The sequence below is a fragment of the Arthrobacter sp. 01T428 genome, from assembly GCF_056398685.1.
This window is the reverse complement of sequence record NZ_JBFTPW010000015.1, coordinates 54,818-111,684: the sequence shown is the minus strand read 5'-3', so window position 1 is coordinate 111,684 and position 56,867 is coordinate 54,818. Positions and strand designations below refer to the sequence as shown.

At 64.4% G+C, this 56,867-nt stretch carries 51 protein-coding genes (1 of these 51 cut by a window edge); 27 read left to right on the top strand and 24 right to left on the bottom strand.

From position 1 onward, the window contains the following. The 3 genes from AC1DJB_RS16480 to AC1DJB_RS16470 all read right to left on the bottom strand — a co-directional run. Window positions 1-816, bottom strand: the 5' portion of a protein-coding gene (locus AC1DJB_RS16480) for an ABC transporter ATP-binding protein (RefSeq protein ID WP_441437744.1). Its footprint begins 1,014 nt before the window's first position; only the first 816 of its 1,830 coding nucleotides appear in the window; it begins with the start codon at window positions 814-816; its stop codon lies off the left edge, out of view. A 154-nt stretch (window positions 817-970) separates the two neighbouring features. After that, on the bottom strand, window positions 971-1,933 hold the full coding sequence (locus AC1DJB_RS16475; RefSeq protein ID WP_441433130.1) for a metallophosphoesterase: 963 nt from the start codon (window positions 1,931-1,933) through the stop codon (window positions 971-973). Continuing rightward, complete coding sequence (locus AC1DJB_RS16470) at window positions 1,926-4,238, bottom strand: transglycosylase domain-containing protein (protein WP_253257446.1); 2,313 nt, start codon at window positions 4,236-4,238, stop codon at window positions 1,926-1,928. The genes AC1DJB_RS16475 and AC1DJB_RS16470 overlap by 8 nt, the downstream gene beginning before the upstream one ends. On the opposite strand from AC1DJB_RS16470, the gene AC1DJB_RS16465 reads away from it, so the two are divergent. The 3 genes from AC1DJB_RS16465 to AC1DJB_RS16455 are packed head-to-tail and all read left to right on the top strand — an operon-like array spanning window position 4,237 to window position 5,860. Further along, window positions 4,237-4,392 (top strand): DUF4177 domain-containing protein, encoded by a 156-nt coding sequence (locus AC1DJB_RS16465; RefSeq protein ID WP_009359196.1) that lies wholly within the window; start codon window positions 4,237-4,239, stop codon window positions 4,390-4,392. The genes AC1DJB_RS16470 and AC1DJB_RS16465 overlap by 2 nt on opposite strands. 2 nt (window positions 4,393-4,394) lie before the next feature. Continuing rightward, complete coding sequence (locus AC1DJB_RS16460; protein WP_059389482.1) at window positions 4,395-4,931, top strand: RidA family protein; 537 nt, start codon at window positions 4,395-4,397, stop codon at window positions 4,929-4,931. Between the two features lie 17 nt (window positions 4,932-4,948). Continuing rightward, window positions 4,949-5,860 carry an NUDIX hydrolase gene (locus AC1DJB_RS16455; protein WP_284990336.1) on the top strand — a complete coding sequence of 304 codons (912 nt, stop codon included), beginning with the start codon at window positions 4,949-4,951 and terminating at the stop codon, window positions 5,858-5,860. An 85-nt stretch (window positions 5,861-5,945) separates the two neighbouring features. On the opposite strand, the gene AC1DJB_RS16450 is transcribed toward AC1DJB_RS16455, so the two are convergent. Next, window positions 5,946-6,623: a Crp/Fnr family transcriptional regulator gene (locus tag AC1DJB_RS16450; RefSeq protein WP_011775987.1), complete on the bottom strand. Its 678-nt coding sequence runs from the start codon at window positions 6,621-6,623 to the stop codon at window positions 5,946-5,948. Window positions 6,624-6,870: 247 nt separating this feature from the next. On the opposite strand from AC1DJB_RS16450, the gene AC1DJB_RS16445 reads away from it, so the two are divergent. Next, window positions 6,871-8,055: a MarP family serine protease gene (locus AC1DJB_RS16445; RefSeq protein WP_284990337.1), complete on the top strand. Its 1,185-nt coding sequence runs from the start codon at window positions 6,871-6,873 to the stop codon at window positions 8,053-8,055. 34 nt (window positions 8,056-8,089) lie between these two features. Here the strand turns inward: AC1DJB_RS16445 and aroQ are convergent, their stop codons facing one another. The 5 genes from aroQ to AC1DJB_RS16420 all read right to left on the bottom strand — a co-directional run bounded on the left by aroQ (window position 8,090) and on the right by AC1DJB_RS16420 (window position 14,305). Beyond that, on the bottom strand, window positions 8,090-8,554 hold the full coding sequence (gene aroQ / locus AC1DJB_RS16440; protein WP_059389485.1) for a type II 3-dehydroquinate dehydratase: 465 nt from the start codon (window positions 8,552-8,554) through the stop codon (window positions 8,090-8,092). A gap of 128 nt (window positions 8,555-8,682) precedes the next feature. After that, window positions 8,683-10,872 (bottom strand): alpha-galactosidase, encoded by a 2,190-nt coding sequence (locus AC1DJB_RS16435; RefSeq protein ID WP_476910583.1) that lies wholly within the window; start codon window positions 10,870-10,872, stop codon window positions 8,683-8,685. Between the two features lie 115 nt (window positions 10,873-10,987). Continuing rightward, the gene (locus tag AC1DJB_RS16430; RefSeq protein ID WP_059389486.1) at window positions 10,988-12,340 is read right to left on the bottom strand and encodes an ABC transporter substrate-binding protein; all 1,353 of its coding nucleotides are present in this window, start codon (window positions 12,338-12,340) and stop codon (window positions 10,988-10,990) included. Between the two features lie 51 nt (window positions 12,341-12,391). Continuing rightward, complete coding sequence (locus tag AC1DJB_RS16425; protein WP_059389487.1) at window positions 12,392-13,351, bottom strand: carbohydrate ABC transporter permease; 960 nt, start codon at window positions 13,349-13,351, stop codon at window positions 12,392-12,394. Window positions 13,352-13,363: 12 nt separating this feature from the next. Beyond that, entirely contained in the window at window positions 13,364-14,305 is a 942-nt protein-coding gene (locus AC1DJB_RS16420; protein WP_059389488.1) for a carbohydrate ABC transporter permease, read from the bottom strand. 228 nt (window positions 14,306-14,533) lie between these two features. Between AC1DJB_RS16420 and AC1DJB_RS16415 the strand changes: the two genes are divergently transcribed. Continuing rightward, window positions 14,534-15,736, top strand: coding sequence for a Gfo/Idh/MocA family protein (locus AC1DJB_RS16415; protein WP_306959269.1), 1,203 nt, complete (start codon window positions 14,534-14,536; stop codon window positions 15,734-15,736). A gap of 13 nt (window positions 15,737-15,749) precedes the next feature. Further along, window positions 15,750-16,769 (top strand): LacI family DNA-binding transcriptional regulator, encoded by a 1,020-nt coding sequence (locus AC1DJB_RS16410; RefSeq protein WP_059389490.1) that lies wholly within the window; start codon window positions 15,750-15,752, stop codon window positions 16,767-16,769. A gap of 19 nt (window positions 16,770-16,788) precedes the next feature. On the opposite strand, the gene AC1DJB_RS16405 is transcribed toward AC1DJB_RS16410, so the two are convergent. From AC1DJB_RS16405 to acs, 6 genes are all read right to left on the bottom strand, one after another. Next, window positions 16,789-17,568 carry a DeoR/GlpR family DNA-binding transcription regulator gene (locus tag AC1DJB_RS16405; RefSeq protein ID WP_284990340.1) on the bottom strand — a complete coding sequence of 260 codons (780 nt, stop codon included), beginning with the start codon at window positions 17,566-17,568 and terminating at the stop codon, window positions 16,789-16,791. 29 nt (window positions 17,569-17,597) lie between these two features. Continuing rightward, window positions 17,598-19,658 (bottom strand): beta-galactosidase, encoded by a 2,061-nt coding sequence (locus AC1DJB_RS16400; RefSeq protein ID WP_476910578.1) that lies wholly within the window; start codon window positions 19,656-19,658, stop codon window positions 17,598-17,600. Between the two features lie 5 nt (window positions 19,659-19,663). Continuing rightward, a complete protein-coding gene (locus AC1DJB_RS16395; RefSeq protein ID WP_059389492.1) occupies window positions 19,664-20,569 on the bottom strand; it encodes a carbohydrate ABC transporter permease in 906 nt (301 codons plus the stop codon). Then, window positions 20,566-21,570: a carbohydrate ABC transporter permease gene (locus tag AC1DJB_RS16390; protein WP_059389493.1), complete on the bottom strand. Its 1,005-nt coding sequence runs from the start codon at window positions 21,568-21,570 to the stop codon at window positions 20,566-20,568. The genes AC1DJB_RS16395 and AC1DJB_RS16390 overlap by 4 nt, the downstream gene beginning before the upstream one ends. Before the next feature lie 14 nt (window positions 21,571-21,584). Beyond that, window positions 21,585-22,901 carry an ABC transporter substrate-binding protein gene (locus tag AC1DJB_RS16385; RefSeq protein ID WP_306959257.1) on the bottom strand — a complete coding sequence of 439 codons (1,317 nt, stop codon included), beginning with the start codon at window positions 22,899-22,901 and terminating at the stop codon, window positions 21,585-21,587. A 197-nt stretch (window positions 22,902-23,098) separates the two neighbouring features. Then, window positions 23,099-25,135 carry an acetate--CoA ligase gene (gene acs / locus AC1DJB_RS16380; RefSeq protein ID WP_441433127.1) on the bottom strand — a complete coding sequence of 679 codons (2,037 nt, stop codon included), beginning with the start codon at window positions 25,133-25,135 and terminating at the stop codon, window positions 23,099-23,101. Window positions 25,136-25,557: 422 nt separating this feature from the next. Between acs and AC1DJB_RS16375 the strand changes: the two genes are divergently transcribed. Genes AC1DJB_RS16375 through AC1DJB_RS16365 form a run of 3 tightly spaced genes read left to right on the top strand, consistent with a single transcriptional unit; the run spans window position 25,558 to window position 28,258 of the window. Then, window positions 25,558-26,778: an MFS transporter gene (locus AC1DJB_RS16375; RefSeq protein ID WP_441433126.1), complete on the top strand. Its 1,221-nt coding sequence runs from the start codon at window positions 25,558-25,560 to the stop codon at window positions 26,776-26,778. Between the two features lie 11 nt (window positions 26,779-26,789). Continuing rightward, window positions 26,790-27,581, top strand: coding sequence for an endonuclease III (gene nth / locus AC1DJB_RS16370; RefSeq protein ID WP_284990347.1), 792 nt, complete (start codon window positions 26,790-26,792; stop codon window positions 27,579-27,581). Further along, window positions 27,578-28,258, top strand: a complete 681-nt coding sequence (locus tag AC1DJB_RS16365) for an NUDIX hydrolase (RefSeq protein ID WP_059389496.1) — start codon at window positions 27,578-27,580, stop codon at window positions 28,256-28,258. Before nth ends, AC1DJB_RS16365 begins: the two co-directional genes overlap by 4 nt. A gap of 53 nt (window positions 28,259-28,311) precedes the next feature. Here AC1DJB_RS16365 and AC1DJB_RS16360 read toward each other — a convergent pair whose 3' ends face one another. The 3 genes from AC1DJB_RS16360 to AC1DJB_RS16350 form a co-directional block, all read right to left on the bottom strand. Next, window positions 28,312-28,512, bottom strand: coding sequence for a YegP family protein (locus AC1DJB_RS16360; protein WP_084784587.1), 201 nt, complete (start codon window positions 28,510-28,512; stop codon window positions 28,312-28,314). A gap of 220 nt (window positions 28,513-28,732) precedes the next feature. Continuing rightward, entirely contained in the window at window positions 28,733-29,596 is an 864-nt protein-coding gene (locus AC1DJB_RS16355) for a CHAD domain-containing protein (RefSeq protein WP_284990348.1), read from the bottom strand. A gap of 44 nt (window positions 29,597-29,640) precedes the next feature. Continuing rightward, the gene (locus AC1DJB_RS16350; protein ID WP_441433124.1) at window positions 29,641-31,335 is read right to left on the bottom strand and encodes a bifunctional 3'-5' exonuclease/DNA polymerase; all 1,695 of its coding nucleotides are present in this window, start codon (window positions 31,333-31,335) and stop codon (window positions 29,641-29,643) included. 309 nt (window positions 31,336-31,644) lie between these two features. On the opposite strand from AC1DJB_RS16350, the gene ssd reads away from it, so the two are divergent. From ssd to AC1DJB_RS16315, 7 genes are all read left to right on the top strand, one after another. Then, window positions 31,645-32,778, top strand: coding sequence for a septum site-determining protein Ssd (gene ssd / locus AC1DJB_RS16345; protein WP_441433146.1), 1,134 nt, complete (start codon window positions 31,645-31,647; stop codon window positions 32,776-32,778). Further along, complete coding sequence (locus tag AC1DJB_RS16340) at window positions 32,775-34,040, top strand: TadA family conjugal transfer-associated ATPase (RefSeq protein WP_441433123.1); 1,266 nt, start codon at window positions 32,775-32,777, stop codon at window positions 34,038-34,040. Before ssd ends, AC1DJB_RS16340 begins: the two co-directional genes overlap by 4 nt. A gap of 176 nt (window positions 34,041-34,216) precedes the next feature. After that, window positions 34,217-34,882 (top strand): hypothetical protein, encoded by a 666-nt coding sequence (locus AC1DJB_RS16335; RefSeq protein ID WP_370872163.1) that lies wholly within the window; start codon window positions 34,217-34,219, stop codon window positions 34,880-34,882. After that, window positions 34,882-35,514 (top strand): type II secretion system F family protein, encoded by a 633-nt coding sequence (locus tag AC1DJB_RS16330; protein WP_306959241.1) that lies wholly within the window; start codon window positions 34,882-34,884, stop codon window positions 35,512-35,514. Before AC1DJB_RS16335 ends, AC1DJB_RS16330 begins: the two co-directional genes overlap by 1 nt. A gap of 200 nt (window positions 35,515-35,714) precedes the next feature. Continuing rightward, window positions 35,715-36,104, top strand: a complete 390-nt coding sequence (locus AC1DJB_RS16325; RefSeq protein WP_306959239.1) for a DUF4244 domain-containing protein — start codon at window positions 35,715-35,717, stop codon at window positions 36,102-36,104. Window positions 36,105-36,223: 119 nt separating this feature from the next. After that, window positions 36,224-36,742, top strand: coding sequence for a TadE family type IV pilus minor pilin (locus AC1DJB_RS16320; protein WP_370872164.1), 519 nt, complete (start codon window positions 36,224-36,226; stop codon window positions 36,740-36,742). Next, window positions 36,739-37,266: an Rv3654c family TadE-like protein gene (locus AC1DJB_RS16315; RefSeq protein WP_441433122.1), complete on the top strand. Its 528-nt coding sequence runs from the start codon at window positions 36,739-36,741 to the stop codon at window positions 37,264-37,266. The genes AC1DJB_RS16320 and AC1DJB_RS16315 overlap by 4 nt, the downstream gene beginning before the upstream one ends. A 64-nt stretch (window positions 37,267-37,330) precedes the next feature. Here AC1DJB_RS16315 and AC1DJB_RS16310 read toward each other — a convergent pair whose 3' ends face one another. Next, window positions 37,331-39,655, bottom strand: coding sequence for a DEAD/DEAH box helicase (locus AC1DJB_RS16310; RefSeq protein ID WP_441433145.1), 2,325 nt, complete (start codon window positions 39,653-39,655; stop codon window positions 37,331-37,333). A 66-nt stretch (window positions 39,656-39,721) separates the two neighbouring features. Beyond that, window positions 39,722-40,417, bottom strand: coding sequence for a GNAT family N-acetyltransferase (locus AC1DJB_RS16305; protein ID WP_059389501.1), 696 nt, complete (start codon window positions 40,415-40,417; stop codon window positions 39,722-39,724). Window positions 40,418-40,542: 125 nt separating this feature from the next. Between AC1DJB_RS16305 and trhO the strand changes: the two genes are divergently transcribed. Continuing rightward, a complete protein-coding gene (gene trhO / locus AC1DJB_RS16300; RefSeq protein WP_059389502.1) occupies window positions 40,543-41,436 on the top strand; it encodes an oxygen-dependent tRNA uridine(34) hydroxylase TrhO in 894 nt (297 codons plus the stop codon). Here trhO and AC1DJB_RS16295 read toward each other — a convergent pair. Then, a complete protein-coding gene (locus AC1DJB_RS16295; protein WP_441433121.1) occupies window positions 41,366-41,983 on the bottom strand; it encodes a hypothetical protein in 618 nt (205 codons plus the stop codon). The two genes, trhO and AC1DJB_RS16295, sit on opposite strands and share 71 nt — an antisense overlap. A gap of 43 nt (window positions 41,984-42,026) precedes the next feature. Further along, a complete protein-coding gene (locus AC1DJB_RS16290; RefSeq protein WP_441433120.1) occupies window positions 42,027-42,464 on the bottom strand; it encodes a hypothetical protein in 438 nt (145 codons plus the stop codon). 101 nt (window positions 42,465-42,565) lie between these two features. Between AC1DJB_RS16290 and AC1DJB_RS16285 the strand changes: the two genes are divergently transcribed. The 8 genes from AC1DJB_RS16285 (at window position 42,566) to proC (ending at window position 52,626) form a co-directional block, all read left to right on the top strand. Beyond that, complete coding sequence (locus AC1DJB_RS16285) at window positions 42,566-44,230, top strand: DUF7059 domain-containing protein (protein ID WP_441433144.1); 1,665 nt, start codon at window positions 42,566-42,568, stop codon at window positions 44,228-44,230. Window positions 44,231-44,266: 36 nt separating this feature from the next. Then, window positions 44,267-44,908 carry an ArsR/SmtB family transcription factor gene (locus AC1DJB_RS16280; protein WP_059389506.1) on the top strand — a complete coding sequence of 214 codons (642 nt, stop codon included), beginning with the start codon at window positions 44,267-44,269 and terminating at the stop codon, window positions 44,906-44,908. 119 nt (window positions 44,909-45,027) lie between these two features. Next, window positions 45,028-47,754: a type I DNA topoisomerase gene (gene topA / locus AC1DJB_RS16275; RefSeq protein ID WP_284990357.1), complete on the top strand. Its 2,727-nt coding sequence runs from the start codon at window positions 45,028-45,030 to the stop codon at window positions 47,752-47,754. A gap of 414 nt (window positions 47,755-48,168) precedes the next feature. Further along, a complete protein-coding gene (locus AC1DJB_RS16270) occupies window positions 48,169-48,957 on the top strand; it encodes a type IV toxin-antitoxin system AbiEi family antitoxin domain-containing protein (RefSeq protein ID WP_441437741.1) in 789 nt (262 codons plus the stop codon). Between the two features lie 120 nt (window positions 48,958-49,077). Further along, window positions 49,078-49,569: an SseB family protein gene (locus AC1DJB_RS16265; RefSeq protein WP_441433118.1), complete on the top strand. Its 492-nt coding sequence runs from the start codon at window positions 49,078-49,080 to the stop codon at window positions 49,567-49,569. Between the two features lie 71 nt (window positions 49,570-49,640). Further along, window positions 49,641-50,705: a Ppx/GppA phosphatase family protein gene (locus tag AC1DJB_RS16260; protein WP_084784591.1), complete on the top strand. Its 1,065-nt coding sequence runs from the start codon at window positions 49,641-49,643 to the stop codon at window positions 50,703-50,705. Between the two features lies 1 nt (window position 50,706). Next, window positions 50,707-51,543, top strand: a complete 837-nt coding sequence (locus tag AC1DJB_RS16255; protein ID WP_059389509.1) for a sugar phosphate isomerase/epimerase family protein — start codon at window positions 50,707-50,709, stop codon at window positions 51,541-51,543. A gap of 252 nt (window positions 51,544-51,795) precedes the next feature. Beyond that, on the top strand, window positions 51,796-52,626 hold the full coding sequence (gene proC / locus AC1DJB_RS16250) for a pyrroline-5-carboxylate reductase (RefSeq protein WP_332602650.1): 831 nt from the start codon (window positions 51,796-51,798) through the stop codon (window positions 52,624-52,626). A gap of 15 nt (window positions 52,627-52,641) precedes the next feature. Here proC and AC1DJB_RS16245 read toward each other — a convergent pair whose 3' ends face one another. After that, window positions 52,642-53,280 (bottom strand): potassium channel family protein, encoded by a 639-nt coding sequence (locus AC1DJB_RS16245; RefSeq protein ID WP_171983496.1) that lies wholly within the window; start codon window positions 53,278-53,280, stop codon window positions 52,642-52,644. Between the two features lie 40 nt (window positions 53,281-53,320). Then, on the bottom strand, window positions 53,321-54,754 hold the full coding sequence (locus tag AC1DJB_RS16240) for a TrkH family potassium uptake protein (protein ID WP_441433117.1): 1,434 nt from the start codon (window positions 54,752-54,754) through the stop codon (window positions 53,321-53,323). 111 nt (window positions 54,755-54,865) lie between these two features. On the opposite strand from AC1DJB_RS16240, the gene AC1DJB_RS16235 reads away from it, so the two are divergent. Continuing rightward, the gene (locus tag AC1DJB_RS16235; RefSeq protein WP_441433116.1) at window positions 54,866-56,077 is read left to right on the top strand and encodes an acetoin utilization protein AcuC; all 1,212 of its coding nucleotides are present in this window, start codon (window positions 54,866-54,868) and stop codon (window positions 56,075-56,077) included. Window positions 56,078-56,173: 96 nt separating this feature from the next. Further along, window positions 56,174-56,758 carry an ArsR/SmtB family transcription factor gene (locus AC1DJB_RS16230; RefSeq protein ID WP_441433115.1) on the top strand — a complete coding sequence of 195 codons (585 nt, stop codon included), beginning with the start codon at window positions 56,174-56,176 and terminating at the stop codon, window positions 56,756-56,758. The last annotated feature ends 109 nt before the right edge of the window (window positions 56,759-56,867 follow it).

The following is a 56,867-nucleotide window of genomic DNA, read 5'->3' as shown; positions in this document are numbered from 1 at the left end:
GAGCAGGACGCCCGCCACCAGCCCGACGCCGAGCGCCAGCTCGGGCAGCAGTGTCACCACCAGCGTGAAGGTGGCTTGGTGCTTGGCCTTGGCGATCTCGGTCTGCCTCAGCTCCTCGGCCTGTTCATTGAAGTTCTCCAGTGCTTCGCGGCTGCGGCCGAACGCCTTGAGCACACGGATGCCGTGAACGGACTCCTCGACCGTGGTGGCGAGGTCGCCGGCCTGGTCCTGGCTGAGCCGGGTCACCAGGCTGAAGCGGCGGCGGAAGCGGAAGGAATAGACCATGATGGGCACCGCGGCGGCCAGGAAGATCAAAGCCAGCTGCCAGCTCATCGCGAACATCACCGCGACGCCGATCACCACGGTCAAAGTGGTCACCACCAGCATGATCGCGCCGAACGCCATCCAACGCCGCAGGAAGTTCAAGTCCGTCATCGCCCGGGACAGGAGTTGCCCTGACCCCCAACGGTCGTGGAAGGAAACGGTGAGGTCCTGCAGGTGCCCGTAGAGGGAAACCCGCATCCTCGATTCCACCGTGGTGGCGGGATTGATGACGAACTGGCGCCGCAGCGCCACAAGCCCGGCTTCGGCGATGCCGAGTGCCAGAACCACGACGGCGGAAATCCAGACAGCGTCGGTAGGACCACCAGGGTGGAGGGAGCCGTTGATCAGGACCCGCAGCACCTGGGGGATGGCAAGCGCCATGATGCTGGCCAGCAACGCGCTGACCAACCCCATGAAAAGCCGGGGGAGGATCGGTTTAACGTGCGGATAGAGACGTTTGACGGAGGTAAAGAATGAAGTCTGTTTGGCCATGCCCGCTTCTCAACAGCTTTGTCCCGGCGTTCCTGGGTTTTCGTACGACGCACGGAGGTAGTTTCCTATAGCAACTACCCTATGCCATCGCGTAACAGGATTCACAGCACCATTGCGTTGCGTGATACGAGGTATTCGGAACTGGTGGCGCTGGTTATTGACGGGGCGTCAGCGTCAGCAGCACTGCTTCCGGCTTGCACGCGATCCGGACCGGGGCGAAGCGCGAGGTGCCGATGCCGCCCGAGACGTTGACCGGCGTCGCGCGTCCGTTGTTCTCCCACTTATGCAGGCCTTTGGCGCGCCACGTGGGGAGATCGCAATTGGCAACCAGGGCGCCGTAGCCGGGGATGCAGATCTGGCCGCCGTGGGTGTGTCCGGCGAGGATGAGGTCCGCGGCGTCGTTCGTGAAGTGATCCAGGACCCGTTGGTAGGGGGCGTGGATAACGGCTACGCGCAGGTGCGGGCGGGAGTCCTGTCCCACGGTGCCGCGTGGCCAGCCGGTGTAGCGCTCCCGATTGAGATGGGGGTCATCCACTCCGGAGAAATCGAAGCGGATTCCGTTGATGGGCAAGGACTGGTGCCTGTTGGTGAGGTCGATCCAGCCCGACATCCCGAATCCTGAGCGCAGGCGCGGCCAATCGAGCTCGACCGGATTGTCCTTGACGCGGGACGGGCCGAGGAAATATGTGGCTGGGTTCTTGAACCGAGGGGCGTAGTAGTCGTTGGAGCCTGGAACGAAGACGCCGGGGAACTTCAAGAGTGGCCGCAACGCATCCAACAGCGGAACGACGGCGTGGGGGTGGCTGAGATTGTCGCCCGTGTTCACCACAAGGTCCGGCTCAAGCGCGGCGAGAGAACGCAGCCATTCGGCCTTCTTGCGTTGGCTTGGCACGAAATGGATGTCGCTTATGTGCAGCACCCGGACGGGAGCCGAGCCTTCAGGGAGGATGGGCACGGTCTCCTCGCGGAGTACGAACTGGTTCTTTTCCCAGAGGCCATAGGCGAAGCCTGCCACGCCAGCGGTTGCGCCCGCACCCGCAGCGACGGCAAAGCCGCGTCCGACGCTTCGGACGCGGCTTGCCAGCGATTCAATGACGGGCTTGGAGCCGCTAGCCATTGTTCTTTCCGTTGCCATTTCCATTGCCGTTCCCGTTGCTGCTCGGCTGGGTGCTCGGAGAAGTGTTGCCCGGAGTGGTGGTGCTAGGCGTCGAAGGCTTGAACCCGGGCGGGTCGAGCAGGTTCGACGGCGGAGCCGGGAACGGGTTGGTTCCATAAGTGGGAGCGACCTGGAGCATGTAGTTGGCGAACTGCGGACCAGCGATCATGTAACCGTCAATGCCCTGGTAGAACTTGCCATTGATGGTGACGTTCTGACCCGCTCGGTTCTGGCTGCCCAACGGATCGCCGAACCACGTGGCCGTTGCGAGGCCGGAAGTGTAGCCGGCAACCCAGGTGGAACCATTGGAGTCGTTGGTTCCGGTCTTGCCCGCGATGGGGAAGTTGGTCTTGGTGGAGATTCGAGGCTGGATCAGCGAGCCGGAGCCCTTATTCAGAACCTCTTGCATGGCGTAGGCAACACCATGAGCGACCTCGGGGGTGACCGCGCTCCTGCAGCTCGTGGACTGGGCCGGCAGCTTGGCGCCCGTCTGGTCGGTTACCGAGGTGATGGCGATCGGCTCGCAGTACGTGCCATTGTTGGCAAAGGTGGCGAAGGCGCTGGCCATGGTCAGTGGCGCGGTCTGGGTGGAACCAATCAGGTTGCCCAACGTTGTCATGGGAACCTTCGGGTTGGGATTGCTGGCGTCCGGCAGGCCGCCGTGGATGCCAACAGCATCGACGATCTTCTGGATGCCACACAGGTCAACCCTTGCAGCCGTGGCAAATGTCATGGTGTTGATGGAGTTGGCCAAACCATCCACCACTGTCATGGGCTTGTAATATCCACCCTCGGCGTTCTGGAGGTCATGGGTGCCATTGGTGCTGTCATACCAGCCGACCGTCGGAGTCGGGCAAGTGTTCTTCCACGGGAAATTCTGGGGATACCGCCGGACGGTGCCATCCAGCACCGTATTCATCGACTTGCCCTCGTTCAACCATTCGGCAAAAGTGAAGGGCTTCATGGTTGAACCGGGCTGGAATCCGCCCAGTCCGTTGAGGTCATTGCCGTTGGCATCCAGTTTGTCTACGTTGAAGTTCTGCTCGGCCTGGAACTTCCCGTCGGCCGGCAGCCAGACGGTATTTTGGGCCATCGAGATGATCTTGCCGGTGCCCGGCTGGACCGACACCAAGGAAGCGCCCCATTTGTCCGGGTTAGCGCCGGCGGAAGCATCTACCTGGGCCTGGGCCACGGCCTGCGCCTTCGGGTCCAGTGTGGTTTGGATGGTCAGGCCACCCCGCGAGACGCGGTTGACGCGATCGTCGATCGTCGCGCCGTAGGCCGGGTTGTTGTAGAGCAGGTGCAGCACGTAGTCGCAGAAGTACGCGGCAGTGGCGGAGTAGGGGCAGCCTTGGCGAGGTTGCGTCACCTTGGTGGTCACCGGCGTCGCGATGGCGGCGTCGTAGTCGGCCTTCTTGATCTTTCCCTGGTCCAGCATGAGGCCGAGCACCAGGTCGCGACGCTGCTTCGCGTGGTCCGGGTTCGTCACCGGGTCGTAGTAGGACGGGCTGTTGACGACGCCGGCCAGCAAGGCGGCTTGCGGCAAGGTAAGGTCCTTGGCGCTGGTGCTGAAGAAGAGCCTTGAGGCGGCCTCGATGCCGTAGGCGTCCTTGTTGAAGAAGACGATGTTGAGGTAACCCTCGAGGATCTGCTGCTTGGAGAACTTCTTCTCCAAAGCGATGGACAGCTTCATTTCGCGAAGTTTGTCGCCCACGCCTTTGTTCACGCCATTGAGCTTGACGTCGGCACCCTTGTTCTGGGACACGAGCGACTCATTAATGACGTTGTTCACGTACTGCTGGGTGATGGTGGAAGCGCCCTGTTTTTGCCCGCGCGCCGTGCTCACGATGGCGCGCATGATGCCGGTGGCGTCAATGCCGCCGTGCTCATAGAAGCGGCTGTCCTCAACCGAGACGATCGCATCCTTGATGAAAGGGCTCATCTGGTCGAGCGAGACCCGCGTGCGGTTCTCGGAGTAGATCGAGGCGATCTGGCTGCCGTCCGCGGCCAGGATGGTGGTCGCCTGGCTGGGCGGGTTCACCTGAAGCTCCGCCGGCAGCGTGTCGAAGAACTGAATGGACCCACTCGCCGCACTGCCCGAAACGGCGGCCGCGGGAACGAGCAAGCCCGCCACCAGGACACCACAAATAGCGCTCACACCGAGGAATCCGAGGATCTTTCCAAGAGTGGTGGCAGTGTCGAATAGAGGGTTCCTACGAGTCACCATGTTCACCACTTTACCGGCAAGGGCTAGTCTTTCTTTCATGACCAAATGGGAGTACGCGACGATTCCGCTCATCATTCACGCTACAAAACAGATTCTGGACCAGTGGGGAGAGGACGGCTGGGAGCTCGTCCAGGTTGTTCCCGGACCCGACGGAAACGGACTTGTTGCATACTTGAAGAGGGAGAAGCAGTAACAATGACAACCCCCGCAGAAGCCACAGTTGGCGCGGATTCCACGGCTCCGGCATCCGCCGTCGAGCAGCGCCTTGCAGAACTGGGACTGACCCTTCCGGCCGTCGCAGCTCCGGTGGCCGCCTATGTTCCGGCCATCGTCTCCGGCAACCACGTCTACACCTCCGGACAGCTGCCCTTCATTAACGGCAAACTCGAAGCTACGGGCAAAGTCTCCAGCGGTGAAGAGGGCCTTTCGGACGAGCCCACGGTGTCTCCGGAAGACGCGCAGAGGTATGCAGCTGTCTGCGCCGTCAACGCCTTGGCCGCCGTCAAGAGTGTCATCGGGGACCTCGACCGCATCACGCGCATCGTGAAGGTCGTCGGCTTCGTGGCCTCCGATACCTCCTTCACCGGCCAGCCCGGTGTCATCAATGGTGCATCCGAGCTCCTCGGGCGTGTCTTCGGCGACAAAGGGCAGCACGCGCGTTCCGCCGTCGGCGTTGCAGTCCTTCCGCTCGACTCTCCCGTCGAGGTCGAGTTGATCGCTGAATTCAGCTAAGGAACCGGTTCACTCAATTGCCACAACTAGCCCGACGCTTGTTTGCGTTACCCCCTGAACTTGAAGGGGCTGCACGGAATTGGCTTGAGCTCGGCGAACGGGCCCCCCGCGCCGCGCGTTTTGCATCATCTGTTGTCCTGCTCCGCGATTCGCCGACCGGCCTGGAAACGTGGATGGGTTACCGTCCCGGTTCCTCGCCTTTGGGCGTTGTCGCGTTTCCCGGCGGCTCGCTGGAACCGAGCGACGACGACGCCCTCGGCTGGCTCGGCCCCTCGCCTCAGCATTGGGCAGAGACGCTGGGGACCGCCGACGTCGGACTTGCCCGCCGCCACGTGGTGGGCGCCATCCGCGAACTGTTCGAGGAGACCGGCGTGCTGCTGGCCGGCCCCGACTTGTCCTCCACAGTGGAGGCGACGTCCACTCCCGAGTGGATGAAGGCCCGCGAGGCCGTGGCGGCCCAGGACAAGTCGTTCACGGACGTCCTGGCCAAGCGCGGCCTGTCGCTGCGGACGGACTTGCTCAAGCCGCTGGTCAACTGGCTCAGCCCGGACTTCGCGCACAGGCGCTTCAATACCCGCTACTTCGCCGCCACTCTTCCCGTGAACCAGCAGCCATCGCTGCTGGCCAGCAAGGGTGTCTGGGGGCGTTGGGTGTGCGTTTCGAAACTCATGGCCGAGCGCGAGACCACTGCGCTTGGGGATGAAATCGGCCAGGAAAACACCGTTGGCTTGCCGCTGGGCCAATTGCTGGTGCCGGGCTCGGAGATCATCCTTGAGAAGATGGCCGCTGCCCAGGGTTGCATTGCGTACCTCAGCTACAAGCGGAAGCCGCACATGTACCAGCCGCGGCTCGTTCAAGAGGATGGCGCGCTCATGCTCGAAGTCGAAGCGGCCCGGACGGTTTCAGGGGAGCCGCAGCGGGAACGCTGACGACACCCAAATCCGCTGGTGACACGAAAAATGCCTGGCGACTCCGGAATTCCGGGGTCACCAGGCATTTTCTGTGTCGCAGGAATTAACGGGAGCGCTGGCGGAGGCGCTGCATGTCCAGGATGACCACTGCGCGGGCTTCCAGGCGGAGCCAGCCGCGCTGGACGAACTCGGCGAGGGCCTTGTTGACCGTCTCGCGGGAAGCTCCGACCAGCTGGGCCAGTTCCTCCTGCGTGAGTTCGTGGGCCACCAGGACGCCGTCGGTCGCGGGCCGGCCGAAGCGGTCCGCGAGGTCCAGCAGGGCCTTGGCGACACGACCCGGGACGTCCGAGAACACGAGGTCGGACAGGGAATCGTTGGTGCGGCGCAAGCGGCGGGCGAGTGCCTGGAGCAATTGTGCGGACACCTCGGGGCGGGTGCGCAGCAGGGCGTTGAGGCTTTCGTTCTTCAGGCCTGCCAGACGCGTTTCGGAAACGGCCGTGGCCGTCGCGGTGCGCGGGCTGGGATCGAACAAGGCCATTTCGCCGAAGAGCTCGCCCGGGCCGAGGATGGCCAGCAGGGATTCGCGGCCGTCCGGAGAGGTGCGGCCGAGCTTAACCTTGCCGGACACGATGAAGTAGAGCTGGTCACCCTGATCGCCCTCACGGAAAACAGACGCTCCGCGTGAAAGGTCCACCTCTGTGAGTTCGTCCGTCAGCAGACGGAAAGCGTCGTCGTCAAGGGTGGCGAAGAGGGGTGCGCGGCGCAATACCTCGATATCCATGAAATCTCCTGAGTAAAAGTTCGGCTGGGGCGCTTCAGCCATTGTTTCAGAATTTTGTCGCGTCTGTGACGTACTTGGCAGCCGAAACGCCCTAAATCACGCGGAAGAGGCCCAAAACCGCGCCTCAAACGGCCGGGAATGCCCTGCTCGGCAGGGGCTTCGCGATCTGGACGACGGCCTGCTTCCGAAGGGAAGCTGTCAGTCTGTGCAACTACAATTGGGGCTTACCCGGCTGTGAGGAGCTTTGGTGTTCGGCTTGACCATATTGGACCTGGCGTTGATTTTGACGCTTCTTTCCTACCTGATCTACGGACTGCGCAACGGCTTCTTCGTGACGCTTGGAGGAATCGCGGGCTTCGCCGTAGGAGCAGCCGCGGCCTTTATCGCGGTCCCGCTCGTCGGCGAGTGGGTGAAGGACAGCGGCTGGAGGCTGACTGCCATTATCGGCTCGGCCGTGGTCCTCATTGTCTTGGGGCACGGTCTGGGTACCTGGATTGGCCAAAGGGTCCGCAAAGCCTTGCGCATCCAGCCTTTGCACGCACTTGACCGCGTGCTGGGTGGTTTCGTCAGTTTGGTTGTTGCCGCACTCGTGATGTCCATGTTGGCTTTCAGCATCGGTTCCTTGGGCGTGCCCTTCGTTTCGCAGCAGCTGGCCGATTCCAAGGTGATCCGCTTCATCGACACCATGACGCCCACACCAGTCAAGGCCAGCGTGGCGCAACTGCGTTCCAAAGTCATGGGCAACGGCATTCCGCAGCTCATCGAGGGCATCGGCCCCGTTACTCCGGTGCCCGTTCCGAACACGAGCACCGACACTCCCGCACTCAACAATGCGGCCCACTCCGTGCTGAAGATTGCCGGGACGGCCTACCAGTGCGGCCAGAACCAGACAGGCTCCGGCTTTGTTGTCTCCCCTGGCCGCGTGGTGACCAACGCCCACGTGGTGGCCGGAGTGTCGCAACCTGTAGTGGAAATCCCCGACGGCGGTGCGTTGCCTGGTCGCGTGGTCTACTTCGACAGCCAGCGCGACCTGGCCGTCATCGCCGTCGACGGCCTCCCGACGGCGCCGCTGCAGTTGAGCCCGGATCTTCCGGCCGGTTCGCCCGCGGCTTTCGCCGGCTACCCGCATGGTGGTCCGTTCCAGTCCAAGCCGGCCGCGGTGGAGGGCATCTCGACCCTGCTGGTCCCGGACATTTACGGCAACAACCCGTCCCCGGAGCAGGTCTACAAGTTGGCGGGAGACGTGCAACCGGGCAACTCGGGCGGTCCGCTGCTGACCACCCAGGGACAGGTTGCCGGCGTTGTCTTCGCCAAGACCACTTCGGATGTGGCGGTGGGCTACGCCCTCACCATGGACGAGCTCTCTCCGGTGGCACAGCAAGCACCATCGCTCAGCGACGCCGTCTCGTCGGGCCAGTGCACCAAGAAGTAGGCCGCCCACCAAGGGACATGCTTAGTCCGAGGGTCTAGACCGCGGTGGCGAGGTAGTCGATGGCCAGCTTGTAGCCCTGGACTCCTGCGCCGACGATCACCGCGGAGCACACCGGGGACAAGTAGGAGTGGTGCCGGAATTCTTCGCGCTGGTGCACATTGGTGATGTGGACTTCGACGGCGGGAAGCTGCACTGCCGCGAGCGCGTCCCGCAGTGCCACCGACGTGTGCGTGTAAGCACCAGCGTTGATGACGATCCCGACGGCGGTCCCGCGGGCGCCATGGATGGCGTCCAGGAGGTCGCCCTCGTGGTTGGACTGGACACAGTCCACCGTGAAGCCGTTGGCCTCGGCGGCGGCCATGGCGAGCTGTTCGACGTCGGCCAAGGTGGACGTGCCGTACTTTTCCGGCTCACGCGTGCCCAGCAGGTTCAGGTTGGGGCCGTTGAGGACGAGGATGGTGCCGCGACCGGCTTCGGTGGCGGTGGGAGCTTCAGTCATGACTCCCAATCTATCGGTGCGCCGAGCCTGTCCGGCGTTTCTTACGCTGCCCGGCTGCGCCGCGGCAGCGTAAGAAACACCGAACAGCGTAAGAAACACCGAACAGCGTAAGAAACACCAAACGGCAGCTACACCGCAGTAATGCTGAGCAGCAACGCGTGCTCAGGGTTCAGGACAGGCACGGGGAGTCCCACCTCCGCAAGGAAGCGCCCGCTTGCCTCAGCTCCGGATGGCAGCCATGCCGGAGGTTGCACCTGGGTGAAGGTGCGGGCATAGTCCGCATCGCCAGGCGCGGGGAAAATTGCTTGCACCCTGTAAGAGCGCTCGGGGTCGAGGCCCGGAACAGCGATACGCCCGGGTTGTTCGGCGAACGACGTCCGGGTGCTGACGACGGCGAACAGCGCGGACGCGCCGTCGTCGGACACCACACCGTGCAACATCAGTGAGTCGTCGGGAACGTCCGCGCGGACCATCCGCCCGCTGTGGATGAGCCCCCGGTGCTCCTTGTACAGGCCGATGAAGCGCTTGAGCTCCTCGCGTTCGGCGCCTTGGACGTGGCGGACATCCCATTCCATGCCGAAATGCCCGAATAGCGCAGTGATGGCGCGGAAGGAGAGATCGTGCGTACGGGCCGTGGTGTGCGAGGTGGTGGGGCCGATATGCCCGCCCACCAGTTCCGGCGGAACCACTACGCCGGTCCAGCGCTGGATGGTCTGCCTCTCGAGGGCGTCGTTGCAGTCCGATCCCCAGATCCGGTCGGTCCGCTCAAGGATGCCGAGATCCACCCGGGCCCCGCCTGAGGAGCAGCTTTCGATTTCGACGCCGGGGTGGGCCTTGCGGAGCTCGTCGAAGAGCCGGTACGCGGCGAGGGTTTGCGCGTGTACGGACGCACGGCCCGCATGGCCGTGCTCGGCGAGCTCCCGGTTCTGGTCCCATTTGAGGTACTTGATGTTGTTTTCCCCGAGCAGGGCGTCGATCCGCTCGAAGACGTACTGCCAGGCCGCCGGGTTGACGAGGTCGATGATGTGCTGGTGCCGCCATTCCAGAGGGAGGCGGCCGCCGTCCTTGTGGGAGAGTGCCGCGGGGCCCACGATCCAGTCGGGGTGCGCCCGGGCGACATCGGAATCCAGGTTGACCATTTCCGGTTCCACCCAGAGCCCGAATTCCATGCCATGGGAGTTCACGGCTTCGATGAGCGGTGTCAGGCCATCGGGCCAAAGGGTTTCGTCGACGTACCAATCGCCCAGGCCTGCGTGATCGTCGCGGCGCCCGCGGAACCACCCGTCGTCGAGCACGAAGCGCTCAACGCCCAGCTCCGCAGCGGACTCGGCGAGCTCGATCAGGGTGTCCAGCTTGTGGTCGAAGTACACGGCCTCCCAGGTGTTGAGGACCACGGGGCGGGGCTTGCCGGCGGGGAGTCCCGTGGAAGCCGCGGGAAGGACGTGATGCGGGCGCGAGCGGAACCAGCTGTAGAACGCTTCGCTGATGCCGTCGAGGCCACGGTCCGAGTAGGCGGCAAACAGGGCGGGTGTGGTGTAGCCCTCGCCGGGCTGGAGGACTACTTCGGCCGGGCCCAGGAGCTCGGAGCCGCCGATCATCGTGCGGCCATCGGCCACGGTGTCGGCGAATTGTTCGTGGTTGCCGCTCCACGCCAAGTGGGTGGCCCAGACCTTTCCGTGGCGGTTGCCGAATCCGGCGGTGCCCGCCGCGAAAAGCAGCGAGGAATCGTGCCCCGTGCGGCCGTGGCGACCCGTGCGCACCCACGTCCCTTGCTGCACGGGCCGGCGCTGTGGGTGCCGTTCGCGGCACCAGCGCCCGGTGAGGTCAAGGAGTTCGACGGCGTCCGGCCCCACCGGGAGGACGGTGGCGAGCTCGTCGAGCTGGAAGGGGGACGTGCCGTCGTTGACCGCGGTGTGGCGCAGCTCCAGAAGGCCGCCGGGGTGAAGGGTGAGTGTGGACGTCACGGTGATTCCGGCGTCGGGGTCCTTCTGGACAATCGCTGCGGAGGCGACGGCGGAGCTAGGGTCAGCCTGCACATCCACCACGCGAAGCCGGAGCGAAAAGTCCAGTCCCGGAACGCCGTCGGCGATTCGCTGGCCGCGCAGGCCCGGGCGGCCCAGCCACGCGGAGGAGCCCTGCGGGAGGAGTGCGGCCGGTACGTTGGCGTCGACGGCGGAGTGCGGAATGGGTTCGCCCAGGATGGCAAGGTCCGGGAGGGTGCTGCCGAGATCGGCACCCCAGTGGATGACCTCGGCCTCTCCGTTATCGAAACTGACCACCAGGCTTGTGCCGGCGGAACGGAGGTGGAGCGGGTCCATGGGCTGGTTCACTTTCAGAGAGTCGTGTGTCGCGTGATGCGGGAGTGGAGAGTCCGGGCGCCGCCGTCAAAGGAGTGAAAGCGGCGGCGCCCGGACTGGCTTGGCGGGACTGGTGTTACTTGAAGAGGTTGTTGACCTGGTTGTTGGCGTCGGAGAGGGAGCTGGCAGGCTTCTTGCCGCTCAGTACTGCATCCATTGCGGGCTTCATGATGCCGTCAACTTTGGCAGCCTTGTCCGCGATGGGGAAGAGGAAAGTGGTCCCGTCTTTGACCTGCTGGGTGAAAGCGGAGACGTCAACACCCTTGGCCGCGAACGCCTTGGCGGCCAGGTCCGAGGACGTGCTGATCGCCGGGAACACAACAGCCTTGTTGGCGACGACGTCCTGGCAAGCCGACGAGCCAAGGTACTCGACCCACTTGGTGGCCGCTGCCGGGTTCTTGGTGCCGGCCCAGATGGAATCGGCGAGGCCATTGAACATGGACGCGCGCTTACCGCTCGGACCAACCGGCGTGGGGGCGATTCCGGTCTGGATGCCCTTGTAGGCGGTGTACTGGCCGATCATCCATGAGCCGCTGGTATTGATTGCGGCCTTGCCCGCGCCGAAGTTGTCCGACACGCTGGCGCCTACCGTTGTTTCGAGTTTGGGCATGTAGCCCTTGTCCGCCAGTCCTGCCCACCAGGCGATGGTTTCCTGGAACTTGGGGTCGTCGTAGTTGAACTTGGTGCCCCACGGGTTCTTGTCGGTAGCGGTCCAGCCGGTGGTGGCTGCGAGGAAGCTCCATTGGGTCTGGCCCTGGCCGGAACCGGAGGACTCCAAGCCCAAGCCGTAGACGGCCACGTTGTTCTTGTCGAAGCCGGCTTCGTCTCCGCGCTTGCCGTTCTTGTCCACGGTCAGGTGGGCAATGGTCTTTTCGTAGCTGCCGCCGTCCTTGGGGTTCCAATCGAGCTTGGCCATCTGCTCGGCGGTGATCCCGGCGGAGTCAGTCATCGCCTTGTTGTAGAAGAGGCTGATGGTGTCCCAGTCCTTCGGGAGGCCGTAGCGCTTGCCGTCTTGGCCTACCCAGAGATCGGCCAGGCCCTTGTTGTAGCTGTCCAGCTTGACGCCGTCCTTGGCTACGGCATCGTCGAGGGCCAGCAACTGCTTCTTGGAAGCAAACTCCGGGTACTTGGACAGGTGGTCGGTGAAGACGTCCGGGGCGGTGCCGGACACGAAGCCGTTGGTCAGGGTGGTCCAGTAGTCGTCCCAGCCGCGCTGGGTGATTTTGACCGTGATGTTCGGGTTTGCCTTGGTGAAGTCGCTCGCGCACTGCTGGTATGCCGGGAGCTGGTTGGCATCCCACAGCCAGTAGTTGATCTCGCCCTTTGCTTCGCTGGAGACGGGGGTGGAACCGCCACAGGCGGAGAGTGACAGCGCGGCTGCGGCAGCGACGGCGACGGCGGCTGCGACGGTGCCAATGGATTTCTTCATGGTGGACCTTTCAGGGGGTTGCGATGGAACGGGGCGGTGCTGGGGGATGACTTACTTGATGCCGGAGAAGCCGATGGAGTTGACCACCTTCTTGCCGAAGGCGATGAAGAGGATCAGGACGGGCAGCGCTGCCACGAGGGTGGCGGCCATGAGCCCACTCCAGTCCGGCGCCCCTTGCGGGGACTGGGACTTGAAGACGCCCAGTCCCACAGTGAGGACGCGGACACTTTCGTCCTGGCCCACCAGGAGCGGCCAGAAGTACTCGTTCCACTGACCGATGAAGGTCAGCAGGGCCAGGGTGGCCAGGGGTGCTGCGGCGTTGGGGATCACGATCTGGAAGAAGATCCGGAGGTGCTTGGCGCCGTCGAGCATGGCTGCCTCTTCCACTTCGCGGGACATGCTCAGGAAGAACTGGCGCAGGAAGAAGATGGCGAACGGGGTCATGAACATGAAGGGCAGTGCCAGCCCGGCGAAGGTGTTGAGCAGGCCCAGGTTCTTGATCATCAGGAAGTTGGGCAGGGCGGTGAAGATCGGCGGGACCATCATGGTGGCCAGGAAGATCGCGAACACTTTGTTCCGGCCGGGCCAGCGCAGGCGGGAAAAGGCATAGGCGGCCATTGCGCTGAAGAACACCTGGCCTGCGGTGGTCATGGTGGCGAAGACGATCGAGTTGCGCAGGTAGAGCCAGAAGTTGATGTCAGCGCCGGAACCGCCTTCGGCGATTGCCTGCTCGGGGCTCTGTAGCCCGAAGACCCGCTGGAACGCGCCCCAGCTGAAGTCCGCGGGAAGGAGGTTGCCGGCGTTCGAGGCGAGCGAATGGTTGCTGGACAGTGCAGTCCGGAGCATCCAGAGGAACGGTGCCAGGGTGACCACGACGGCGATCGCTACGAGGACCCAGGCACCTGCGCGGCGCCAGTTGAAGGGTTTCGTGCGGGGGCGGCGCGATTGCGGAGAGCCGACGACGGCGGTGGCGGACTCGCGCGAACGGCGGGAATTGGTGGAGGTACTCATGGCGGGGCTTCCTTAGTCCAGGTCCGTCTCGTTGCCTTTGAGGAACTTCATCTGGATGAAGGCCACGAGGGCGAGAATGATGAAGAGAATGACGGACAGCGCTGAGGCGTAGCCGAAATCGGACTCGCCGAACGCCTTTTGGTAGATGTACATCTGGATGACCCGGGAGGCATTGACGGGTCCGCCTCCGGTAGTCACGGCAACGGTGTCGAAGACCTGGAATGAACCGATGACGGTGACCACAAGGACCAGGACCAGCACCGGGCGAAGGAGCGGCATGGTGATGCTCCAGAAGGTCCGGGTGGGGGAGGCGCCGTCAAGGTTGGCTACCTCGTAGACGTGGTTGGGGATGGCCTGCAGGCCGGCGAAGATCAGCAGGGCCGTGTAGCCCATGTGCCGCCACACGTTGACGAAGGCGATAGTCGGAATGGCCCATTGATCGCTGCCGAAGAAGGCGATGCGGGGCAGGCCCATCCAGTTGATGATCTCGTTCACGATGCCCAGCTGGTAGTCCAGCATCCAGAACCAGAGCAGCGCGACGATCACGTTAGCCACGAGGAACGGCAGCAACAGGACGCCGCGGATGAAGGTGGACTTGGCCACGCGGTGCATGAGGAGCGCGAGTCCGATGGCGATGACGGTCTGGAAGCCGATGTTCAGTGCAACGTATTGGACGGTGACGGCCATCGCGTTCCAGAACAGGTCGTCGCTGAAGATCGACGTGTAGTTCTTCAGGCCGATCCAGGTGGGATCACCCAGGATGCTGTACTCGGTGAAGCTGAGGTAGATGCCCCGGATGGTGGGGACGAGGAAGAAAAGAACAAAGCCGATCATCGCCGGGAAGATGAAGAGCAACGCGATCTTCAAGTCACCGATCCGGCGGATGCCGAACCTTTTTGGTTTGCCCGGTTGGGGAAGCGCGGCGGGCTCCGCTTGTTTGGCAAGGGTGGTCATCTTCGACCCTTTCCTGACTGTGATGTGGGTTACAACTGATGGAAATCTACACGAGTAGATATGAAGGGGTCAAGTGGTCTTGTGAACTTTTGTTCGATTATTTTGGATTTATTGCTTTTTATTGACTCGAGTAGATCCCAGTGATTCACTGGCCTGAGTCACTCGTCGAGCCTCTCCGGGCACGGCGATGGCATTCTGAAGCCAGCCACACGAATCGAAGGGCTAACAATGACGTTTTCAATGGGAGTAGTAGGCCTCGGCCAGTTCGGGGGCCAATTCGCCCACCTCTTCAAGCTCCACCCCGGGGTTTCCGCGGTCTACGCAGTGGACGAGCTCCCTGAACGGGCGTCCAAAGCTGTTGAACAGCTGGGGCTCGACGGCACTATGGGCAGTTTCGACGAGCTGCTGGCCTCCGACGTCGACGCCGTCGCTATCTTCACGCAACGCTGGACGCACGGGCCCTTGGTGATCAAGGCGCTGCGCGCCGGAAAGCACGTCTATTCGGCTGTTCCGATGGCAATCTCGGAGGAACAGATCGCCGGGATCATCGACGCCGTGCGTGAAACCAAGCTTGTCTATGCCATGGGAGAGACCAGCTTCTACAACCCCGCAACCGTCTATGCGCGCAAGCAGCACGCCGCCGGCAAGTTCGGCCGCATCTTCTACACCGAAGGCGACTACGTCCACGACATGGACCTGGGCTTCTACGAGGCCTACCAGTACAGCGGCGGCGAAAACTGGAAAGCAACCGCCAGCTACCCGCCCATGCTGTACCCGACGCACGCCATCGGAGGCGTGCTGGGCGCCATACCGGGCCACGCTGTGAGCGTCAGCTGCATCGGCGTCAAGGACGATCGCGGCGACGGCGTCTTCGACAAGGAAGTCAGCATGTTCGACAACGACTTCTCCAACGCCACTGCGCTGTTCGAAATGAACGACGGCGGCGCCATGCGCACCAACGAGATGCGCCGCGTCGGCTACCCCTCGCATATCCGCGAATCGCGCTTCCGCTTCTTCGGCACGGAGGCAAGCTTCGAACAGCTGGCCACCACCACGCTGTGGCAGGACAAGGAGGGGGTCTTGGACGTCTCGGACCAGGTGGAGACCAAGCCGAGCATGTCGGCCGATGACCCCTCGTTGGCGGACGTCGCCCCCGAACTTCGCGGTGCGTTCATCTCCGGCCTCGCTCCGGTGCACGACGCCGGACGGCTCCCCGTTGAATTCGAGGGAGCCCCCACCGGGCACGAAGGCAGCCACCAGTTCCTGGTGGACGACTTCGTCACGGCCGTGAACAAGGGAAGCCTTCCTCCGGTCAACGCGTGGGTGGCGGCGCGCTTCACGCTCCCCGGCGTCGTGGCGCACGAGTCCGCGCTCCGCGGCGGGGAACGGCTCCCCATCCGCGATTTCGGCGATGCTCCGGAGGCTTTGTAGCTAGCATGATCCAATGACTACTTCGGCAGTGCACACCCCGCGCGGACCGGTGACGCGCAAAGACGTGGCCCGGTACGCCGGGGTGAGCACCGCCGTCGTGAGCTATGTGGTGAACGGCGGCCCCAAGAAGGTGGCGCCGGCAACGGAAGCGAAGGTCCAGGAAGCCATCCGGATCCTGGGATACCGGCCGAATGCCGCGGCGCGTGCGCTCAAAATGGGATCCAACCAGACCATCGGCCTCGTGATTCCGGACTCCAGCAACCCCTTCTGGGCCCTGCTGGGACACGCTGTGGAAGTGGCTGCCGCCGAGCGCGGCTATGCCTTGCTGCTGACGAATTCCGACAACAAGCTGGACTCCGAACGCCGCCACATCCGCAACCTCGCTGACCGGCAGGTTGATGGCGTGGTCCTGGCCAGCGTCATGTTCGAACCTGATCTACTGGAGCTTTTCGGCACTGAAATCCGCTCGGTCCTGCTGAACCATGCCTCGATCGCCCCTGGTTTCAACAGCGTCGGAGTGGACCTTGAGGCCGGAGCCCGCTTGGCCGTGGAACATTTGATCGGCCACGGCCACACCAACATCGGACTCGCCATGGGCATCACGGCGGACAACGTGACGGACGGACGGGAAGAGGGGTGGCTGCGTGCTCTGCAAGCCGCCGGTCTGCCTCCTGGACCCCTTGCACGCGACGGTTTCGACCGCCCCGGGGGCTATGCTGCCGGACGGCGCCTCCTGGCCTCTGCCAACCGTCCGACGGCGATCTTCGCCAGCTCCGATATGCAGGCAATCGGGGTCCTGCGGGCAATCCGCGAGGCAGGTCTCTCCGTTCCGGAGGATATCGCCGTGGCGTCCTTCGACGGCTCGGTTGAGGCCGAATACACCTGGCCGGCCCTGACCACGGTGGAACAGCCGGTGTGGGAGATGGCAGAGGCCGCAGTATCCGCGCTGGTGGGCGAGAACCGCAACGAACCCCCGCAGCACAGGGTCTTCCCCACCCAGCTCCGCATCCGCCAATCGTGCGGGTGCCCGTAACGCCTTCCCCGCCCACGCGTTAGTGAGCGGCGATCCTGAGCTTTCCGACGCCGTCGGCGAGGATGCGCCGGGCATCCTCGCCGAGGTGCGAGTCCGTCACGAGGACGTCGGCTTCCTCCAGCTGGGCAATCGATGCAATGCCGACAGTTCCCCACTTGCTGTGGTCCGCCAAGACCACCACGTTGCGTGACGCGCTGATGAACGCCCGGTTGGTTTCGGCTTCCTGCAGGTTCGGCGTGGTGAATCCGGCGTCCGCATCCATGCCGTGGACGCCCAGGAACAACATGTCCAAATGCAGTTGCTTCAGCGCGGCCGTCGCGATGGGACCCACCAGAGCGTCCGACGGCGTGCGCTCGCCGCCCGTCACGATGACCGGGAAAGCCTCCCGCGAACCTGAGGCGTTGTGGAAGAGATCCGCAATCCTGATGGAGTTCGTCACCACCGTGATCCGCGGGCCTTCCAGGAGTACCTTGGCGAGCTCGTAGGTGGTGGTTCCGGCGCTCAAGCCCACGGCCATGCCTTCGTGGACCAGGGTGGCGGCCTCGACGGCGATCGCGTGCTTTTCGTCGACCAGTTGGGTGGATTTCAGCTCAAAGCCGGGCTCGTGGGTCCGGGCATCGCCCGGTATCTTGGCTCCGCCATGGATGCGCTCGACGAGCCCGGACTCCTCAAGCGACTCGATGTCGCGCCGAACAGTCATGGCTGAGACGCCCAGCAGTTGCGCGAGGTCCGAGACGCGGACAACGCGTTCACGCTGGACGGCGTCGACTATGGCGGTGTGGCGGGCTGCCTGAAGCATCGGAGCCTTTCTGGACGGACGGCGGGTGGCTAGGCGGGAGTGGCGACGACGGCGACGCCTCCGGCAGTAAGGTTTAGCGTACCTCCGGTGGGTGTCCCGCCCAGGAGCTCGACGCCGTCGAGCGGCACCTCCACGTCCCGCGCGCTGTGGTTGATGACGAAAGTCCAGTCCTTGGTGCCGTTGCTCCTGCGGACGATTTCCACGTCTTCCGGAGGCTGAACGCCCAGGACCGGTGCCACTCCGGCGTCCGAGCAGAGGAGCTGGACGAGTTCGGCCAGCCCTTCGCGGCCCAAGGTCGTGGCGACGTAGTAGGCGGCACCGCGCCCGGCGGATCCCGCCCGGCGGGTCACCGCGGGCGAGCCGTCGACGCCGGTGCGTGCGCCGCTTGTGTCCGTGCCGCCGTCGAACGTGGCAAGAACCTCCGCCCCGGTTGCCTTCCCCAGCTCGCTCCAGACCGTCCCCGAGCCGAAGCGGCTCAAGCCCACGGCATCGCCTGAGCGCAGGGGGAAGAATTCCTCCATGCTGACGCCCAGCAGTTCGGAAAATGCCCCTGGATAACCGCCGCCGTTGACCGGATCCATCCGGATGTGGTCGTTCTCGTCAACGATCCCGGAGAAATACGTGATCACGAGGGTTCCGCCGGCTTGGACATACTCGTGGAGCTTCGCGGCGGCCTCATCGGTGACGAGGTACAGCATGGGCGCGATCACCAGTTTGTAGCCGGAAAGATCGTCGGTGCTTTGCCGGATGTCCGTGGTGATGCCGGCCCGGTAGAGCGCATCGTGCCAGCGCCGCGTTTCCGGGAGGTTCCGCGCGTCTTCGCTGGGATGCGAGTCGAGTTCGGTGCCCCAGCGGGCGTCGGTGTCATGGATGATGCAGGCTTCGGCCTGGACCGTTGAGCCGGCCACCTCCGAAATGCTCTCGAGCGCCCGGCCCAGCTCCACCACTTCGCGCCACACTTTGCTGTCGCGGCCGGCGTGGGGGACCAGTCCGGAGTGGTACTTTTCGGCCCCGGCGCGGGAAGCTCGCCATTGGAAGAACAACACGCCGTCGGTTCCGCGGGCCACGTGCTGCAGGGAATTGCGCAGCATTTCGCCCGGCACTTTGGCCACGTTGCGGGGTTGCCAGTTGACTGCCGAGGTGGAGTGTTCCATGAGGAGCCATGGTTTGCCCTGTGCCCAGCCGCGGGTGAGGTCCGCCGTCATGGCCAGGTCCTGGAAGTTCCGTTCGTCGGCGGCAATCAGATAGTGGTCGTTGGACACCACGTCCATGTGCCCGGACCAGCGCCAATAGTCCACAGGGGCGTTCAGGCCCATGTTGAAGCCCATGAAATTGGTGGTGACGGGGTGCTTCGAATGTGCCCTGATGATGTCTGCCTCCGCGTTGAAGCACTCAAGCAGGGCGTCGGAGGAGAACCGCGCGAAATCCAGTTGCTGCGTGGGGTTAACCCACGTTCCCGAACGCCGCGGCGGCAGGATCTCGGCCCAGTCGTAGTAATGCTGGGACCAGAAGGCCGTACCCCAGGCCTCATTGAGCGCGTCCAGGCTCCCGTACCTGGCCTGGAGCCATTCCTGGAAGCCACGCTCCGCGTGCGGGCCGAAGTCCGGTTGGTTGTGGCAACCGTACTCGTTGTGGACATGCCACATCACGACGGCGGGGTGACCCGCGTAGCGCTGGACGATCGCCGTCGTCAGGGCTGCTGCGGCCCGGCGATAGTCCGGCGAGCACGCCGCGAAGGCCTGCCGCGAACCGTAGCTTTGCCGGACGCCGTCGGCATCCACCGGGAGCGAATCGGGGTACTTGCGGCTGAACCACGGCGGGGGAGAAGCGCTCGCGTTCGCGAGATCCACGCTGATCCCGTTGGTGTGGAGCAGGTCCAGGATCCTGTCGAGCCAGGCGAACTCGTAGCGGCCTTCTTCGGGCTCCAGAAGGGCCCAACTGAAGATGCCGACACTGACCAGGTTCACTCCGGCTTCCTTCATGAGGGCGACGTCGTGTTTCCAGACCTCTTCGGGCCATTGTTCCGGGTTGTAGTCGCCGCCGAACGCGATCCGGCCGCCCAACTTGTCGACGATGTAATCCATTGCCATGCGTTTTATCCTTTGCTGGAACCGAGCGTGAGGCCGGCCACGAATTGGCGCTGCAGCACGAGGTAGATGATCAGGGTGGGTATCACGGTGATGGTGGCACCGGCCGCCAGGAGGTTGTAGTTGCTGAGGAACTCGCCCTGCAGGTTATTGATGGCCGTCGTGATGGGCAGCCGGTTTCCGCTTTGGATGAAGAGCAGCGGCCAGAAGAAATCGTTGTAGATGAAGATGACTTCCAGGGTTCCGAGCGCCGCGAGGGCGGGCCGGCACAGCGGCAGGATGATGTTCCAGTACTGCCGCCAGATCCCGGCCCCGTCCACCAGTGCGGCTTCCGTCAGGTCGGACGAGAGGGCCTTCATGTAGTTGGAAAGCACGAAGGTGCAAAAACCGATCTGGAACGCAGTGTCCACAGCGATCACCGAGATGTAGGTGTTGAGCAGGTTGCCGGAATCGCTGAAGGAGTACGGCAGCGTGACATGTTTGAACATCTCGAACAACGGAGCCGCCAGGACCTGCGGCGGCAGGAGGTTGCCGGCCGTAAACATGATCAGGAGCGTGACGTTGAACTTCCAGCTCACCCTGGAGACGGCGAATGCCATCATCGAGGCGAAGAACAAGGTCAGGAGCACCGAGGGGACGGTGATGATCACCGAGTTCAGGAGGTATTTCGAGAATCCGCCTTGGGTCCAGGCCGTGATGAAGTTGTCGAAATTGAAAGTGCCGCCAAGGCTGAAGTAGCCGTATTTGTCCGTGTCCGCCTTGGGACGCAAAGCCGTGAACAAGGACCAACCCAGCGGAATAAGCCACATGATGGCCATGACGGTCAGGAAGATGTGGGTCCCGTAGTGGCGTTTGCCGGAGTTCCTGGCGCCCGTGGCTGTTGTACGCGGGATGGGGTTGGCGAGGGTGCTCATGCCTTGCTCTCCTTGCCGAAGGTGCGGATGAGGTAGAAGACGATGGGGATCAGCGAGATGACCAGGAGAATGACCGCGAGGGACGAGCCGACGCCGATCACCTGGCCTTCGCCGATCAGGTTCTGGATCACCAGGGCGCTGATCAATTCAAGGCCGTTGGTCCCTCGGTTGATGACGTACACAATGTCGAAGGCACGGAGCGACTCGATGATCGTGATCACCACGATCACGATGTTCACTGGGCGCATAGCCGGGAAGACGATGCGGAAGAACGTCTGCGCGGCGCTGGCGCCGTCAATCGATGCCGCTTCTCGCAGTGAGGGGTCCACGCCTTTGAGCCCGGCCAAGTACAGGATCATGACGTAGCCCGCGTGGCGCCACGTTGCCGCAACCATGGCCGCCCAGATATTCACGTTCGAATTTCCGAACCAGTCCACGGCTTGTGGTGTGCCCGCCGTGCCCAGGAGGTAGTTCAGCAGTCCGCTGTCCCGGTTGTAGAAAAGCTGCCAGATGATGCCGATGAGGGCCAGCGACAACATGACCGGTGTAAAGAAGATGCTCTGGTAGATCTTGCTGCCGCGGATCTTCTGGTCCAGGAGCACTGCCAGCAGCAGGCCGAGGGGTGTTGCGATCAGGGCCAGGAAGACGAGCCAGAGGACGTTGTGTTGAATAGCGGGCCAGAACGGGGGATAGTCCTGGACCACGTAGTGGTAGTTGTCCGTCCCTGCGGCCTTGATGTCCTTCAGGTCCAGGCCGTTCCAGCGGGTGAAGCTCAGCGCGATGGAGAAGAGCGTGGGCAGCCAGACAAGCAGGAGCTGGATCAGGGTAGGCACGCCCACCATGATGGCGAGGACGAATTTGTCGCGGCGCGTGAGGCGGCGGACCCTGCCTGCTTTGCCGGTCCGCCTGCCGGTGCCGGGCTGGCTCTTGCCGGCCGTGGTTCGCCCGGCAGCACCGGGTTCGCTGTCCGGTGCTGCCGGTTTCTCGGCGGTAGTACTCATGGGGATTCCTTCAGCTACTGGGCTGCGTAAAGGGTCTTGGCCTGCGCTTCAAGGTTCTTGACGTCCACGGTGCCGTCCTTGATGAAGGACTGCAGCGCGGGGATCATCACGTTGTTGGCCATGGCAGGGAGGGCGTCACGGTCCAGGAACTGGCTGATGTACTTGGCGTTGGAGATGGTGTCTGCACACTTCTTGTTCAGCGGGGTGAACTTTGACGTGTCGGCGCCCTTGACGGTGGCGATGTTGGAGCCATCCACGGCTGAATAGGCGTTCTGGCCTTCGGCGGATCCCATGAACGCCAGGAAGTCGTGAGCCGCCTTGTTGTCGCCGCCCTTCTTGGACAGGAGCAATCCGTCGATGGGGGCCTCGACGGCGTCGGTGCCTTCCACCGCGATTTCCGGGAACGGGAAGAAATCGATGTCCGCCAGCACGGCGGGATCCGTGAATTGCTGGGTCACGAACGAACCCAACAGGTACATGCCGGTCTTCTTGGCTTCGAGTGCCTTGGCCGCGTCCTGCCAGGTCTGGCCGAGGGCGTTGGGGTCCTGGAACGGCAGGAGGGCCTTCCAGGTGTCGAAGACGTCGCTGACCTTCTTCTGGTCCCAGCTTTCCTTGTGGGCGGTCAGGTCCACGTGGAACTGGTAGCCGTTGAGGCGCATGTTGATGTAGTCGAAGGTGCCCATGGCCGGCCAGCCGTCCTTGTCCGCGAAGCCGATGGGGATGATGCCGTCGGACTTCATCTTGGTGGCCAAGGTCTTCAGCTCATCGAAGGTCTTGGGGACTGCGTAGCCCTTCTCGGCCCAGAAGCTCTTCCGGTAGAAGAAGCCCCACGGGTAGTTGTAGTTGGGGACCAGGTACATCTTGCCGTCCGGGCCGGTGGAGGCCTTCTTCATGGCGTCGGAGAAGTTGCTGCCGATCGTTGCCCAGACGTCGTCTACGGGAGCCAGGAGGCCCTTGCCCGCGTAGTACTGCATGCGGTAGCCGGCGAACCACGTGAAGGCATCGTCGGGGCTGCCCTGGAGGTAGGAGTTGATCTTGTTCTGGAAGTCGTTGTGCGGGACGACGTTGGTGGCCACCGTGATGCCGGACTTCTTGGTGAAGGCATCGGTGACGGCTTTGTAGGCGGCCTTGGGAACATCGTCCGAGGAACCCGAGCCGAAGGTCAGGCTGTTCGAGGAAGCTCCGGGAGCCGGTCCGGATCCGCCGGTGCAAGCAGCCAGCAGCGGAATGCCGGCGAGCCCAGCAGCGCCTATACCGAGCGTTTTCAGGATGGTGCGGCGTCCAGGGCCGGCGTTGTGGGCCGACTGGAACGGGTCAAGATTCGCTGCCATGTTCTCTCCCTTGAAAGCGTGGTGCTTGTGAGTTATCTCACGTAGAACTCGACTATAACCGCTCAAAAGAGAACATGAAAGAACTAAATATAACATTCTTGCGACGGTGGGTTTTAAGACAAGAACGGCGGTCCTCCCGGGAGAGAACCGCCGCCCTTGCGTGGTGCCTTGGCGCTTTTGTTTGCTTGCAGCAGGGCCTACTTCTTCAGCGACTCGGCGATCTGGGTCATGATGGTCGGATCGGACAGGGTGGTGGCATCGCCCACTTCGCGGCCTTCTGCGACGTCCTTGAGGAGGCGGCGCATGATCTTGCCCGAGCGGGTCTTGGGCAGTTCGGGGACCACGAGGATGTGCTTGGGTTTGGCGATGGGGCCGATCTCCTTGCCCACGTGGTTGCGCAGCTCCAGGACGGTGGCGTCGCCGCTGTTGACGGCGTCCCCGCGCAGGATGACGAACGCGACCACGGCCTGGCCGGTGGTTTCGTCGGAAGCCCCGACGACGGCGGCCTCCGCCACCCACGGGTGGGACACGAGCGCGGATTCGATTTCGGTGGTGGAGAGCCGGTGCCCGGAGACGTTCATGACGTCATCCACCCGGCCCAGGAGCCACACGTCTCCGTCTTCGTCTTTCTTGGCCCCGTCCCCGGCGAAGTACATGCCCTCGAAGCGGGACCAGTAGGTGTCCTTGAACCGTTCCGGGTCCCCCCAGATGCCGCGCAGCATCGCGGGCCAGGGTTCGCGGACCACGAGGTAGCCGCCGTGCCCGTCCGGGACGGATTCGCCGGCCTCGTCCACGACGTCGATCGCGATGCCCGGCAGCGGGACCTGCGCCGAACCCGGCTTGGTCGCCGTCACCCCCGGAAGCGGCGCGATCATCTGCGCGCCGGTCTCGGTCTGCCACCAGGTGTCCACGATCGGGGCAGGGTGTTCCTTCTTTTCCCCGTTCTTCCCGGCGTTGGAGCCGATGACGTCCCGGTACCACATCCAGGCCTCGGGGTTGATGGGCTCACCCACCGAGCCCAGGACCCGGATCGAGGACAGATCGTACTTGCCCGGGATGTCCCGGCCCCACTTCATGAACGTCCGGATCGCCGTGGGGGCGGTGTAGAGGATGGAGACCTTGTACTTCTCCACGATTTCCCACCAGCGGCCCTGGTGCGGGGAATCCGGGGTGCCCTCGTACATGACCTGGGTGGCGCCGTTCACGAGCGGGGCGTAGGCGACGTACGAGTGGCCGGTGACCCATCCGACGTCGGCGGTGCACCAGAACACATCCGTTTCCGGGTGCAGGTCGAAGACCGCCTTGTGCGTGTAGGCGGTCTGGGTCAGGTATCCGCCGGTGGTGTGCAGGATGCCCTTGGGCTTGCCCGTGGTCCCTGAGGTGTACAGGATGAACAGCGGGTGCTCGGCGTCATGCCCGACGGCGGTGTGCTCGCCCGAGGCGGCGCCCACGGTGTCCTCCCACCACTGGTCCCGGCCCTCGTGCCAGTCCACGGGCTGGCCGTTGCGCTTGACCACCACGACGTTCCGGACCGAATGGCCTTCCTTGGACAGGGCCTGGTCCACGGCGGGCTTGAGCGGGCTGGGCTTCCCGCGGCGGTAGGTGCCGTCGGCGGTGACCACGAGCTTGGCCTCGGCGTCATCGATCCTCGAGCGCAGCGCATCTGCGGAGAAGCCGCCGAAGACCACCGAGTGCACGGCCCCGATCCGGGCACAGGCCAGCATGGTGATGACGGCTTCGGGGATCATGGGCAGGTACACGGCCACCCGGTCGCCCTTGGCCACACCGAGCGACTCGAAGGCGTTGGCGGCCTTCTTGACCTCTTCGGTCAGCTGCGCGTAGGTGTAGGAGCGGGTGTCGCCCGGTTCGCCTTCGAAATGGATGGCCACCCGGTCCCCGAGCCCGTTCTCCACGTGCCGGTCCAGGGCGTTGTACGCGGCATTGACCTTGCCGCCGACGAACCACTTCGCAAACGGCGGGTTGGACCAGTCCAGGGCTTCGGTGAAGTCCGTGTCCCAGTCCAGCAGTTCCCGGGCCTGCCTGGCCCAGAACGCGGGACGGTCCGCATTGGCTTCCGCATAGACTTCGGCGCCGACTACCGCGTTGGCCGCGAACTCAGGGGTGGGCGCGAACTTCCGGTTTTCGTGAAGAAGGTTTTCGAGGGCGTCGCCGTTGCCTGCCCCGTCGGATCCGGGTGCAGCGGTGGTCGTCGATCCATTGGCGTCCTGGGACATGTGAACCTCATCATTCATCGATCTCTGCCGCGCGGTTGTCCCGTGTCGGGGCCGCCCCACGCGCCAATCGTGCACGGCGTTGGGCTGCGGCGCCTCACGGGATTCCGCAAAGAGCTTTTCCGGAACCCACCTTAGCGTTTTGAGCCGACAACAAGTGTCTGCGGTCACAATCCGGACCGTGAGCGGCCGGTGATTCGCGCCGAACGGTGCTGAAGGCTTTCGCTTGGCTCCCAAGGCGGGGAATATTACGGCGTGGCGTGCCTGCCTCCGCGCCGATGCCAACTAGTGGACTGTCAGATGCGTGGCATAGGCTGAAGAGGTCTCGAGACGCGAGAACTTGCCGCCCGGTCCGGCCCGGAAATTACTGGGTGCAGCCTTGGGCGGCGGCGTCCGGAACACCGCCGTACTAAGGAGATTTGCACATGAACCAGACGAGCCAAGGTCCGAAATACGGTGCACTCGCGCCCGGGTCGGCCCCCGAAGCAGCAGCTGGATCCGGGGCGCCAGAGCCCGGCAGCGTGACCTCCCCGAAGTACCAGGCCGTGCTGGGTCCGTTCACTATCCGGGACCTGACCGTTTTCGGCTCCACCTTGGTGATGTTTGTGGGGTCCCTCCTGCCGATGTTTGGCGGGCGCTATAACTTGTGGAACCTCGACAACCTTTTCTTCCTGGCACTCGGGATCATTCTTCCCCTCGTCGTTACCGCCTTGTTCGTTGCCCGGCGCCTGCAGCCGGGGAACATCGTGAGGATCGGTTCCCTTTCGACTGACCAGTTTGCTTCCGTCGTGGCGTCGTTCGCCCTGACCCTGTTCTTCCTGTCCGCAGCAGGCGCGTTTACCGTCTTCGTGCTCGTCGGACTTATCGGCTCTCTAGGTCTTCTGGCCGCGACGGTCCTGGCTCCCCACTTGCCGTTCCTCCGCGACGATTTCCAGGACCGTGCAGAACAGCCAGCTCACGTTGTGGCCCGGGAATCGACCGTTCCAACCCGCAAGCCTGCGGTGCCGAAGCCGGCCAAGCCCAAGCCGGAGCCTGCCAGCACGGCACCGGCCAGCTTGGCAGCAGAGGAGATCCCCGCCGCTGCCGCGCCGGCACCTGCCACAGCCGCGCCTGTCGCTGCCCCGGAAACGGCCGCTCCTGCGGCCACCAACGAACCTGTCCCTGAACCCGCAGCCACCGAAGCCGCCGCCGTCGCGCCTGCCGGGCCGGCCGCCGTCGTACCCGCCGAGACTGCAGTTGCCGACCGCGGGCGGGAGGTGTACGCGCCGACGCCCGAGGAGCCCAAGCACCTGCCTACTGCCACCATGGCTACGCCCATTGTCGGCGGTCCGGAGGCAGGCTCGGGACCCGCCACCCAGCACATCGGCACGGTCGATCAGCACCGGGTTCACGAGCCCATCGGCGCCACCGTCGATCCAGCCACGCGAACGGACGAATCCGGCCACGCCTCCGGGTACGAGGCATTCTGGTTCGCCGTGGCCCATCCCCGCGTCGTTGTCGACGAGCACACCGGCATGCCCGCCTTCACCATCGAACCGGGCGCGTGGGTCCTGGCCCTCGAAGACCGCGGCGCGGAATTCCTCGTGCAGGATACTGACGGCAGTGTGGGCGTCCTGCGCGATCTCAGCCACATCGAACGCGGCTAGCCCGGCCCGCCGTGGACACCGTCGTCGAAACCCCGCTGGCTTTGAAGCGGCGTGCGCGCAAGATCAACAAGGCGCTTGCTGAGCTCTATCCCTACGCCCACGCTGAGCTTGATTTCCGGAATCCGTTCGAGTTGGTCGTGGCCACGGTGCTGTCCGCCCAGACTACCGATGTGCTGGTCAACCAGGTCACCAAGATCCTGTTCGCACGCTATCCGGATGCCCGGAGCATGGCCGAGGCCGAGCTTGCCGAGCTGGAGGCGATCCTGCAGCCCACCGGCTTCTTCCGTGCCAAGGCAAAGAACGTCCTGGCGCTCAGCACGCGTTTGGTGGACGAGTTCGACGGCGAGGTTCCCGGCCGGCTGGAAGACCTGGTGACACTGCCCGGCGTCGGGCGCAAAACGGCGAATGTGGTACTTGGCAACGCGTTCGGTGTCCCGGGAATCACCGTAGACACGCATTTTGGCAGGCTCGCGCGCAGGTTTGGCTGGACGACGTCCGAGGACCCGGTGAAGATCGAGTTCGATGTCGCCGAGCTGTTCGAGCCCAAGGACTGGACCATGCTGTCCCACCGCGTTGTTTTCCACGGCCGCAGGGTTTGCCACGCGCGCAGGCCGGCGTGCGGAGCGTGTGCAGTGGCCAACTGGTGCCCGAGTTACGGTGAAGGCGAAAAGGATCCCGTCAAAGCAGCCAAGTTGCTCAAATACGAACTGGCGCCCGGCAACGAAGCGCTTCTCGCACAGTTGCTTGCCGAGACCCACCGCGCGGCGGAGATTCGCATGGAATCGCAAAGGAGGCCGGCATGACGGCGCTCGAGGATCTCGTCAGCCTCATCACCAGGATCGATTCGGGCCTCCATCCCGGCCCTGATCCACGGATTGCCGCTGCAACCGTCGATCCGGACAAGGCACGGAAAGCGGCCGTGCTCATGCTCTTCGGCGTCTTGGACGACGTCCCCGCCCAATCCGGGAAACCAGTGGCCCCCGCGGACTTGGACGTCTTGCTGCTGGAGCGCGCCCACACCCTGGACGACCATCCCGGGCAGGTGGCGTTCCCAGGCGGCAGCATCGATCCCGGGGATGAGTCAGCCGTCGCGGCAGCCCTCCGGGAAGCGGTGGAGGAGACAGGCCTGGACAGCGGTGGCGTCCAGGTGCTGGGTGTCATGCCGGAACTCGGCCTGATCCGCAGCAATTTTGTGGTCACGCCGGTCTTGGCGTGGTGGGCGTCGCCGTCGCCCGTGAGGGTGGTGGACTACGCCGAATCCGCCCAGGTGTTTCGCGTACCGGTGCGTGATCTCCTGGATCCCGACAATCGATACACCGGGACGCTCACGAGGCTCGGCCGGACTTTCTCGAGCCCGGTCTTCCAAGTCAACGGGCTCGTGGTCTGGGGTTTCACCGGGATGGTGCTCAGCGGTTTGTTCGACGCTTTGGGCTGGACGGTTCCGTGGGACACGGAGCGCGTGCTTGAGATCGAGATCTAGCCTCTAGCAATGTGCCTTGCGCAGGCAGACCGCTCGCCCGCCACTGGCTCCGGCTATGCCGCGCGCCGGACGGTTTTTGAGCGATCCACGACGATGCCCGTGGCGGCATTTTCGCGCACGGCGTTGATGCCGTCCACTACGGCTTTCAGGTGTTTGAACCGTGGCGATTCCGCCACCAAGGTTCCATCGGCGGCCGTCAACCGAAACCGGTAGCCGTCTTCGCCGTCTTTGAGAATTTCGAATCGTCCAGCCATTTTGCTGTTCCCCCTTGGATACTGCCCGCACAGTGACTTGCGCAGTGAGTGCGTCTTTGCACTGTGGCGCCCCTCACGTCGAACGCCACAAGACGAGACTATCGAGAAGGAAGGGGCGTGCTGAAGTTACTTTGGGGTACATTACTTGCCCGGGTCATGCCGGGTTCGTTTCCGCCATATGACTCGCTTTCGGGGCCGCCGGCGGTTATGGTTCCGGGCTTCAAAAGATCAGTGCGCGCCGTGGTGCCGGCACCGGATATTCGGCGATTGCCATCCGGAACTCTTCCTCCGCGCTGAGTCGCCGCCGGACCTCCATCGATTCCAGCCTCTGGGCATCTTCCGCGTCGACGCCGGGGTTTTTCGCCAGTTCCCTGATCCATTCGCCGGCCACGACAGCGTCATGTTGCTCACCCAACAACCGCTGCAGGGCGATCGCCGGTTGGATCACGCCCGAAGCGTGATGGCTGAAGGCGTCTGCAACTGCCTCCACTGAGTAACGGAGGCACTTGACGTCTTTGCGCGCCTGGTGGAGTGCGGCGTTACGGACCTCCGGGTCGTTGCTGCCTGCCTGCTCCGCGAGGCTGTGCTGCAACCGCTCCCACCGGCCTTGGAGGCGCTCCGCGAGGTCCGCCGTCGGGTGCTTGTATTCCCTTGCGGTGGGCACTTCCAACAGGGCTGCCCTTGCGGCCCGCACCGTGCGTTTGCTGCGCTTGTGCCCACCCAGGGCAGCGGCCAGCCGGGCGCTGGACGCTTCCAGTTCCTCCACGGCCTGGCGCACGGTCCCGGGGTTTTTCCACGAGTCCTTGGTGTCCAGGGACAGCCGTATCCTTTGCGCCAGGACATAAGCGTCCCTGGACTCGCCGAGCGAAGTTGCGAGCCAACTGACTTCCTCGCGGGCGGTCCGGGGGAGTTTGGGAATCATGCCGCGATAACAGCTAAGCACTGAACGGAGCCGGCGAAGGGCGAGCCTGGCGTTGTGTACGGCTTCCGGATCGGCCGCTGCAACCAGCGGCAATTGTCCTTCCAGAGCGGTCAGTTGGAAGGCGATGTATGCAGCCAGCGGTGCGTGGCCTTTGTGTCCCACGGGGCAATCGTCCTCTGCTGTCGGGCGCGGGGCAATAGCGCCGATTACTTCGCTTTGTCGTAGGAATCGACGACGGCGACGCTCACCGGAAATTCCACCGGAACCCGCCCGAACAGCAGTTCCTTCGCTGCGGCTGCGGCCTCTTCGATGGCCTTGATGCACGCTTCCACCGACTCTGCAGGCGCGTGGACCATGACTTCGTCGTGCAGGAAGAACACGAGTTCCCCGGCAGGCAGGCCGTCGGCACGCGCGGTGCGCAACCGCCGTCGAAGTTCGGCAAGCCAGCACGACGCCCAGTCCGCCGCGGAACCCTGCACCACGAAGTTCCGCGTGAAACGGCCCCGCGAGCGGGCGATGCTGTCCGCACGCCGCTGTTCTTCCGCCGTCGTGGATTGTTGGCTGCGGATCCAGCGTTCCGACGGCGGCGGGCTGCTGCGCCCCAACCTTGAGGTCACGGTGCGGCCGCCTTCGCCGTCGCGGGCTGCCTGTTCCACGAAGCCGACTGCCCGGGGATAGGTCCGGGTCAACTGTGGCATGAGGCGCCCGGATTCGCCCGTGGTGGCACCGTAAATTGCGCCCAGCAGGGCGATCTTGGCCTTCGAACGGTCGCCGCCGAAACCCTGCGCGGCGATACCGGCGTACAAGTCCTTGTCCCGGGCAGCCTCGGCCATCTTCGAATCCTGCGCGAGCGCCACCAGAACCCGGGGTTCGAGCTGGGAGGCGTCCGCGACGATCAATTTGTGCCCCGGGTCGGCATGCACCGCGCCCCGGATCTGGCGGGGGATCTGCAACGCCCCGCCTCCCCTGGACGCCCAACGACCGGAAACCACGCCCCCCACCACGTACTCGGGGCGGAACCGCCCGTCGCTCACCCACGCGTCCAGCCACGACCAGCCGTTGGCAGCGAACAAACGGGAGAGCTTCTTGTACTCCAGCAGTGGCTCGATGGCAGGATGCTTCGATTCCTTGAGTTCCCACTGGCGGGTGGTTTTTACTTCGATCCCGTTCCGATGGAGTGCACGCATGAGGTCCTGGGGTGAATCCGGATTCAGCTTCGGAGAGTGGAGAATCCCGCGAAGCTCGTTGCAGAGAGCTTCGAGCCTGGCCGGCCGATGGCCGGCGGGTGGGCGGGGACCCAAGTGGCCTTCCAGGATTTCTTCGTGCAGCGCCTCCTGCCACGGCACACCCGTGAACTGCATTTCGGCGGCGATCATGGCACCGGCGGATTCCGCAGCCAGCAGCAGTTTCAATCGGTGCTGCCGGCCTTCTTCCTTGGAAGCCTGGCCGAGCGCATGTTGCTGGGCCGCGAATTCGGCCCGGATCTCGTCCAGGCTTGGCTGGGTGCTGCGCGGGACCAAGTCGTCGAACAGCGCGTCCTGCTCGGCGGGCGGCGGGGGAGGCTGGAGGACCCGCGGCGGAACCGGCATTTCGTCGTCTTGCGTGAGCTTTTCCGCGCTGCGGGCATAGTCCGTGTGGGCCGTGAACTCAGAATGCACCAGAATGGCGCGGCAGAGTGTGAGGTCGTGGCAACGCTCCAATTCCACCCCGGCCTGGAGCATCGCCGGGTACCAATCCTGCGTCCGGTTCCAGACCCAGCGCGGACGGCTCTTCTCCAACCCGCTGACGACGACGGCGAGATCCGCCTTTCGGACCGCGCGTGGCTCCGCCACGGCTACTCCGGCAGCGTTGATTTCCTGAATGGCTGCGCCGTCTGGATGGGCGGCGAGCAGCAGGTACATGCTGACAATTCTGCCCTGTGATTCCGTGGAAGCTTGCACTTTGCGGACAGTTGCCGTCCGCAAGCTTGTGGCCTGGTGCAGTGTTTGGGGGCGATGCTGTCCGGGGTGCAGTGTCCGGGGCGATGCAGTCCGCACGCGGACCCGTCCCCCACAGGGGTCGTTGTGGGTGCTTTGTCCACATACGCCGATACGGGCCTTCAATGCCCGTGGTGAAACGGAAAGAGTGGCTTCATGAGCGGGCAACATCTTGAGCGGAACCACAGACCCGGCGGAAGCCGGGCTGCCGCTGACGGGGCGCGCGGTTCGACGGTGCTTCAACGTGGCCACCCCCTTCCCGGAAGATCCGGTCCACGGTCCGGGACGAAGCCAGATCGGGACTCCGGGGAGCCGTGGCTTCCCGCCAGTTCCGGCGATGTCCTTCTGGTGACGGGGAACGTCCGGCTACAAGCCGAAACCGAAAGGATCGCGGCCGCTGTCGGTGCCAGTCTCCGGACAACGATGGATCTATCGGCAGCCTTCCCCATGTGGGATACGGCGAGGATGGTGCTTCTTGGCAGCGATATCCGCGACCTTCCGCCCCGTCGTCGTGCACCTTCCGTCTTGCTGGGCCTCAACGGTGAAGGGGACTCGTTGTGGCATTTGGGAGCGGCCCTGGGGGCCGAACGTGTGGCCGTGTTGCCGGAAGCCGCAGCCTGGCTGGCGGAGCACCTCGGTAGCTCGGATGATCCAGACCCCGGAGGGTTGGTGCTCGGCGTGACAGGAGGATGCGGCGGTGCGGGTGCGTCCACGGCTGCGGTCTGGCTGGCGCAGGAAGCGGCCGTCCACGGAATCCGGACGCTGCTGGTTGATGGCGATTCGCGCGGAGGAGGCCTTGAGCTTTGCCTGGCAGCTGAAGATGCGCCAGGACTGCGCTGGCCCGATCTCGCCGATGCCAGCGGCAGCATCGGTACCGGGCAGCTAAGCGACTCATTGCCGATCGCCGGCGGATTCTCCTTCCTGTCCTGGCCGGGCAGCCGCGACCGCCCTCTGGATGTGGAGCCCGGGGCCGTCGCGGCCGTCCTTGATGCGGCGAGGCGGGGATATGAGCTGATCATTGTCGACATCGGCCGCGGAACGGAGTCGCTTGGCAGCTTTGCCTGGGACTGCGACAGGATTCTTCTCCTGGCACCGGCCCAACTCCGCGCAGCCGTCGCCGCGGCCAGGCTTCTCCAGGAGCTGCCGCCGGTGGACACAGCCTTGGTGGTCCGTGGAAATGCCGGTGCTGCCCTGGACGGACCGCTCATAGCCGAGTCACTGGGACTGCCCCTTCATGGCTTGCTCCCCGAGCTCCGCGGCACCGGCGCGGCCGCTGAGCTCGGACGCCTTCTGGAATTCGGCAAGCGCAAGGCCGTGCGTCGCTTTGCGGAATCCGTACTTCAACTACTCGACGACGGCGCAGTATGAGTGCCCCTGGGTTTCCAAACGGCGAGCGCCGTCGCAACACGCGTCTCCTCGACGCCGCACTCCTTGAAAGCGTCCGGGAAACCGTCATGGCCGACGCCGGTCCAGTGACTCCGTCACGCGTGGCAGCGGCCGTCCATGCCACGGGCAGGCTACTCGGGACCGCGGGGGCGCTCGCCGCCGTCGAATCCATCAGCGCCGAACTGAGCGGACTTGGACCTCTCCAACAGCTCGCCCGCGATGCCTCAGTGACGGACATCTTCGTGAATGGCCCGGACTCGGTGTGGTTCGACCGCGGCAAGGGGCTGGAGCGGGCGCAGGTGCACTTCGACGGCGAACCTCAAATCCGTGCCTTGGCCTCCCGGCTCGTGGCGGCCGGTGGACGCCGTTTGGACGACAGCTCGCCGTGCGTCGATGTCCGCCTGGACGGCGGATACCGGGTGCACGCAGTGTTGCCTCCGATTTCCACTGCCGGAACTTTGTTGTCCGTTCGGATTCGGCGCGAGGAGGTTTTCTCGATCGACGAGTTGCGTGCGGGAGGCATGTTCGGGGCACCGGTCCAGCAGGTGTTGCAGGCCATGGTTGATCGCAGGCTGAGCTTCCTGATCAGCGGTGCCACCGGTTCCGGAAAGACCACATTGCTGTCCACGATGCTCGGCTTGAGCAGCCCGCATGATCGGCTCGTCCTGATTGAGGACGCCTCGGAGCTGAACCCGGTGCACCCGCACGTGGTTTCCCTTGAGTCCAGGCACGGGAACCTTGAAGGCGGTGGCGCTCTCGATCTTGGCGAACTCGTTCGGCAAGCACTGCGGATGCGGCCGGACCGGTTGATCGTGGGTGAGTGCCGGGGCGCAGAAGTCCGTGAGCTGTTGACGGCACTCAATACCGGCCACACGGGTGGCGGTGGCACAATCCACGCAAACACCGCCTCCGCGGTCCCGGCCAGGCTGGTGGCGTTGGGTGCGCTCGCAGGCTTGAGCCGGGAAGCCGTTCAACTGCAGCTTTCAACGGCATTGGACGCAGTGGTCCACGTCGAGCGGACGCCGGCCGGCAGAAGAGTTTCCTGCATTGGATTGTTGGCGGTGGGCGCGTCCGCCCCATCGATCGTGCCTGCCGTGGAAATGCCGGCGGGTGTTGCTGTCCCTGGTCCCGCTTGGGGGGACCTCGCAGATCGCCTTGAACTGGACCCTGGGCTCCTGCCCGGGCCCCTGCCCGGCTCGCAACGACCGATCTCGCGCCCGGATCACCTTGGAGCTGTCGCGTGAGCGGATTCCTCATTCTCGTCCTGGCGGCCGCTGCATGGGTTTTCTTCCAACCGTCCCGGCGACTTGGCAAACGGGTAGTGCGTGCCCTGCCTCGTGCTCCCTTGCATGGGGCTGGCGCTGGCGCTGGGGCTGGGGCTGTGGCAGGGGCCGGGGCCGGGGCAGGCGCTGGGGCGCGCGTGCCGGTGCGGCGCTCCCGCGCGGACGCATTGCCGCTCACGATACTCGTACAGCAGTTGGCCGCCCTCCTCCGGGGCGGCCGTTCGACGTCGCGCCTCTGGGAGGAACTCTGGATTGTGCATGGACCCAGGGATCACCGCATTCGTTCGGTCGACTCGGAGGACCGCAAAGTGCGAGCTAAGGCCCTGGCATTACCCAAGGTGTCGGATGGGTCTCTTCAGGTTCTCGCAGCGGCGCGGGCGGCATCGATGAACGGGGCCTCGGTCGCCGAAGCCATCAGATCGTCGGCAGCGAAGAATCTTAGGGGGAGGAGTCCGCTGGAACATCGAATCTGGGGAGAACTTGCCGCCTGCCTGGACGTCGCGGAGGCGAGTGGTTGTCCATTAGCCGACGTGCTGACCAGATTCGCCTCCCAGCTTGAGGCCGAGGACGACGCCGGCGATGCCCGGCAGACTGCCTTGGCCGGCCCGAAAGCCACTGTGCGCCTTCTGACATGGCTGCCGGTGTTCGGCTTGGGGCTGGGCATGATGCTTGGGGTGGATCCGTTGGGGGTCCTGTTGGCCAACGGCTTGGGATTGGCGGCGCTCGCGGCCGGGGGTGTCCTGACTGTCACCGGCAGAATCTGGTCATCCCGGTTGGTGCACGTCGCGGCGGGCGTTGACTGATGGGCTCGGCATTCGCAGCCATCGCAGTGTCCCTCGTGCTGGTCTTTGCGGCAATTCTCGGGCTGGCCTATCAAGGACGAACCCGGCGGCGCTCAATCCTCCGGACACTTCGCGGCCCACTCGGAAGCAACGGCCCGATGAACAACACCAGCCGGGGCGAGGCGGCGGGCACTCTCCGGAATCCCGATGGGCAGGGAGGCTTGCGCAATGTGCCCATGATCCTTGAGTTGGTGGCCGCCATGCTCGACTCCGGGGCGGGCCTCGGACGGTCCCTTGAGTTGATCGCCGGATGCGCGTCCCCGCAGCTTAGCCGCTCCCTGAAGGCGGTGGTTGCTGCCCTCGATATCGGAACGGACTGGGAGACGGCATGGCGGAGTGCGGGCCAGCAGTGCGCTGAAGCGCGCAAGCTCAAGGATGCGCTCGCCTTCGCCGCCCTGACCGGCGCACCATCCTCGGCGATCCTCTTTGCCCAGGCAGCTCGACTGCGGCGTGAAAAGTTCAGGGTGGCGGAAAAGCGCGCTGCCGCGCTCGGAGTGAAACTCGTGATTCCACTGGGTCTGTGTTCCTTGCCGGCCTTCATCTGTCTTGGTGTGGTCCCGGTGCTGTTGGCCATGCTTCCGTCCGGGGGATAGCTGGCGGCCCCGCCCGGGGGGATTGCTGGCGGCCCCGCCAGGGGCGGCGCCCGAGTCCCTCGCAAGCCAGTTTCCCTCCACAGGAACGTTCAGAAGCGAGTTTTCCACTTAGGAGATTTGGGGCCTTTCGAAGCCCACATGCCAACGGAAGAGTCGAAGTAGAGCCGGCGGCCAAGCCGGCCCCGCAGAAAGGAACCGAAATGAACGCAACCGTCGATACCGCCCAGGCGCCGCAGGACGTCCATGCCCCCCGGGCTGCCCTGGCACTCGCCCAGGCATCTCCTCCTCGGCCGGAGGCCGAGGTCCTCGAATTGTTCCCGGGCGCACAGGGAAGCAGGCCCGTTCGGCTGCCAACCCACCCGCATTCCACCGCCGAAGCAGGCCGTGCGCGGCCGAGCGACGGTTCTGCCGTTCCGAGACGGTCGAAGGTGCGGCTCATGGGATCCGAGCTTGGGATGGCGACGGCCGAATATGCCATCGCAACCCTTGCCGCCGTGGGCTTCGCCGGACTCTTGGTGGTCATCCTTCGCAGCGAGGAAGTACGTGGCTTCCTCCTCAACCTCATTCGTAGCGCGCTCTCCCTGCCATGACACCGCGGTGGGGTTCAAAGCGCCATGCCGGGAATTCGATCCGTCAGTTGGCATTGGTTTGGGGGCTCGCCGTAAAGCTAGCCCGGGCGGCTGGCGTTATGCGGCAGCGGACTCCTTCGATCAGACGGCCTCCTTCGACGGAGAAGCTAGATGGCACGCGCAAGCACCGTAGGCGAGATGCTTTCCTTGCGAGGGGCCGTGGCGCCGTCACCGCTGAATTCGCCGTGGCACTACCCTCTGTCCTGCTTCTCTTGGCCCTGCTTCTCGCGGGATCGGCCGCGGGGATTACACAGCTTCGCTTGGAAGAGGCGGCCAGGGCGGGTGCCAGGGCCCTCGCCCGGGGAGACGGCCATTCAACCGTCGACGGCATCGTTCGGATGCTGGCAGGCGATGCTGCCTCGGCCGTCATTGCCGAAGACGGCGAATGGATCAAGGTCACAGTCTCCGCCCGGGTCGTCGGCCCGTTGGGCTCCTTTGTCCCATGGAGGCTTTCGGCGACGGCATCGGCGAGGGGAGAGGCCCCGCAGTCGTCGGCGGCCACCGTTCCGTTCCTCACTGCCCGGGACGGGGTTGTGGATTTCAGGGGTGCTGTGACGATGGCAGGGCTCCAAACCGCTGTGGAAGAGGTCGCGGCGTGAGGGCAGGTAGCGCCCGCGCCGGCGACGGGGGTCCGGTTGCTGAAAACGGTTCGGGAACCATCCGCGCTAGCGGTGACGCTCGGGTTGCTGAAAACGGTTCGGGAACCATCCGCGCCAGCGATAGTTGCGGCGAGACTGCGCGCGGCGTGAGGGCAGGTAGCGCCCGCGTCGGCGACGGGGTTCGGGTTGCTGAAAACGGTTCTGGAACCATCCTGGCTGTTGCTCTGGGCCTCGTTGTCATGGCCTGCTTGGCGGCGGCGCTGACCCTGGCCCAAGCCATGGCGATGGCCCACCGCGCAGCGTCTGCCGCCGATCTCGCGGCGCTCGCAGGAGCCGACGCGGCCCGCGGCCTGACAACCGGAGATCCTTGTTTGCTCGCCAGCGAAACGGCCGCGCAGCATGGAGCTTCGTTGACGGCGTGCACGGTGGGCGTAGGCGGGATCGTGGAAGTCCGCACTGAGCTGGACCGCGGCGCAGTCTTCGGGACCGCGACCGGCAGAGCCCGGGCCGGTCCGCCGCCCTAGAACCGCCGCCCTAGAACCGCCGCCCTAGAACAGCGCCCTAGAACCGCCGCCCTAAATCGTGCGCCTAGGACGCGTCGCGCAGCAGCACGTCGATCAGGGTGACCGCTGCGTCCTTGTCGAGCGGATTGTTCTTGTTGCCGCATTTGGGGGACTGGACGCAGGAAGGGCAGCCGGTGTCACACTCGCAGGCTTTGATGGCGTCCCTTGTGGCGGTCAACCACACTTTGGCTTTTTCGAAGCCGCGCTCGGCAAATCCGGCACCGCCTGGATGGCCGTCGTACACAAAGATCGTGGGAACTCCGGTGTCGGCGTGGAGCGCTGTTGAGACTCCACCAATATCCCAACGATCACTTGAAGCGACCAGCGGCAGAAGCCCGATGGCGGCATGCTCGGCGGCGTGAAGGGCACCCGGGAACTGGGCCTCGACAAGGCCTGCGCTAGTCAGCGAACGGTTGTGGACCACAAACCATACCGCCTTGGTGAAAAGATCCCTGGCCCCGAGTTCCAGCGGTTCTTCCCCCAAAACCTCGTTGGAAATCAGTGCCTTACGTTGGAAGGAGACTACCTGTGTTGTTACTTTCACTTCGCCGAAGTGAACCGCGATGTCCCCCCATTCCATGGTCCGGAGAGTCTGCAGGACCTCGATCTGCGTCACGTCCCGTGCCGTGGTGTAGTAGTCCGGGTTGGTTCGACGAACCACCACGCAATGGTCCTCTTCGTTCAGTTCCTCGACCAAGTAGCTGTCGCCTTGGTGCACATAGATCGCGCCCGTATGCGCCTGGTAGTGCGTCTGTGGCGAGTCCATGGTGCCTAACAGGGAGCCAGTCTCGGAGTCCACGATGCTTACGGGGCCGCCGCCATCTGCGCGGAGGTTTACCATGGCCGCGGCGCTCTCGGGATGGGTCCAGAACCAGCCCGCGGCCCGTTTCCGCAGGTACCCCTGTTGCACCAACTGATTCAGCAGGGATTCGGACGTCGACCCGAACAGCTCAAGTTCAGCCACACCGATCGGGAGCTCGGCCGCTGCCGCGCACAGATGGGGGCCGAGCACGTAGGGGTTTCCGGGATCGAAGACGGTGGCCTCGACCGACACGTCAAAGATCGCCTCCGGATGGTTGACGAGGTATGTGTCCAAAGGATCGTCGCTGGCCACGAACGCGGCAATAGCGTTTTGGCCTGCCCGGCCGGCCCGTCCGATCTGTTGGAACAGGGAAGCCCTCGTCCCGGGCCAGCCGGCTACCAGCACGGCGTCCAGCCCGGAAATGTCGATACCCAATTCCAATGCCGACGTGCTGGACACCCCAAGCAGCTCACCGGAACGCAAAGCCTTTTCCAAAGCCCGTCTCTCCTCGGGGAGATAGCCGGAGCGGTACGCAGCAACCCGCTGGGGCAGGCTGGGATCCACTTCGTCGAGGAGGCGCTTGGTGATAGACGAAATTGTCTCCGCGCCGCGCCTGGACTTGATGAAGGCGATGGTCCGCACACGGGAGGACACGAGGTTGGCCAGCAGGTCCGCGGTCTCGGCGACGGCGGTCCTGCGGGATTTTGCCCCGTTTTCGCCCTTCAGCTCGGTCAGGGCAGGTTCCCAGAATGCCACCGTCGTGGAGCCATGAGGTGAACAGTCCTCGGAAATTTCGCGGACGGGGGTGCCGATGAGCCGGGCGAAGGATGTGCCCGGGTCCGACGCAGTCGCCGACGCCGCAATGAACACCGGTTCAGGAAAGGAGGTGCCGGCACCGTAGTAGGCACAGATTCGCCGGAGCCTCCGCATGAGGTTGGCGACGTGGGACCCGAACACCCCGCGGTAGCTATGGGCCTCGTCCACGATGACGTACCGGAGCCTGCGGAAGAAGCGGGCCCACCACATGTGGTTGGGCAGGATCCCGAAGTGCAACATGTCGGGGTTTGCGAGGATGAAGTTGGCATGATCACGGATCCAGCGGCGCTGGGACTGCTCGGTGTCGCCGTCGTAGGTTTCAGCCCGGACCGTGGGGAGCTTGAGCGCGCGGATCGCTGCCAACTGGTCGGCTGCAAGTGCCTTGGTGGGGGAGAGATACAGGGTGACGGCACCGTTGTCGTGGATCTTGCCCGGCTCTGACTGCACCCGCAACTCTGAACGATGGATGGCGTCGAGGGCAGGCAGCTGGTAGGCGAGCGACTTTCCGGAGGCGGTCCCGGTGGCAATGACGACGTTTTGGCCGGAGTGGGCGAGCTCGGCTGCTTCGATCTGGTGCCGGTACGGTTCGTGGATGCCCAAGGATCCGTAAGCGGCAACCACATCGGGGTGGGCCCAGCCCGGCCACGCCTCGTGGACCGCCTGGCGAGCTGGAATGGTGCGGACATGTCGCAACTGCTCCGGGTCCGGGCTCCTGCCCAGAAGGGAGATCATCGATTCAGTTGCGTTCACGTGAACATTCTGTCATTGCGCCGGAAACCGACCGGCGCCGAACCTCGGCTACGCCACAGACAGGTCAGTCTCGTCGACCGATTTGGTGGACATCATGAGCACCTGGCACACGTGCTTCCAGCCAAGGTGGGAGTAGAGATGCTGTCCGTCCAAGGAAGCGAGGAGCAGGCCGCTTTCAACATCGTATTGAAATGCCTGCGCGGCGAGGGCTTTCATGATGAAACTGCCCAGTCCCCGGCGCTGGTAGTTGGGCTCGGTGACGATTTTGTCGAACACCGCTGTCTGCTTGACTACGTATACCTGTCCGCTGGCCGCCACCTCTTCGCCGGCATGGACCACGGCGTAGTGGACGCCCTTGCTTTCGGAAGTGGTGAGCTTGAGGTCGTCATCCGAGAGCCACGGATCCTCGGCATCTTGCGTCCCCATGTCCACGATCATCATGGTCTGGGAATCGGAGGTGACGTTCAAGCCGTTCTCGCGAGCCAATTGGGTGTAGCGTCCTGCGTCGTTCGTGAGGATCGTCAAAATGCGGGTGTCCGCCTGGGCGGTCTTGGCGGCCAGTTCGGCGAACTCGTCATCCGAGGGGTCGTAGGCAAAGTATTCCCAGTCGCCGGTTTTGTCTGCACGCAGGGCTGCCGGGAACCGGCCTTCCTTTCGCGTTTCGTAACTCCGGGACCCGGCCCAGCCAGCCACCCAGACGTCGAGCAGCTCAGCGATGTCTTCAACCAAGGCTTCGTGACTCATGTAGAGAGACTATGCCAGCGGTCTGGGAATCAACAGGGGCCGTCAGTAACAGCTCCATTAACACTTAGAGTGACCGAACGGCGGCCCGACTCATGGGTTTGGGGCCAGCAAGTACCCTTAAATACGTGGCTTTAAACAGAATTGTGCTCTTCTATGGCTTTACTCCGATCGCTGACCCGGACGCCGTGCGGCTCTGGCAGCGCGCCCTGTGCGAGAAGCTCGGCCTGACCGGGCGGATCCTTATTTCGCGGGACGGCATCAACGCCACAGTTGGTGGGGAACTGAACAACGTCAAGCAGTACGTGAAGACCACCAAGGAATACAAGGGCTTCCACGATATCGACTTCAAATGGTCCGAAGGCGGCGCCGACGACTTTCCGAGGCTCAGCGTCAAGGTTCGCGATGAGATCGTGTCCTTCGGCGCCCCCGGTGAACTGAAGGTGGACGAGAACGGCGTCGTCGGCGGTGGCACCCACCTTCAGCCCGAAGAGCTCCACGCACTGCTGGAGGAAAAGAAGGCTTCAGGGCAGGACGTGAAGTTCTTCGATGGACGGAACGCCTTCGAAGCCCAGATCGGCAAATTCAAGGACGCGATCGTTCCCGACGTCGCCACCACACACGACTTCATCAAGGAACTCGACTCGGGAAAATACGACGATCTCAAGGACCAGCCCGTAGTCACGTACTGCACAGGCGGAATCCGGTGCGAAGTCCTTTCCAGCCTGATGGTGAACCGCGGCTTCAAGGAGGTTTACCAACTCGACGGCGGGATTGTCCGCTACGGCGAGACCTACAAGGACCAGGGCTTGTGGGAAGGTTCCTTGTACGTTTTCGACAAGCGCATGCACATGGAATTCAGTGAGGATGCCAAGACCATTGGCCAATGCGTCCGCTGCCAGGCGCCCACCAACAAGTTTGAAAACTGCTCCAATTTGAGCTGCCGCAACCTCACGCTGTATTGCGCCGAATGTGCCTCGAGCCCGGAAACGCTGCGTTGCCCGGAAGGCTGCGCGGCCTAGCCCCGGTCATCAGATCCGGCTCACCCCGGTACGCGAAGTTTGCCTGCGCATTTGCGGTGATCGTGATGCCCAGGACGGCGTCTGTCTCCAGTTGCAGGACCTTGACCCTCGTGGTGCCGCAGCGCAGCATTACCTCGATGAGGACTTCGCTCCCGTTCCGCACAGTGAATTCGGTGCTGCGGGTACCTCGGCACGCCAGAGTCACTGCATACGTTCCCCCAGGAAGCTGGGTGGTCTCTTCGTCGCGGGACTCTCCAGCGGACAGCAGGTCGAAGCTGCTGTAAAAGGACAGCCCGTTCACGTCTGGAAGCACGTCTTGCGCCCAAGCCTTCAGCGCATCGCCCGTGACGGTCTGTCCAAGGGCCGGGTCGCGGGTCAACACCGGATCCGTGATCACCGCCGACGGCGGACTGCTCGCCGCGGCACGGCCGTCCTCGTAGGTGTATTCGCACGAGGCCAAAGTGCCGCACGCGAGCACACCACAAAGCACGACGGCGGGAATCGCCGGCGGCGTCGTCGCAACCTTCAGGGCGCGTGCCCACCCCATAGTCCGACTCTACGCCCGGCCGCAGCCGGGAACGAAGCGGCAGTTACGAAGCCGGTACCAGTTGGTATGCGTAGATCACGGGTGCATCGACGCTGCTTGTGCTGATGCTCAGTGGGCCGGCCGAGGGAATCTTGATGCGGGACGTTTCGCGGCTGCCATTGCACGCAGCCCCGGCCTCGGTGATCTGCGTGCCACCCGAGGAAACGTCGAAGAATGCCTTGCCGCCGCCGTCGCAGGCCACAGTCAGGGTGTAGCTTCCGGCAGCGACATTTGCGAAGTTCTTGACCAAGGGGTCACGGTTCGGGATTTTTCCTGAGTCCTCCAGGACCACCCCGGCCGCCGACGGCATGGTGGTCGCCTTCCACGCGGGGATGTCGGCGTTGGAGACAGATCCGCCGGAGGAGCACGCCGTCATCGCCAGGGTGGCAGCGCCAACGACCAAAAGAGCAGCGCGACGCCAAGTGGAGGGGTGAAATGCCATGATTCAACGCTACCTGCTCGAATGCCTCCCCGCCGACGCAGGCGATCACGCGGCCGCCCACCCACCAGCCCGGATAGACTTGCACAGTGACTGATCCCGCAATGCCCGCCATCTTTGGGACCGCCCCGAAAACCACCACCCTCGACGCTCCCCGCAGCGACCTTCCCGAGCTGCTCACGGCGCTCGCCGACGACCTGCGGAACGTTGGCTACACCGTGGACGGAGTGGCAGGACTTCTTGGGGAGTCCGCCCACGCGGCCCTCGCCCGGGATCAGCTCATCCCTGCACTCATCGCCACCGAACCGGCTGACTCCGCCGGAGACCCGGCGACGGACGGCGCGAAGGCCGCGCTCGCCGTCGTCGTGCGCTTGTGGCTTCTCGCTGTCCCGCAAACCGAAGACGACGTCGACACCGCCCTGCCGCGCATCCGCACCTCGGGCCTGGTGGAACTTGGCTTGGTAGAGAAGAACGACGGCGGTGCTGTCGCGGCGAAGGTGGATTTGCGGCCGTACGGCTGGGAATGCGACTCCGGAGCAGACAACAGCGGGAGCGGCGGCGCGGAACTGTGGGTTTCCAGCGATCTCGCCGCCCACCAGCAGCCGGGCGTGCTCCGGCATGACCATGTGCTGGGCATCGGGCAGGCATCCACCACCCTTGTCCAGACCACGATCCGGCGGCACTCGAAACGCGCCCTTGACCTCGGGACGGGCTGTGGAATCCAGACTTTCCACCTCCTGCACCACAGCGAGCATGTCACCGCCACAGACATCTCCGAACGGGCCCTCGCGTTCACCCGCTTCAACCTGATGCTCAATGCCGAGGCCCTCCACCTGGACCCGGCCGATCTCGAGTCCCGGGTGAGCCTGCGGCTGGGCTCGCTCCTGGAACCGGTCGCGGGTGAGACTTTCGATTTGGTGGTGTCCAATCCGCCTTTCGTCATTACCCCGCGCAGTGCCGGCGAGCATTCTTCGGATCAATTCACCTACCGCGACGGCGGCCTGCCCGGCGACGACATCGTGGCCAACCTCGTCCGAACCTTGCCCGACGTCCTGGCGCCCGGCGGCACGGCGCAGATGCTCGGCAACTGGGAAATCCCTGCAGGCAGCCGCTGGAGCGAACGGCCCGCGTCGTGGCTGGCAGGGTCCGGCACGGAGGCATGGTTCATCCAACGGGAACAGGTGAGTCCGGAGCTGTACGCGGAGACCTGGTTGCAGGACGCCTCCGAGGGCCGCGACCGTAAGCTCTACCGTGACGCCTACGCCGCCTACCTGCAGGATTTCGCGTCCCGCAACGTGGACGCCATTGGCTTCGGAATGATCTGGCTGCGGCGGCCCGAAAGCCCGCGTCCGGGAGATGCGCCCGCCCGCTTCGAGGAAATCACGTACCCCATCGAGCAACCGATCGGCCCGCACCTCGCCGCCGCCGTCGAACGCGCCGATTGGCTCGATGCCCACGAACTCTCAGAGGCCCACTTGGTGGTGGCCGAGGACGTGACCGAGGAACGCCACCAGCGGCCCGGCGCCGAACACCCCGGCGTCATCTTGCTGCGCCAGGGCGCGGGACTGCGCCGGACGAACCTGTTGAGCACCGAGCTGGCCGGTTTCGTGTCGGCATGTGACGGCGAGCTGTCCGTCCGCCAGCTGATTGGCGCCTTGGCCGCCCTCCTGGGTGGAGACGACGACTTCGACGACGACGCTTTCCGCGCAGGTCTGCTCTCCGACGTCGGTAACCTGGTCCGCGACGGTTTCCTGCTTCCCACGGCATAGGACATTTGCGGCGCCCCCGGCGGATAAACTGTTCCGGTGAATGAAGACAATGGGGTATCCACCGGGCTGGCATCCCCGAAGCGCCGGAAACGGCCCGAGAAGACGGTGGAGATCACCGACCCAAAAGCGATCCGTGCCCTTGCGCATGCCGCCCGGCTTGAGGTCATCTCGGAACTGTATTCCACGCAACTGAGCCGCACGGCCACAGAGCTCGCCGCGCAGACCGGGCTCACGCCGAGCGCCATGAGCTACCACCTGCGGGCCCTCCAGAAATGGGGCATCGTTACTGCCGCGGACAACGAGGGCGATGCACGCGAACGCCGTTGGAAGGCCGCGGGTTCGGACTTCACCATCAAATCCGGCGGCAACGCTCCGAGCCCGGAGATCGCCGTCGTCGAACTCGAACTGGACGCTTTCCGGCGTCGGGCGACTGCATTCACCCGGGCCCGTGGTGAGCGGCGCCAGCGGGGCGAGGCCGCGAACGAGGCAGCCGCCATGGTGTTGTCCAGCGATCTGCTGTACTTGACTCCGGATCAGCGGACGGATCTCAAGGCCAAATTCCAGGAACTCATCAGGTCATATGAGCTCGAGGATCCCACGCGGATTCCCGAAGGAGCGGTGCGAATCGCTACGATGTGGTCGATGATTCCGGACGACCGGACGCCGGCTTCAAGCTAACCCAGAACACTGTTCCTCCACAGCACTTGTGCACATGGAAACGCACGATTCTGCAAAATATGGTGAACTAGGCCAATATGGGCACGAGCCCAAGCAATTCATTTTTCTGTAGGAGAACCGTGCCCAGCAAGGCAAAAACCGGCAAGAAACTCGTGATCGTGGAGTCTCCGGCCAAGAGCAAGACCATCGCCAAGTACCTGGGCGAGGGCTTCATTGTCGAGGCCTCGATCGGCCACATCCGCGACCTCCCGCAGCCCTCGGACCTCCCTGCAGAACTGAAGAAGACCTCGGTTGGCAAGTTCGCCGTCGACATCGAGAACGACTTCAAACCGTATTACGTGGTGTCTCCGGACAAGAAGAAAAAGGTCGCCGAGCTCAAGGCCCAGCTGAAAGACGCTGACGCGCTCTATCTCGCAACCGATGGGGACCGCGAGGGCGAGGCCATCGCGTGGCACCTCCTGGAGGTCCTGAAACCCAAGGTTCCCGTCTACCGCATGACCTTCGGTGAAATCACCAAGGAAGCCATCCACCGCGCCATGGACAACCTGCGCGACGTTGACAGCGCCCTCGTGGACGCCCAGGAAACGCGCCGCATCCTGGACCGCCTGTACGGTTACGAAATCTCCCCGGTGCTGTGGCGCAAGGTTGCCCGCGGCCTGTCCGCCGGCCGTGTGCAGTCGGTCGTGACCCGCATGGTGGTCGACCGCGAACGCGAACGCATGGCATTCAAATCCGCATCGTACTGGGACCTGACCGGCCAGTTCGGTACCGGCTCCGCTACGTTCAAGGCGAAGCTCGCTGCGGTCGACGGCGCGAAGGTAGCCAGCGGCCGCGACTTCAACGACGACGGCGTCCTCACCTCCGCGAACGCGGTGCACCTCAACGAGGAACTCGCGACGTCGTTGGCCGCCGGACTCGAGAACGCGGACTTCCGCGTCCGCTCCGTCGACACCAAACCGTACACCCGCCGTCCCGCGGCGCCGTTCACGACGTCGACCCTTCAACAGGAAGCCGGCCGCAAGCTGCGCTTCACCTCCAAGAGCACCATGCAGATCGCCCAGCGCCTGTATGAAAACGGCTACATCACTTATATGCGTACCGACTCGTCCGCCTTGAGCGACGAAGCCCTCACGGCGGCACGCCGCCAGGCCGCCGAGTTGTACGGTCCCGAGTACGTGCCGCAGTCTCCCCGGGTCTACGCCAACAAGGCTGCGAACGCGCAGGAAGCCCACGAAGCCATCCGCCCCGCGGGTGACTCTTTCCGCACCCCGGCCCAGGTTGCAAACCACCTGACTGGCGATGCTTTCCGGCTCTACGAACTCATCTGGAAGCGCACCATCGCCTCCCAGATGGGCGACGCCAAGGGCTCTACCGCCACCATCCGCCTCGGCGCAGTGGCTACCGATGGGCGCGACGCCGAATTCTCGGCCTCCGGCACGGTCATCACCTTCCCCGGCTTCCTCGCAGCCTATGAAGAAGGCAAGGACGAGAGCCGCGGCGACGACGACTCCGACGAAGCCCGGCGCCTTCCCAACGTGGCCAAGGACGATTCCCTCACGGCTTCGGACATCATTGCTATTGGCCACGAGACCTCGCCACCGCCGCGGTACACGGAAGCATCCCTGACGGCGGAGCTGGAAAAGCGCGGCATCGGCCGCCCGTCCACCTATGCGTCCACGATCTCCACCATCCAGGACCGCGGCTACGTCCGGAAGCAGGGGTCTGCGCTGGTTCCCAGCTGGATCGCCTTCTCCGTGATCCGCCTGCTGGAGCAGCACTTCACCGACTACGTGGACTACGAATTCACGGCAGACATGGAAGGCGACCTGGACAAGATCGCCAACGGCCAGGCTGTAGGGGCCGCTTGGCTCAAGCACTTCTACTATGGTGAAGACGCCGATCCCGGCCTGCTGAGCATCGTCAACAACCTTGGTGAAATCGATGCACGCGAGATCAACTCGGTGCCGATTGCCGAGGGCATCACGCTGCGCGTCGGGAAGTTCGGCCCGTACTTGGAAAGTTCGATCCCCACCGTCGACCCCAAGACCGGCGAAGTCGTGGAGTCGGCGCGTGCCAACGTCCCCGAGGACCTCGCTCCGGACGAGCTCACTGCGGCCAAGGCCGTGGAGCTCATGGAAACGGCTGCCCCCGAGGAACGCGTCCTGGGCGCGGACCCGCACACCGGACACACCGTGGTTGCCAAGAACGGCCGATACGGCGCCTACGTCACTGAGATCATCCCGGAGATGACCGAGGAGCAACTGGCAAACCAGCCCGTGGAGTACTACAAGAACGGCAAACCCAAGCCGCCGAAGAAGCCCGTCAAGGCAAAGCCGCGCACGGGTTCGCTCTTCAAGTCGATGTCCGTTGATTCGGTCACGCTCGACGAAGCCATTCAGCTCATGAGCCTGCCCCGCGTGCTCGGCGCGGACGCCGAAGGCAACCCCATCACGGTGCAGAACGGCCGTTTCGGGCCCTACCTGAAGAAGGGCACGGACTCGCGGTCCATCGGATCCGAGGAAGAGATCTTCACCATCACCCTGGAACAGGCGCTGGAGATCTACTCCCAGCCAAAGCAGCGTGGTGCGCGTGCCGCCGTACCGCCCCTGGCTGAGTTCGGTCCGGACCCTGTCTCGGAGAAGAACATCGTGGTGAAGGAAGGCCGTTTTGGCCCATACATCACCGACGGCGTCACCAACATCACCGTTCCGCGCGCCACGTCCTTGGAGGAGCTGACCCGGGAGCAGGCCATCGAACTGCTCGCCGAGAAGCGCGCCAAAGGCCCGGTCAAGCGGACCACCACGGCCCGCAAGGCGCCGGCGAAGAAGGCTGCGGCAAAGAAGTAGCTCGCCACGAGATCGTGGGTGTGGGCCGGGGGCTGCGTTCTGGAACGCAGCGCCCGGCCCACACCCACGTATTGGGTTTCCTGGGTTTCCACATAGCTTGATTGGCCGCTTCCGGGCTCTCCGCCGCTCACCGAAACTGGTGCGGTGAACAGTTACGGAAACAGCGACTCCGTTGTCCCGGTGGACCCGCTCGCGGAAGTTTGGGATTACTTGGAACCGGCGAAATCCCCGGCACTGTCCGCACCACGGGGCCCTCAAGCCGCCGCAGTTCCAGCGCTCACGAGCATTGGCGCGCCTCCGCTTCCGGATGGGAACATGTGGCGGACAGAGGAGTTGCTGTCCCAAGGACTGAGCAAGCGACGTATGAACGAACACCTCCGCTAGGGCTCACTGGTAAGGGTCCGCACGGGAGTCATGGTCCGTGGCACGTTCTGGCGTGGGCTTTTGGACGATGACCGGGAGCGCGCCCGGTTGGCGGCGTATTGCCATAGGACCCTCCGCGTCACGGCGGATGGGCTTACGTTCAGCCACACCTCCGCCGCCCGTCTGCACCGTTTGTATTTGTGGAGGGCTGATCAATTGATCCACGTCATCATTCCGTACCACGCAGCGAGCGGATCCCATGCGGCCGACGTCAGGGCTCATTCAGGCCTCCTCCTGCCTGGGCAACGGATCGAGATTGATGGACTTCCAGTGACAGCACTCGACCGCACCGTTCTGGACTGCGCACAGATACTGAACTATCGGCAGGGCCTGATTCTCTTGGACCACGGCTTGAGGCTCGGATGCAACCGTGAGTGGCTCGAGTCAGCGTGTGCCGGTCTAGTCGGTGCCCGGGGAGTCACGGCGTTCCGAAAAGCCTTGGCCTTCGCGAACCCATTGTCCGAATCCCCGGGCGAGACATTGACGCGGGACGCTATCGCGAAGCTCGGATTCCCGGATCCCGTGCTCCAGCTGCGGGTCCAAACACCTCGTGGCGCCTACCGGTTCGACTTCGCGTGGCCGCACCTTCGAGCCGCGCTCGAGGTCGACGGCAAGGCAAAGTACTTCGACTACAAGCCAACTGCGGAAGTGATCTTCGAAGAGCGGCAAAGGGAGGAGCTGCTGGCCGAGCAGGGCTGGCGAATCCTGCGTATTGATTGGAAAGGTCTCTTCGACGAACGCGGCCTGAAGGTGCGCCTGCTCAGGCTTCTTCGGGGGTGAGATCGTGGGTTCGGGCCGAGGACTACGTTCCGGAACACAGCCCCCGGCCCCCACCCACGATCTCGACGGCGAGACAGCCGGGAATTGCTTCCGGCGGGGAAACCGTGATCGAGTGGAACCATGACAGATCAGCCTGCAGCCCCGGAATCCCTGCCCTTGAACGACCTTGAGTCCAAGCTCGCAAAGGCCGGGCAACCCGACGCGAACCCGGTGGACGTCATCCTGTCCTTCCTGAACAACGAGGTCTACATCCTGAGCACCGACTCCCTGGATAAGCCTGACGCCGCCGTGGAGCCTCTTGTCCTCGCCAACTCCGAGGGCCAGCCTGTCCTCGCCGTGTTCAGCCACCCGAGCCGGGTGGAATCGCACTTCCTCGAAGCCGCGCCCAACGTCCTGGGCACCCACGGTTCAGCGATTCTGGACAGCATCGGCGACGAGCTGGGCTTGGTGATCAACCCCGGCAGCGAGCACGGCTTCGAGATGGGCCCCGAAGGCATTGCGAACGTCCGCCGCGACTTTACCCGCGCGGACGAAGCCGAAGAAGCCCACGAAGCCACCGCCCCGGCCGCAGATGTGGACGCGGAATCACGCACCGGCGGACCCCGGGATTAATTGACTAACCGCCGGCACGAATCGGCAGTCGTAGTTGCTTCACACGCTTCGAATCGGGGAATAATGGCAGAATGCGTCTTGGCGTCCTAGACATCGGTTCCAACACCGTCCATTTGCTTTTGGTGGACGCGCATCCGGGCGCACGCCCGGTCGCGTTTGCCTCCCACAAGCGACCGCTTTCGCTGGTTCAGTTCCTGGACGCCGACGGTAACATCAACGACGCCGGACAACACGAGCTCATCGAATTCGTCCTCGAAGCGTGGGAGTTCGCAGCCCGCCACAAGGCCGAGGATCTCCTGGCATTTTGTACCTCGGCCATCCGCGAAGCCACCAACGGCGTCGAGGTCCTTGCCCGGGTGAAGCACGAGACCACTGTGACCCTGCAGGAACTGACAGGCAGCGAAGAAGCGTCCATGACGTTCTTCGCGGTCCGACGCTGGTACGGCTGGGGCGCCGGTCCGATCCTGGACCTGGACATCGGTGGCGGCTCCTTCGAAATGGCGTTTGGTCAGGACGAATTGCCCGAGCTCGCGGTGTCAGTGCCGCTTGGTGCCAGCCGTTTGACGAGGGACTGGCTCCACAATGACCCGCCCACGGCAAAGAGCGTCAAAGAGCTGCGCAAGTATATTCGCCACACTCTCAAGCCGGTGGTGCGCGAGTTCAAGCAATTGGGCCGGGCCAACCTGGTGGCCGGGACCTCCAAGACCTTCCGTTCGCTTGCACGCATCGCAGGGGCTGCCCCCAGCGGCGCCGGTCCGTACGTCAAGCGGGAACTCCACGCCACGGACTTGGGCCTCTGGGCCCAGCGGATCTCGGCGATGACCGTCGAGGACCGGCTCTACCTCCCGGGCGTCTCGGATGCACGGGCGGCGCAGATCCTTGCGGGGGCGCTCGTCGCTGAGGCCGCATTGGAAATGTTCGAGTTTCCCAGCATGGAGATCTGCCCTTGGGCCTTGCGCGAGGGATTGATCCTGCGCCGGCTCGACCAGCTGATCTTCGATGGCCCGCTAGCCCCGGCTCCGCATGTCGGGCTCGGAGGCGCGGTACCGGTACCACGCCTGGGCGCCAACACCGGAACGGCCGCGCCAGCGGCAGTATCCATACCAATCCCCATCGCCGGGAGGCAGGCCAACTAACATGAGCACCGACGTCGAGCATTCCGAAGAAGACACGCCGAGGATTCCGGTGGCGCTTTCCAGCGCCTCTGTCTATCCGCTCAGCGTCCATGACGCCTTTGCCGTGGCCCAGGACCTGGGGTACGACGGCGTCGAGGTGATGGTGACCAACAACGCCACCAGCCAGAACCCGGATGCACTCATCCAGCTAAGCCATCGATACGACCAGCAGATCGTCTCCATCCACGCGCCCACCTTGCTGCTGACCCAGCAGGTTTGGGGTCCGGCGTGGAACAAGATCGAGATGTCCTGCCAGATGGCGCGCGAAGTCGGCTGCAACACTGTGGTGGTCCATCCGCCGTTTCGGTGGCAGTCGAACTATGCGGAGAACTTCGCTGCCGGTGTGCGCGAGATCGCCGCGATGTACCAGGTGCACATCGCGGTAGAGAACATGTATCCGTGGCGTGTGCGCGGCCGGGAGGCGCTCGCGTACCTTCCGCACTGGGATCCGATGGGGCAGGATTACGACGACGTCACGTGGGACTTCTCGCACGCCGCCACCGCGGGTGCCAACAGCCTTGAGGCGATCCGGGCGCTCGGGAGCAAGCTGCGCCACGTCCACCTCACCGACGGTTCGGGCTCGGGCAAGGACGAGCACTTGATCCCGGGTTACGGGACCCAGCAGTGCGCCGAGGCGCTGCAGTATCTCGCATCCAACGGATTCGAAGGCACCGTGGTTGCCGAGATCTCCACGCGCAAGGCCAAAGCCGCCGGCGAACGCGAAGAGTGGCTCGCCGAAACGCTGCGCTTCGCGCGCCAGCACTTGGGGGCGCCCCTCGTGGGAGCCTTCGAGATCTAGGTTCCTTAAACGAGAAAGCACCGGCGGTCGATACGGGAAAATGGGGGGAAACCCGTTCGACCACCGGTGCTTGTGGCGGACATCCCCATGCCCGCCTCATCACTCGCACCCTCAATGAGGTAACTACTAAGTTACGGAGCGATATTGGGTGCAGCCTGCAATAATCTTGGGAACTAGCTGGGAATCCTCGGCGCCTCTGGACGGTCCTGCATTGGTTCTGCAGCGGAGCAGCTGAACTGGCATCATGGAGCCATGAGCAACCGAATCGCATTCCTTGGCTGTGGGTCCATGAACGAGGCCATTCTGGGGGGCCTGTTGGCTGCCGGAACGGATCCCTCGGACGTCGTCGCCACCGTACGCCGCGCAGAACGCGCCGCCGAACTGGCCGAGCGCCACCATGTCATGACCATCGCTGGGGCCGAGGAACCAGATAACAACAAGCTGGCCACGAAGGGCGCTTCGGTTGTCATCCTGGGTGTCAAGCCTGTGGGCATTGCCGATCTCGCCCGCGAAATCTCACCGTCGCTCGCCAAGAACACCATCGTGATCAGCGTTGCCGCCGCCGTGTCCATCGCCCAGTTGGAAGCAGCCCTGCCCGCGGGCCAGCCCGTCATCCGCACGATGCCCAACACGCCCGCCAAGCTCGGACGCGGGGTGGTTTCCGTTTCGCCCGGGACCAACTGCACCCCCGAGCAGCTCCAGCAGGCCAAGGACATCCTCGCTGCCGCGGGCACGGTCGTGGAAATCCCCGAGGACCAGGTGGATGCCCTGTCCGCCATCAGCGGCTCGGGCCCCGCGTACGCCTTCTACCTGGCTGAGGCCATGGCTGCCGCCGGCGTCGAACTTGGCCTGGATCCCGAACTCTCGCTCATGATTTCCCGCGAGACTGTGGCCGGTGCCGGTTTTATGCTCGCTGAGCCGGGAGCAGACCCCACGGCCCTGCGCATCGCCGTGACCAGCCCCAACGGCACCACCGAACGCGCCATCGCGGCGTTCAACGACGGCGGAATACCCGCGATCATCGCCGACGGAGCCCGCGCCGCAGCGGCCCGGGCCGCGGAGATCACACAGCAGCTGGCTTAGTTCCTCCCACTGGAGCTACGGCCGCGCAGCGAACCGTTCCAGCAGGTCCACGTGCCCTGACACAATCAGCATGTCGCGGCCGGAGACCTTCGTGTCCGGCCGGGCGTAGGTGAAGTCCTCGCCCGGGGATTTCACGCCAACAATGGTCACGCCGTACTTGGAACGGACCTTGGACTCATCCAGCGTGAAGCCCACGGTTTCCTTGGGCGGGTACATTTTCACGATGGCGAAATCGTCGTCGAACTCGATGAAGTCCAGCATGCGCCCCGAGACAAGGTGTGCCGCGCGCACTCCGGCGTCGGCCTCGGGGTAGATGACATGGTTGGCGCCGATGCGCGTGAGGATCTTGCCGTGTGAGGCCGTGATCGCTTTCACCCAGAGGTGTTCGATGCCCAGATCCACGAGGTTCACCGTGATGAGCACCGAGGACTCGATCGAGGTTCCCACACCCACTACGGCGGAGCTGAATTCCTGCGCGCCGAGTTGGCGGAGGGCATCGATGTTGGTGGCGTCCGCCTCGACCACGTGGGTCAGCACGGAAGCCCAATTCTGGACGAGCGTGCGGTCCCGTTCGATGGCCAGGACTTCGCGTCCCTGCTTGACGAGCTGCTCGGCGGTGGCTGCACCGAATCGGCCCAAGCCGATCACCAGCACGGGCGCGTTGTGCGCCGGCCGGTTGGGGGCGCCTGTTGAATTAGCCAATGATCGGCCTCTCTTCCGGGTAATGGAATAGCTGCCTGCGCTGGCGGAGGGCCAGGGCGGAGGCAAGGGTTATGGTGCCGATGCGGCCGGCGAACATGAGGGCGGCGAGGACGTAGACCCCCGCCGGCGGCAGCTCCGCGCTGAGGTTCGTGCTGAGTCCCACGGTGGCAAAGGCTGAAATGGTTTCGAAGAGTACCCGGTCCAGGCTGGCGCCGCTGATGGCCAACAGCAGGAATGCGGATACGCATACCAAGGTGGCGCCGGCGACGATCACCGAGATGGCTACCCGCATGGTGCCCTCGGGGATCGTGCGGCCGTAGACCTTGACGTCGTCGTCGCCCCTGGCCTCAGCGACGATGGCGAGGAACATGACCGCGATGGTTGTCACCTTGATGCCGCCGGCCGTCGACGCCGAACCGCCGCCGGCGAACATGAGCGCGTCCGACAGCAGCCTCGTGGTCGAATCCATGTGCCCCTGGTCGACCAGGTTGAAGCCACCGGAGCGCGTCATGACCGAGGCGAAAATGGAATGCGTGATCTTGTCGCCGACGCTCATGTTGGCGATGGTGTTGGTGTTGTCCCACTCCATCAAGGCCCAGAGGACTGCGCCGGCAATGAGGAGGATCAAGGAAACCTGGATGGTCAGCTTGGTGTGGAGGCTCCACTTCCTCCAATTCAGGCCGTGCCGCCGGAGCACCAGCATCACCGGAAAGCCGAGGCTGCCGAGGAACACGCCAAGCATGAGCGGCACGAGAATCCACAGATCGGTCTCGTACGGCACGATTCCGTCGGAATGGGGTGTGAAACCGGCATTGTTGAAGGAAGAGATCGAGTAGAAGACTCCGTGCCAGACGGCCTGCCAGAAGTCCTCGCCTAGCGTCAGGAACCGGGGAATCATCGCGATGGCCAGGACGGCCTCGATGGTCACGGACGTCGAGATGACGATCCGCAACAATGTACCCACTTCGCCCAAGCGGCCGGCGTTGTTCATGGCCTCCTGGGCAATGAGCTTGCCCCTCACACCGAGCCGTTTGCTGACCATGAGCGCCAGGAGGGAGGCGAGTGTCAGGGTTCCCAATCCACCCACGAAGATGCCCACGAGAATCACGAGCTGGCCGAAGAAGGTCCAGTGCGTCGCCGTCGACACAACCGTCAAACCGGTCACGCACACGCTCGAGACAGCGGTGAATAGGGCCTGGTGTATGGGAGTGACCGCACCGTCGGCCGAGGCCGCCGGCAGGGAAAGCAGGCCGGTGAACACGAGAATCGCGAAGACGTACGCCGTGAGCGCCAATCGGGCCGGTGAGGAGTTGGCGATGTTGTCGATGAAGTCGCGGATACCCGTGAAAATCCACAGGCCTCCCCGCTCCGGCTGGACGGTTTGCCAGCTGGCCGGGTCTAGGGACCTCGACTGGCTTTGAGTCATGGCAGTGCTGTTCGCTTCTGGTCGATTGATTCTGCTTTCCTGAGTAGTAAACCACTAATCGCCCGCTGTAACGGGGCAGGTGCGTTCCGCCGCTCGGGTAGCCTGTCATTGATGACTTCCTGGGCAGGCCTCCGTCCGTCCCCGCTGCCAACGACGGTGGCGTGGGATCCCGCCATGACCGCATACAATTTCGGTCCCTCGCACCCGATGGCCCCCGCGCGGCTTGAGCTGACGGCCAGGCTCGCCGCGGCGCTCGGACTTTTCGACCTGGAGCATGTGTCCGTCCAAGCGCCTGAGGTCGCGTCCGACGTCGACCTCCTGGCAGTGCACAGCGCCGAATATGTCGCCGCGGTGCGGCGTTCAAGCGAAGATCCGACGACGCCGGACCCGGAACGCGGGCTCGGCACCGAGGATGATCCAGCGTTTGCAGGGATGCACGAGGCCAGCGCCCGGCTCGCCGGAGGGTCCTTGCTCGCGGCCGAGGCGATCCTGTCCGGGACCGCGGTCCGGGCCGTCAACTTCGGCGGCGGCCTTCACCATGCCTCCCGAGAGCGGGCCAGCGGCTTCTGTATCTATAACGACGCCGCTCTCGCCGTGCAGAGGCTGCTCGACGGCGGTGTCCGGCGGGTCGCGTACATCGACGTCGACGCCCACCACGGCGACGGCACCCAGAGCATCTTCTGGAACGACCCCAGGGTCCTGACGATTTCCCTGCACGAAAGCGGGCTCTCGCTGTTCCCGGGAACGGGATTCGCCAACGAGATCGGCGGCCGGGACGCCTTGGGGACGGCCGTCAACGTGGCGTTGCCTGCGTGGACGGGGGACGCAGGGTGGTTGCGCGCCTTCCATGCCGTGGTACCCCAACTCGTGCAGGCCTTTGAACCTGAAGTCATTGTGAGCCAGCACGGCTGCGACTCCCACAAACTCGATCCCCTCACGCACCTCAACCTGAGCGTGGACGGCCAGCGCGAGGCGGCCGACGCCGTCGCGGGCCTCGCCGCCAGGTTCTGCGAAAACCGTTGGATCGCCACCGGGGGAGGGGGGTACGACATCACGGGAGTGGTACCGCGCACTTGGAGCCATTTGATCGGCATCGTGGCCCAACATCCTGTCCAGCTGACGGCTCCGGTTCCGGAGGCTTTCCGGAGCCATGTCAGGGAAAAGTACGGGGATACGGTTCCCGAACTCATGGGCGACGGCGTGGACACCTGGTGGCGTTCGTGGGAGGTCGGCTATGACCCGGCTGACGCCGTGGACCGCACCATCATCGCCACCCGCAAGGAAATCTTTCCGCTTTACGGTCTGGATCCCTGGTTCGACTGATAGCTGCTCGGCCGGCCGCGCAAGGCTGGGTCAACGCCGCGCGCATATGCGAAATAGTTGATGCCTTTTGGCGTATATGTCGCTAGGGTGGGAGGCATGGTGACTGACGACGTATTTGCCGTCATTGCTGAGGCAACCCGGCGTGACATTCTGGTTTCCCTCCGCTCTGGGGATAAGGCTGTGGGGGAACTGGTGGAGGAGCTCGCAGCGAGCCAGCCCACCATCTCAAAGCATTTGAAGGTACTCCGCGAGGCGGATCTCGTCAGCATGCGCGCGCAGGGACAGAAACGCTATTACGCGTTGAACCCGAAGCCGCTCGCCGGTGTTGCCAGCTGGCTGGAGACGTTCGACGTCGGACCCGCGAAGCCCGCGGTCGAAGCCGCCACGCCGGCCCGCAGCCCCCGGCCACGTACGGCAGGCCAAGGCGCCACGGGCCAGCCGGGTGCCGCGCGGAACCAGACCGACGGCGAGCCGATCGTCGCTCCTCCGGCGAGCACCGACGTCGAGCGCTCGCCTGAAGCCGCTTCCGCCACCGGAGCTGTTGCCGCCGCCGCCGGAATCGACGACACCAGGCCGCAGCAGATCGGCCGCACGGTTGGCCGTGCCGCAACCAAGGCTGCGGACCTCTTGGCGAACCTGCCGAACCTGCCCAACCTGCCGAAGTTCGGGCGAAAGAAGTAGCGGCAAGTTGGCGTGATCCCGGTCACGCCGCGATTGGCTTCTGCCCGATGTTGGTCCGGGAAGTCCCTGCAACCTTTGTGGCCGTGCGCGATCCCCGCCACTTTCAGAG

Bases quoted from the DNA above. Each gene is read 5' to 3' on its own strand.
- AC1DJB_RS16475 (WP_441433130.1), bottom strand. From the start codon at position 1,933: ATGGCTAGCGGCTCCAAGCCCGTCATTGAATCGCTGGCAAGCCGCGTC.
- AC1DJB_RS16465 (WP_009359196.1), top strand. From the start codon at position 4,237: ATGACCAAATGGGAGTACGCGACGATTCCGCTCATCATTCACGCTACA.
- AC1DJB_RS16470 (WP_253257446.1), bottom strand. From the start codon at position 4,238: ATGAAAGAAAGACTAGCCCTTGCCGGTAAAGTGGTGAACATGGTGACT.
- AC1DJB_RS16460 (WP_059389482.1), top strand. From the start codon at position 4,395: ATGACAACCCCCGCAGAAGCCACAGTTGGCGCGGATTCCACGGCTCCG.
- AC1DJB_RS16450 (WP_011775987.1), bottom strand. From the start codon at position 6,623: ATGGATATCGAGGTATTGCGCCGCGCACCCCTCTTCGCCACCCTTGAC.
- aroQ (WP_059389485.1), bottom strand. From the start codon at position 8,554: ATGACTGAAGCTCCCACCGCCACCGAAGCCGGTCGCGGCACCATCCTC.
- AC1DJB_RS16435 (WP_476910583.1), bottom strand. From the start codon at position 10,872: ATGGACCCGCTCCACCTCCGTTCCGCCGGCACAAGCCTGGTGGTCAGT.
- AC1DJB_RS16430 (WP_059389486.1), bottom strand. From the start codon at position 12,340: ATGAAGAAATCCATTGGCACCGTCGCAGCCGCCGTCGCCGTCGCTGCC.
- AC1DJB_RS16425 (WP_059389487.1), bottom strand. From the start codon at position 13,351: ATGAGTACCTCCACCAATTCCCGCCGTTCGCGCGAGTCCGCCACCGCC.
- AC1DJB_RS16420 (WP_059389488.1), bottom strand. From the start codon at position 14,305: ATGACCACCCTTGCCAAACAAGCGGAGCCCGCCGCGCTTCCCCAACCG.
- AC1DJB_RS16415 (WP_306959269.1), top strand. From the start codon at position 14,534: ATGACGTTTTCAATGGGAGTAGTAGGCCTCGGCCAGTTCGGGGGCCAA.
- AC1DJB_RS16410 (WP_059389490.1), top strand. From the start codon at position 15,750: ATGACTACTTCGGCAGTGCACACCCCGCGCGGACCGGTGACGCGCAAA.
- AC1DJB_RS16405 (WP_284990340.1), bottom strand. From the start codon at position 17,568: ATGCTTCAGGCAGCCCGCCACACCGCCATAGTCGACGCCGTCCAGCGT.
- AC1DJB_RS16400 (WP_476910578.1), bottom strand. From the start codon at position 19,658: ATGGCAATGGATTACATCGTCGACAAGTTGGGCGGCCGGATCGCGTTC.
- AC1DJB_RS16395 (WP_059389492.1), bottom strand. From the start codon at position 20,569: ATGAGCACCCTCGCCAACCCCATCCCGCGTACAACAGCCACGGGCGCC.
- AC1DJB_RS16390 (WP_059389493.1), bottom strand. From the start codon at position 21,570: ATGAGTACTACCGCCGAGAAACCGGCAGCACCGGACAGCGAACCCGGT.
- AC1DJB_RS16385 (WP_306959257.1), bottom strand. From the start codon at position 22,901: ATGGCAGCGAATCTTGACCCGTTCCAGTCGGCCCACAACGCCGGCCCT.
- acs (WP_441433127.1), bottom strand. From the start codon at position 25,135: ATGTCCCAGGACGCCAATGGATCGACGACCACCGCTGCACCCGGATCC.
- AC1DJB_RS16375 (WP_441433126.1), top strand. From the start codon at position 25,558: ATGAACCAGACGAGCCAAGGTCCGAAATACGGTGCACTCGCGCCCGGG.
- AC1DJB_RS16365 (WP_059389496.1), top strand. From the start codon at position 27,578: ATGACGGCGCTCGAGGATCTCGTCAGCCTCATCACCAGGATCGATTCG.
- AC1DJB_RS16360 (WP_084784587.1), bottom strand. From the start codon at position 28,512: ATGGCTGGACGATTCGAAATTCTCAAAGACGGCGAAGACGGCTACCGG.
- AC1DJB_RS16350 (WP_441433124.1), bottom strand. From the start codon at position 31,335: ATGTACCTGCTGCTCGCCGCCCATCCAGACGGCGCAGCCATTCAGGAA.
- AC1DJB_RS16340 (WP_441433123.1), top strand. From the start codon at position 32,775: ATGAGTGCCCCTGGGTTTCCAAACGGCGAGCGCCGTCGCAACACGCGT.
- AC1DJB_RS16330 (WP_306959241.1), top strand. From the start codon at position 34,882: ATGGGCTCGGCATTCGCAGCCATCGCAGTGTCCCTCGTGCTGGTCTTT.
- AC1DJB_RS16325 (WP_306959239.1), top strand. From the start codon at position 35,715: ATGAACGCAACCGTCGATACCGCCCAGGCGCCGCAGGACGTCCATGCC.
- AC1DJB_RS16310 (WP_441433145.1), bottom strand. From the start codon at position 39,655: ATGATCTCCCTTCTGGGCAGGAGCCCGGACCCGGAGCAGTTGCGACAT.
- AC1DJB_RS16305 (WP_059389501.1), bottom strand. From the start codon at position 40,417: ATGAGTCACGAAGCCTTGGTTGAAGACATCGCTGAGCTGCTCGACGTC.
- AC1DJB_RS16295 (WP_441433121.1), bottom strand. From the start codon at position 41,983: ATGGGGTGGGCACGCGCCCTGAAGGTTGCGACGACGCCGCCGGCGATT.
- AC1DJB_RS16290 (WP_441433120.1), bottom strand. From the start codon at position 42,464: ATGGCATTTCACCCCTCCACTTGGCGTCGCGCTGCTCTTTTGGTCGTT.
- AC1DJB_RS16285 (WP_441433144.1), top strand. From the start codon at position 42,566: ATGCCCGCCATCTTTGGGACCGCCCCGAAAACCACCACCCTCGACGCT.
- AC1DJB_RS16270 (WP_441437741.1), top strand. From the start codon at position 48,169: ATGGTCCGTGGCACGTTCTGGCGTGGGCTTTTGGACGATGACCGGGAG.
- AC1DJB_RS16265 (WP_441433118.1), top strand. From the start codon at position 49,078: ATGACAGATCAGCCTGCAGCCCCGGAATCCCTGCCCTTGAACGACCTT.
- AC1DJB_RS16260 (WP_084784591.1), top strand. From the start codon at position 49,641: ATGCGTCTTGGCGTCCTAGACATCGGTTCCAACACCGTCCATTTGCTT.
- AC1DJB_RS16255 (WP_059389509.1), top strand. From the start codon at position 50,707: ATGAGCACCGACGTCGAGCATTCCGAAGAAGACACGCCGAGGATTCCG.
- proC (WP_332602650.1), top strand. From the start codon at position 51,796: ATGAGCAACCGAATCGCATTCCTTGGCTGTGGGTCCATGAACGAGGCC.
- AC1DJB_RS16240 (WP_441433117.1), bottom strand. From the start codon at position 54,754: ATGACTCAAAGCCAGTCGAGGTCCCTAGACCCGGCCAGCTGGCAAACC.
- AC1DJB_RS16235 (WP_441433116.1), top strand. From the start codon at position 54,866: ATGACTTCCTGGGCAGGCCTCCGTCCGTCCCCGCTGCCAACGACGGTG.
- AC1DJB_RS16230 (WP_441433115.1), top strand. From the start codon at position 56,174: ATGGTGACTGACGACGTATTTGCCGTCATTGCTGAGGCAACCCGGCGT.